Source organism: Stenotrophomonas sp. AG209, from assembly GCF_003550055.1.
Lineage (GTDB): Bacteria > Pseudomonadota > Gammaproteobacteria > Xanthomonadales > Xanthomonadaceae > Stenotrophomonas.
This window is the reverse complement of the sequence record NZ_QXDB01000001.1, coordinates 1,826,494-1,881,803: the sequence shown is the minus strand read 5'-3', so window position 1 is coordinate 1,881,803 and position 55,310 is coordinate 1,826,494. Positions and strand designations below refer to the sequence as shown.

The following is a 55,310-nucleotide window of genomic DNA, read 5'->3' as shown; positions in this document are numbered from 1 at the left end:
GCGATCGCTACAGCCTGTTCCTGGGCGCCAGCTGGACCAAGCAGGACCCGGTGTTCGCCCGCGACCGCGAGCAGTCGCGCTTCCCGATTCCGGGCACCGGCCTGGCCTTTGGCAGCGGCGGCATTCCGCAGGGCCGCTTCGCCTTCGTCGACCCCAATACCGGCGCCGAGCAGGACATCGTGCCCAATACCGGTGTGAGCAGCCCACGCTACGACGGCAGCGCCGGCTGCAACCGCACCGACGACTACCACTGCTTCACCAGCGCCGACCGCTTCAACTTCGCCGAATACAACATGGTGTTGACCCCGTCCGAGCGTAAGGGCCTGTTCGGCCAGTTCCGCTTCGACATCACCGACAACGTGCAGTGGTACATCAAGGCGCTGGGCAACCGCCGCGAGTCGACCAACCAGGCCGGCCCCGAGCCGCTGTTCTTCGGCCCCGATGGTGCCACCGGCAACCCGCTGGCCGACAACATCGTGGTCTCGCGCCTGAACCCGTACAACCCGTTCGGCTTCGACCTGGTGTCCTCGGGCAACATGAGCCTGATCGGCCGCCGTCCGGTCGAAGGTGGCGCGCGCGTGTTCAAGCAGGAGGTCAACACGACCTACGTGGCCACCGGCCTGGTCGGCAACTTCCATGCCGCCGACCGCAGCTGGTACTGGGATGTCAACGGCATGTACAGCAAGAACAAGGCCGAACAGACCAATTACGGCAGCTACAACATCTACAACGTCAACATGGCGCTGGGTGATCCGGCGGTGTGCGCGGCGACGCCGGGCTGCGTGCCGCTGAACATCTTCGGCGGCGTCGGCTCGATCACCCCGGACATGCTGAAGTGGATCCAGCCGGTGGTGCGTGATCGCAGCCAGAATGAGCTGAGCCTGTTCACCGCCAACCTGTCCAGCGACCTGTTCACCCTGCCGGCCGGTCCGGTGTCGTTCGCCAGCGGCTACGAGTACCGCAAGTACAAGGGCTGGTACCAGCCTGATCCGCTGACGGTGATCGGCCACTACAACGGCGTGCCGTCGCAGCCGACGTCTGGTTCGTATGACGTCAACGAAGCGTACCTGGAGTTGAGCGTCCCGATCTTCGCCGACTCGCCGCTGGGCAAGAAGCTGGACCTGAGCCTGGCTGGCCGCTACTCGGACTACTCCACTTTCGGCGGCGAGTTCACGCCCAAGTACGGCCTGCGCTGGCAGGTGACCGACGACTTCGTGCTGCGCACCACCTATGCTGAGGGCTTCCGTGCGCCGTCGATCGGCGAACTGTACGGCTCGGCCGCGCGCGCCGACCTGCAGCTGTTCGACCCGTGCTCGGTGGGCCTGGGCGGTACGCCGCCGCGTGGTAGCGCCGGCAACTGTGCCGCGCTGGGCGTGCCGGCCGGCTTCCAGCAGGCCAATTCGCAGATCTCGGTGACCACCGGCGGCAACCGCGAGCTGGAACCCGAGCGCTCGCGCAGCTTCAGCGCCGGCTTCGTGTGGAGCCCGTGGTTCGGCAACAACGCATCGTGGTCGGAGCGCTTCGACGTGGAAGTGACCTTCTACCGCCACGCCATCGATGGTGCGATCCAGGCCATCAACGCGCAGACCCAGCTGGACCTGTGCGTGGACACGCTCGATCCGGTGTACTGCAATGGCATCACCCGCGCCAGCACCGGTGCGGTCAGCAGCTTCAACAACCGCCTGACCAACCTCGGCTCGATCAAGACCGACGGCTGGGACGTGGACCTGTTCTGGACGTTGCCGCAGACTTCCGTCGGCCAGTTCAAGCTGGCCTGGAAGAACACCTTCGTCGGCCGTTACGAAGCCACCGGCGCGGCCGGGCAGAAGCAGCCGCAGAAGCCGGGCGTGGAAGTGGCCGACAGCTCCATTCCGGAGTGGACCAGCAACGCCAGCATCGCCTGGACGATGGACCGCTGGAGTGCGAACTGGACGGTGCGGCACATCTCCGAGCTGACCGAGAACTGCGGCGATGCCGTTGCATTCCCGGTGTGCAGCAACCAGGCCGCCGGCACCAACACGCTCTCGGCCACCACCTTCCACGACATGCAGGTGGGCTACAAGATCGACTGGATGAAGGGGCTGCAGCTGACCGCGGGCCTGAACAACGTGTTCGACAAGGATCCGCCGATCTGCCTGTCGTGCTCGTTGAACGGGTACGACGCCTCGACCTACGACATCCCGCGTGGCCGTTACTGGTACCTGCGCGCGGACCTGCGGTTCTGATGCAAGCGGCCGGTGCCGGGATGTTCCCGGCACCGGCCATCATCGGCGGTCAATCCGGAATGTCCTGGTCCGGAGCCTCCTGTTCGACACTGTCATGCTGGGGCGCCACGCGGCGAAACGCGGTGCGGGCCCAACCCAGCCCAATCACGATCATCATCGGCCCGACTGCGAACCCTGGCAGTGACGGAACGCGGAAGTGCGGCCGGGATTCGATCAACAGGTTGTACAGGATCCAGATCACCAGGATCAGGCCGATTCCCGCGCACGACAGCCCGAACAGCACCTGCGGAACGCCCATTGCCAGACCCAGCGCCCGCTCAGCGCGGCTGGGTGTGGGGAGGGCCCGCAGTTCCCGGCCGAGGTCGAACCAGAACAGGATCGCGGCAGGTAGTCCGACCAACAGCAGCAGGATGAAATAGCCATTGCCCGTGATGATCATCAGGGGCAGCGACAGGAGCAGTGCCGTGAGCGAGAGACCGAGTTTCGTACCGGTACGCATGGCCGGTCGTCCTTGAGAGTGGAACCGCATCATGTGTCCGCATGGCACGGGGCAGGACTGCTGGCCACCGTGTGCGCGAAGCTACACCTGCAAGGTCGCCGCCGCAACGCGATGGCGCCGGGGCAGGCCCGGCGCCATTTCCATCAGAACGCCCAGGTGAACGTCAGTGAGCCATTGCGGCCATCGCCGTACGCACCGTAGCCGTTGATCTGCGACAGGTACTTCTTGTCCAGCAGGTTGTTGAGGTTGGCCTGCACGCTGAACTCCGGCGAGATGCGGTAGCGCACGAAGGCGCTGACCAGTGCGTAGCCGCTCTGCTCGATGCGGCCGTAGGCCGGTACCGGGTAGTAGATGCGGTTCTGCCAGTTGGCACCGCCACCGACGGTCAGTTCCTGCAGCGACTGCGGGGTGTAGCTGGTGAACAGCTTCAGTGCGGTCTGGGGCAGGTTGGTGTTGATGTCGGCGCCGTTGATGTCCTTGGCCACATAGCGCGAAGCACCGAAAGTCGCGTTCCAGCCCGGTGCCAGCTCGCCGTTCAACTCGAACTCGAAGCCACGGCTGACCGTGCCACGCGCGGCGCGATAGGCGAACTCGTTCTGGCTGCCCTGCACGGGTTCACCGGTGGCCTGGCCGACGTTGTCCTGTTCGATGCGGAACACGGCCAGCGAGGCGTTCAGGCGATTGTCGAACCATGCGCCCTTGACGCCCACTTCGTAGCTCTTGCCATCGACCGGATCGAGGTAGCTGCCGTTGCGGTCCTTCAGCGTCTGCGGCTGGAAGATCTCGGTGTAGCTGGCATAGGTGGAGTACCTGCCGTTGATGTCGAACACCAGGCCGGCGTAGGGCGTGGTGACCTTGTGCGCGCGGTCGGCGCCTTCGCCCTCGCTCTTCCAGTCGGTGTAGCGGGCGCCGATGATCAGCTTCAGCGGATCGGCCAGTGACAGGCGTGCCGCCGCGTAGCCGGCCTTTTGGGTGATGGTGCCCTCGCTGGCCAGTGCCAGCGGGTTCCAGTTCGGTTCGCTGATGTTGCCCGTCCAGTTCAGATAGCTGGCGAACGGGTCCCAGGTCTGGCCCGCGCCACCGACCTGGTAGTCGCCGTAGTTGGCGTACTTGCGCTTGTTGTAGCTCAGGCCGGCCATGAACTGGTGCTCGCGGCCGAACAGCTGGAACGGACCATCAACGTAGCCGTCGACGCCGGTGACCTTGCGCTCGGTGTTGTAGAAACCCGCGGACGGCGAGATGCCCGTGCCGGTGGCCTTGTCGAAGTTCGATGCGCCCGTGGTCCAGTCGTTGTAGGCCGGGTAGAACAGCTTGTCGTCGGCCTTGGTCTCATCATGCGTGGCACCCACCTTGAACTTCCAGCCGTTGCTGAAGGCGTGCTGCAGGGTGGCGAAGGCGCGCTTGCTGGTGGTATCCCAGTAGGTCCAGTTCGGGCTGGCGTTGAACGATTTGTCGTAGCCCGTGCGCGAGCCATCGGAGTACAGCATCGGGAAGCCGCCCCAGGTCGCGCCATTGGCGCGCTTCTGCTGGTAGTCGTAGCCCACGCTCAACTGCGTATCCGGGGTCAGGTCGGCGTCGATGACGGCGTAGCCCAGCGTCTTGCGCTGGTTGTAGCGGTCCATCTGGCCGTCGGTGTCCAGGTAGCTGCCGATCACGCGGCCGCGCACCGTGCCACTGGCGTTCAGTGCGCTGCCCACGTCCACCGTGGTGCGGGTGCGGCCCCAGCTGCCCACGTTTACCGATACGCTGCCGGCCAGCTCGGCGCTGTCGGCGTGCTTGCGCACCAGGTTCACCGATGCCGACGGGTTGCCGGCGCCGCTGAGCAGGCCGGTGGCACCGCGCACCACTTCCACGCGGTCGTACAGGGCCAGATCGAGGCCGGAGTCACCATAGCTCCAGTTCTGCACCATCTGCGTGGGCAGGCCATCGAACTGGTAGGCGTCGATGTAGAACCCGCGCGCGTAGAACTCGGTGCGCTCGCTGTCGGACTGGGTGCTGGTCACGCCGGTGGTGTTGGCCAGCACGTCGATGATGTCGTCCAGCTTCTGATCTTCGATGCGCTGGTGGCTGATGATGCTGACCGACTGCGGGATCTCGCGCGGCGCCAGGTCGAAGCGGGTACCGGCCGAGGTGCGGCGCACCGAATAGCCTTCGGCGCGTTCGCCCTTGACCACCACCTTGTCGAGCGTGGTCGGGTCGGCGGCGGTGTCGGCGAAGGCGGCCGGGGCCAGGGTGCAGAGTGCAACGAGCACGGCGACGGACAGCCGCTGCGGCTGCGGGGTACGGATGGCGGAACGGGTCATGGGGGTCCTGGACGAGCACGCGCGCTCGGCCGGCATCCAGAAGGCGAGGCGCTACGGGTGGGAAACGGGCGGGTAGGCCGTCCTGGCACCACCGGAAACGAAAGAAATGGTAATACGAACTATTCCTATTTACAAATCGTGAACGAATGGGCCCGCTGCCCCGTGGTATCGAGCTGGCTTGGCGCTACAAACCGGGTTCAGCGCAGCAGCGGCAGTGGATCGCGGGCGCCATCGGCGCCGTAGATGCCCCAGTGCAGGTGCGGCGGCGTGCCCCTGGCATTGCCGCTGTCGCCGACGTGGCCGAGAAGGTCGCCGGCCTGGACCACCTGGCCGCGCGCCAGGCCCTCGGCCCAGTCGTCCAGATGGGCGTAGTAGTAGCGCTCGCGCCCGGGCCCGATCACCCACACCTGGCGGCCACCGAGCCCGCGCTCGCTGACATCCGCGATGACGCCGGCGGTGGCACTGCGTACCGGGGTACCGCGCTTGGCGAAGATGTCGATGCCGGCGTGGGAGCGGTCACGGCCACGGGGTGCGCCGAAGGTATCGGCGATCTGGCGGGGGCGCACACCCTCCACCGGCACCGGAAGTTCGGTGGCCGGAGGCATCCGTGAGAGTGTCCACAGCAGCTTCGGTGCAGCGGCCCACGGGCTGTTCCACAGCATCAACGCGGCGACGATGGCGATGGCCAGCCATAGGCCACGCAGCAGCCAGCGGCGCAGGCGACGGGCAGGGGAGGGCGATGTGTTCATGATCTCCGACGCTACGGAACCGGTAGTAGCGGCACTTCGAAACTGCGCTTCAACGTACCCAGCGCGACCGACGTACGGAAGCGCTCGATGTTGTCATCGCCGCCGAACAACCGCTCTGTGATCGCCTCGTACTCTTCCATCGATGCCGCCGAAAGCAGCAGCAGGAAATCGCCGTCACCGGTGATCGAGTAGCACTGCTGCACGGCAGGATCGTCCTGCACGCGGCGCTTGAACGGCGCCACGCGCTCGCGCTGCTCGCTGACCACGCGCACCTCGACGATGATGGTCAGCGGCCGGCCGATCTTTGCGGCATCGATCACTGCCACATTGGCCGCGATCACGCCGCTGTCCTGCAGCCGCTTGATGCGGCGTTGCACGGCCGGGGGGGACAGGTGCACGGCCTCGGCGATTTCGCGCTGCGGCAGGGTGTTGTCCCGCTGCAGCAGGTCGAGGATGGCGCGGTCGAAGCTGTCGAGCACGGGGGCGGTGGCCATGGCGAGCAGAAGTTGCACGAACGGGCTGTCAATTGAGCCAAGTGCTCGGCGCTGGCGCAATAGACTTTGCCCATGCAGACCTCACGACTTGCGCCGATGTTGCCGGCGCTGGCGGTGCTTGGCTCGGTCACCTCGCTGGCCATCGGCACCTCCTACGCAAAACACCTGTTCCCGCTGATCGGCGCCCAGGGCACCAGCGCGCTGCGCGTGGGCTTCTCGGCGCTGTTGCTGCTGCTGTTCTGGCGGCCGTGGCGCTGGAAGACCAGCCGCGTGGATGCGATCACGATCCTGCGCTACGGGCTCACCCTGGGCCTGATGAACCTGCTGTTCTACATGGCCCTGCGCACGATTCCCTTCGGCATCGCGGTGGCCATCGAGTTCACCGGGCCGCTGACGGTGGCGATGCTGTCATCACGACGACCGATCGACTTCCTCTGGGTGGGCTGTGCGGCGGTGGGGTTGCTGTTGTTGCTGCCGATCGGCGGCGGCCCGGCGCTGGATCCGGCCGGCGTGCTGTATGCGATGGGCGCAGCGGCGTGCTGGGGCCTGTACATCGTGTTCGGCAAGCGTGCCGGCCACCTGCACGCCGGCCATTCGGTGTCGCTGGGGTTGCTGGCGGCCTCGCTGGTGGTGGTGCCGGTGGGCGTGGTGCATGCCGGTGCCGCGCTGCTCGATCCGAAGATCCTGGCGGCCGGTCTGCTGGTGGCGCTGGTGTCCAGCGCGATCCCGATGTCGCTGGAGATGATGGCGCTCAAGCGCCTGCCGAAGGAGACCTTCGGCATCCTGATCAGCATGGAGCCGGCGGTGGCCGCGCTGTGGGCGATGCTGCTGCTGCACGAGCACCTGCACGGGTTGCAGTGGCTGGCGATCGGCTGCACGGTGCTGGCCTCGGTGGGCAGCACGATGACCGCGCGGCGGTTGAAGGTACCGGTGGTGCAGGCCGGGTAGCGCCGGGCCATGCCCGGCGGAGAGCGTGCCAACCAAGGTTGGCACCCACCAGGAATGGTCAGCGCAGGGCGTTGGCCGGGACGTCGATCTGCATCGCCAGCGCGAGGTGATCGGAGAACGCGGCCGGTACGGCTTCCACGGTGCGGGTCTGCAGGCCGCTGCTGACCAGGATATGGTCGATGGCGCGGTCGGGGCGCCAGCTGGGGAAGGTCGGCACGATGCAGCCGGGGGGCTGCAGCCGGGTCTTCTGGTACAGCACCTGCATTTCCGGGCGTTCGGCCAGGCAGTTGAAGTCGCCCATCAACACGGCGTTGGGATGGTCGGACAGCAGCTCGGCGATGAAACCCAGCTGCGACATCCGCGATCCCGCGCCCAGCGACAGATGGGCCACCGCCACCGCCAGGCCATCGGCACCGTCGCCGAACTTGGCCAGCAGCACGCCACGCCCGCCGATGCGGCCGGGCAGGGCGTGGTCCTGCACTTCCACCGGTTCCAGCTTGCTCAGCAGGCCATTGGCGCTGGAGGCGACCCCGCCCATGCGCCGGTTCGGCTGGTGGCTCCAGTAGTTGAAGCCGGCGCGCTGGGCGAGGTAGTGAGTCTGGTTGGTGAAGCCCGAGCGCAGGCTGCCAGGGTCGGCCTCCTGCAGGCCGACGATGTCATGTTCGCGCGCCAGGGTGGCGATCGCGTCCAGGCTGCTGCGCTTGCGACCCGCCGGCAGCGCATGTGACCAGCTGCGGGTCACATAGTCGCTGTAGCGGCGGGTACTTGAGCCGGCCTGGATGTTGGCCGTCAGCAAGCGCAGGGTCCGTGTACGGGGGGAATTCACGGCCGGGAAACGCTTCTCTTGGATCAGTGAGCCTGGGCCGCACCGCGTTCGCGGGCGATCAGGTGGTCGGCGATGCGCAGCATGTCCGGGAAGCTCTTGCCCTTCACCAGGTACTTGCCGTTGACGATGATCGACGGGGTGCCGCTGATCTGGCTGCGCTGGGCGAACTGCTTGGCCGAGTTGGTCTTGGCATTCACTGCGAAGCTGCCCATGGTGGCGGCGAACTGCTTCGGATCCACGCCGTAGGCGGCGTAGAACTTGGCGATGTCTTCCACCGAGTCACGGCCGCGCTCGCCCTTCAGGGTCTTCTGCGAGTGGATGGCGGCGTACAGCGCTTCGTGGGTCTTCTCCTGCACGCCCAGGGTCTGGGCGGCGTAGAAGGCACGGGCGTAGTCATCCCAGGTGCCGCCGAACATGGCCGGCACGTAGACGAAGTTGACGTCGCTCGGCAGGCCGGCCTTCCACGGGCCGACCAGCGGCTGGAACGCGGCGCAGGCCGGGCAGACGTAGCCGAAGATCTCGGTCACTTCGATCTTGCCGGCGGCCGGCTGGAACGGCTGGCCGTTCGGGATCACCTGGTAGTCGGCGCCTTCCACCGGGGCCGGGCCAGTCAGCGCGGCGGTGGTCGGGGCCGGCGCGGCGGCCGGAGCCGCTTCGGCCGGGGCCTTCTCGCCTTCAGCGGCAGCCGGCGCGGCGCCTTCGCTGCCCGCCGCCGGCGCAGCAGTCGGTTCGGTGGTGGCTGCCGGGGTTGCTGCCGGTTCGGCCGGGGCCGCGGTGGTGTTGGTGCTGCCGTCGTCGGCCTTGCAGGCAGCCAGGATCGGCAGCAGCGCTGCGAGGGCGAGGGCGTAACGGATCTTCATGGAAACGTCTCCAGCATCTGGAAAGGTGGGGCCGGCGGCAGGCGCCGGCCAAGGGGAAATGATGACACGCGGCGGCGACAGCGCCGTGTCGGTGGTGGGGCTGGGTTCAGCGGCCGCGGGCAGCGCGGGCCTGGGCGATCAGCGCCGAGGCGATGCGCAGCTGGTCGTCGAAGCTGTTGCCGCGCACCAGGTACTGGCCGTTGATGATGATGGCCGGGGTGCCCGGAATCTTGGTGCGCTGGGCGAACGCGCGCGCGGCCTCGACCTTCTTCTGCACGGCATCGCCGCGCAGGGCCTGGATGTAGCGGTCCGGGGTCACGCCGTAGGCCTTGTAGAAGGTGGCGAGCTCATCGGCCGAGACGTTCTGCATCGGCAGCGAACCCTGTTCGTGCAGGGCCTTGAACACGGCGGCATGGCTGCGCTTGGCCACGCCGACTTCGTCGGCGGCGTAGTAGGCCAGTGCCCAGGCATCCCAGACGCCACCGAAGGCGGCCGGGACCGGGGTGAAGCGCACGTCGGCCGGCAGCTTGGCCGCCCAGGCTTCCAGCTGCGGTTCGAAATGGGCGCAGTGCGGGCAGGTATAGCCGAAGACCTCGACCACCTCGATCTTGCCGGCCAGCGGCTGGAACGGGCCCGGCTGGGCGATGCGCTCGTAGTCTTTGCCCTCGACCAGCGGGGCATTGGCGGGGGTGGCGGCGTAGGCTGCCAGCGGCAGCAGCACCAGCACGGACAACAGCAGGCGGGAAATCAACCTCATCGACACGCATCTCCGTTGAAAAAAGCAACGCCGGCGCAGCCGCCGGCGTGAAGGAAACATACCGCAGCCGTGGGCCGACGTGGCGGCCCGGGCCGACCAGTGGTGGTCAGGGGGCGGCGGCCGGTTGCGTCGGCGTGGCCGCGGCGGCCACATCGTCGGCCTTGTTGTGCAGGCCCTGCAGGTAGCTGGACAGTGCCTGCACCTCCTGCTCGCTGAGCTTCTGCGCGACCGTGGCCATGATCTGGAAGTGCGCCTTGTCGGTCTCGTTGGTCTGGCCGGCCTGGTACTCCTGCAGGCGGCGCGCGACATAACTGGCGTGCTGCCCACCGAGGTGCGGATAGGCCGGGCCGGGATTGCCGGCACCGCTGGGGCCGTGGCAGGCCATGCAGGCCGGCAGGCCGCGCTTGGCGTCGCCGCCACGGTACAGCTGCTGGCCGATCTCGTAGAACTTCATGCCCTTGTAGGGGCCCTCGGTGACCGCCGTGTCATCGGCGATGCCGGCGGTGGCCTTCTGCGTGGCGAAGAACGCGCCGATATCACGCATGTCCTGCGGGGTGAGGTTCTGCACGAATGGCACCATCGCCACCGCCGCGCCGGAACTGCGCTGGCCGTTGGCGATCAGGGCCATCTGCTGGGCCACGTAGCGTTCGCTCTGGCCGGCGATGGACGGGTACATCTCCACCGTGGAGTTGCCGTCGGCACCATGACAGGCCGCGCAGGCCGTCGCCTTGGTCTGGCCGGCCTTGGCATCGCCCCAGTGGGTCTTGCTGAAATCCACCTCCAGCGAGGCGGTGCGGATCGGCCCGTTGTCGGGTAGCGGGGTCAACGTGGTCTGCGCGAACGCAGCAGCGGCAACGACTACAGCAGTGGCTAGGGCGGATACGGCAAGAACGCGAGCGTGGCGCATGCTAAAGCTCCGTATGGACCGGGCCGGGCGGTGGCCGCCGGCATCGCCCGGATTATCAACGCCGTTTCTGCGCACGGTCAACGCAGCAGTGCAGCAAAATGGCCACGGAGGCCGCCGGCACGGGCGCGCGGCGCCGCAACATGCGATCCTAGGCACATGTCATTGCTCATCGAACGCGCCCGTTACCACCTTTCGGCCCACAACGTGCGGCAGCTGCCGCCCGACGAAGGGGCCGAAGTGGCCTTTGCCGGCCGCTCCAACGCCGGCAAGTCCAGTGCGCTCAACGCGCTGACCCGCCAGAACGCCCTGGCCCGTGTCTCCAAGACCCCCGGCCGCACCCAGCAGCTGGTGTTCTTCCAGGTCACCCCGGAAGCCCATCTGGTCGATCTGCCCGGTTACGGCTACGCCAAGGTGCCGCTGGACCTGCAGGCGCATTGGCAGGCCTTCATCGACAAGTACTTCCGCACCCGCGAGGCCCTGAAGGGGCTGGTGGTGGTGATGGACATCCGCCATCCGCTGAAGGATTACGACCGGCAGATGCTGTCCTACGCCGTGCAGCGTGGCCTGCCGGCGCACGCGCTGCTGACCAAGGCCGACAAGCTCAGCCGCAGCCAGCAGATGCAGTCCCTGCAGAAGGTGCGCAAGGAACTGCACTCGGCCTATGGCGACAGCGTGAGCGTGCAGGTGTTCTCCGGCGAGGACCGCACCGGCGTGGACGAAGCCCGCGGCGTGATCGGCGGCTGGCTGGGGCTGGAATAAGGCCTTTCCGGTCGCCCGGCTGGCAGCCGGGCGCTACCCGATCGGGTGGGTGCCGACCTTGGTCGGCACACCCTCACAACGGCGAATACTCCGCCGGCACCCAGGCATAGGCCTGGCCCTCGCCACGCACATGGCCGAGGCCGGGGAACGGCAGATGCGCACCGGCCACCCACCAACCGTTGGCGGTGGCCTGCTGCAGCAGCCCGCGACGGCTGGCGATGGCCGCCTTGCGGTCCGAATCGGCCTCGAACGCGGCTTCCGGATGCGCGAACTGCACCGCATGGAAGTGCAGCACATCACCCCATACCAGCAGCGACTGGCCCTGGCTGTCGAACCGGTAGGAGACATGGCCGGGGGTATGGCCGTGGGTGTCCATCGCCACCGCGCCGCCGGGCAGCGCATCGCCGGGGTTGAAGGTGCGCAGGTGGCCGCTGGCCTGGTACGGCGCGACCGCGTTGCGCGCCAGCGGGAAGGCGAAGCGTACGCCCTTCGGCGCCGTGGCCTCGCTGGCCGGGTTGAGCCAGTAATCCGCATCGGCCTTGGACAGCCACACGGTGGCATTCGGGTAGGCCGGCTTGCCCTGCGCGTCGAGCACCCCGCACAGATGGTCCGGATGGGCGTGGGTCAGCAGCACCTCGTCCACCTCGGCCGGGTCCACGCCGGAGGCACGCAGGTTGCCGAGCACCTGGCCCAGGCCGGGGCCGAAGCACTGCGCGGTGCCGGTATCGACCAGGGTCAGGTGGTTGCCCTGGCGCACCAGGAAGGCGTTGATCGCGGTCTGCAGGCCCTTCTTGTCTTCGGGTACGTAGCGGCCTTCCAACAGGCGGCTGACCAGCGTTGGCGGCACGTCGACCACTTCCTGCCGGCCCAATGCGACCACGCCATCGAACAGGGCGGTGACCTGCAGCGCACCGACGCGCTGGTGGTAGACACCGGGCACCTGCTGGGTGGGAGCGGGCGAGGTGGCTTCGGCCAGTGCGGCCAGCGGCAGGGACGACAGGGCCAGCAGCAGGGCGCCGCGCAGCGGCAGGTAACGCAGGGTCATGGCGGTTCTCGGTGGATGACGGGCGGTTCCGTTGTGCCCAGCGTGCCGTGGCCGGCGTGTGCACGGCGCTCAAACCACTACGCGGAATGCTCAGGGAGGGGGGGGCTGCAGGGCTGCGCCCTGCACCCGCTACGAGCCAGAGCAACAGCCGAAGCAACAGCGGCTATCCGTGGGATGGCGGGGTGGGTCCGGTTGCGGGAGACGCCGTAAACCCCGCTCCGCGGTCCGGCCCAGCCGCTGGCGGCTGTGCGTTCGGGCGCTTGCGAAGCAGTGCTTCGCAAGCAAAGCGCCCTCACCCATGGGGGCTTGGCCGCGGCATCCATGCCGCGGACACTCCCGCAACCGGACCCACCCCGCCTTCGACAGTTTTCCGCGATCTGTTGGAAATGCTCTTGGGGTCAGATCCGTTTTCCGGAGGAAAACGGATCTGACCCCAGAATTTCATTCGATATCTGACAGATGTGTCGACCAAGGTCGACACCTACCAACAGCCGCGGAGATCTGTCAGAGGTGGGGCGGTGTGGGTGGGCAGGACCGTTGGCGCCATGGATGGCGCCATCGAGCCCCCATGGATGGGTTTACGGCGTGTCCTGCTCACCCACACCGCCCCGCCATCCCACGGATAGCCGCTGTTGCTGTTGCTCCGGCTCTTGCACTCGCTTCTGCGGGTGCAGGGCGCAGCCCTGCCGAACCCCCTCAAATGTCTGTGGGAGCCAGCCCGTACTGCTCGGCGAAGCGCTTGCTGAAACTGGCCGCAGACCGGTAGCCCGCGCGTGCGGCGACGGTCTTCAACGGCAGGTCGGTGGTGTAGAGCAGCTGCATGCCATGCGCCAGCCGGGCCTCGGTGAGCAGCTGGCGCAGGCTGGTGTCCTCGGCCGCCAGGCGACGGCGCAGGGTCGCACCGCTCAGCGCGAACTGTTCTTCCACATCACGCGATTGCCAGTCGCGTGCTGGTTCGGCGGCGATGCGATCGCGGATCTGTTCGCCCAGGCTCGGCGCCTGCGGCAGCAGCAGGTTGCCGTGGCCCTGCCGGCACAGGGTCAACACCAGCGAGGCCAGGGCCAGCCGCGCGTCGCTGTAACGACCGTCCTGCAGCGCTTGGCGCCACTGGCGCAGCACCGCGCCATGGTCGATCAGCGGCAGTCGTGCCATCGCCTGGCCAGGGGCGGGGAGTTCCTCGCTCCACAGCGTGCGTGCGGCCGCCAGCACTTCGGCACACAGCGGCACGATCGCGCTGAGGTAGCGGCCACTGCGCGGATCGGGGCTGTTGACCACATCGATGCGGCAGCGCTGGGTCAGCAGCAGGATGTCGCCGGGGAAGAATTCCAGTGACTGGTGTGCGGTGCGCACCTGCTTGCGGCCTTCCAGCAGGATCGCGAACTGCGGCTGCGGAATCTCCACCGAACTGGCGCCATGTTCCCGGCGAGCGGTGATGCACGCATAGCCCTCGGCGCGTGCGCAGCCAGCCAGGCTGGCCATCTCGGCCAGCAGTGCGGTGGCCGGGGGCAGCATGCCGGTCACGAGACGTGGGCACCGAGCAGGCGACCGACGCCTGCGGCCGCGGCCATCGCCAACGCGCCCCAGAACATCACCCGGATTGCGCCGCGAACAGGCGGGGCGCCGCCGGCCTGCGCCGCCATCGCGCCGGTCAGGCACAGGCCGAGCAGGGTACTGGCGGTGGTCATCATCGCGACCTTGTCGACCGGCGCGAGCAGGGCGGTCAGCACCGGCAGCGCCGCGCCACAGGTGAACGCACCGGCCGAGGCCAGCGCCGCCTGCAACGGGCGCGCGCGCAGGGTATCGGTGATGCCGAGTTCGTCGCGGGCATGGGCGCCCAGCGCGTCGTGGGCGGTGAGCTGTTCGGCCACCTGCCGTGCCAGGGCAGGCTCCAGGCCGCGGTGGCGGTAGATCGCGGCCAGCTCTTCCAGCTCGCTGTGCGGGTCTTCGTGCAGTTCGCGCTTTTCCATCGCCAGGTCGGCGTCTTCGGTGTCGGCCTGGGTCTGCACCGAGACATACTCGCCGGCGGCCATCGACATCGCGCCGGCCACGGTGCCAGCCACGCCGGTGGCCAGGATGGTCGTAGCGGAGGCGCCGCTGGCGGCCACGCCGACCACTAGGCCGGCCACCGAGACGATGCCATCGTTTGCCCCCAGCACGGCGGCACGCAGCCAGCCGACGCGCTCGGAGCGGTGCAGTTCGGGGTGTCGTGAATGACGGCTCATGGCTCTGAGTGTACGAGGGTCAAGTGGGCGTCGGTAGGATGCTGAAACCTGCCACCGTCGCATGACGCAACGGGTCGCCACGCTATAGTGCGCCCTTGCGATGGAAGGCCCCGGGCCCCACATCCCCCGCCACTGTCCAGCGAGCCTTCCCCTTGTCGAGCCCCAGCCACGTCGCCGATACCCCCATTACCGACCGCTCGCAGCTGGTGGAGGTGATCGCCTCCGGCGAGAAGCCCCGCGCGCAGTGGCGCATCGGTACCGAGCACGAGAAGTTCGGGTTCCGCCTGGATGACCTGCGCCCGCCGACCTTCGAGGGCGAGCGCGGCATCGAAGCCCTGCTCAACGGCCTGGTCCGCTTCGGCTGGGAGCCGGTGCAGGAAAACGGCAACACGATCGCCCTGCTGCGCGATGGCGCCTCGGTGACGCTGGAACCGGCCGGTCAGTTGGAACTGTCCGGAGCGGCGCTGGAGACCATCCACCAGACCTGCGTGGAGACTGGCACCCACCTCAATGAAGTGGCCCAGGTGGCCGGCGAACTGCAGCTGGGTTTCCTCGGCATGGGTTTCCAGCCGAAGTGGAAGCGCGATGAGATGCCGTGGATGCCGAAGGGCCGCTACAAGATCATGCGCGCGTACATGCCCAAGGTCGGCTCGCTCGGCCTGGACATGATGACCCGCACCTGCACGGTACAGGTGAACCTGGACTACGCCACCGAAGCGGACATGGTGAAGAAGTTCCGCGTGTCGCTGGCGCTGCAGCCGATCGCCACCGCGCTGTTCGCCGATTCGCCGTTCACCGAAGGCAAGCCGAACGGCTACCTGAGCTACCGCTCGCACATCTGGACCGACACCGACGCCGACCGCACCGGCATGCTCGACTTCGTGTTCGAGGATGGCTTCGGTTACGAGCGCTATGTCGACTACCTGCTCGACGTGCCGATGTATTTCTCCTACCGCGATGGCATCTACCACGACGCCAGCGGGCAGAGCTTCCGCGATTTCATGCAGGCCAGGTTGCCGGTGCTGCCCGGTGCGCTGCCCACGCTGCGCGACTGGTCGGACCACATGACCACCGCGTTCCCGGAAGTGCGCCTGAAGAAGTACCTGGAGATGCGTGGCGCCGACGGTGGCCCGTGGAGCCGCCTGTGTGCGCTGCCGGCATTCTGGGTGGGCCTGCTGTACGACGACACCGCACTGGATGCCGCCTGGGACCTGGTGCGGGACTTCACCCTGGCCGAGCGTCATGCACTGCGCGATGGCGTGCCGAAGCATGCGATGAACCTGCCGTTCCGTAATGGCAGCGTGCGCGACCTGGCCCGCGAAGCGGTGAAGATTTCCGTCGAAGGCCTCAAGCGCCGCGCGGCGCGCAACGCCGACGGCCAGGACGAGAGCAAGTTCCTGGACGTGCTGCAGGAGATCGTCGAGTCCGGCCTGACCCCGGCCGAGCGCAAGCTGGCGCTGTTCCATGGCCGCTGGCACGGCGATGTGGATCCGGTGTTCCGCGAGTTCGCGTACTGACCGCGATGCGGGGTTGCCCGCCAGCGACCGGCACTACCAGAAGAAAAACCCCGGCATTGCCGGGGTTTTTCGTTTCCACATCTACCTTGGATCAGGCGGCGTTCTTCATCGTCGCCATGTCGATCACGAAGCGGTAGCGAACATCGTTCTTTGCCATGCGTTCCCAGGCCTCGTTGACGTTCTTGATGTCGATCATCTCGACGTCGCTGACGATGCCGTGCTCGGCACAGAAGTCCATCATTTCCTGGGTCTCGGCCATGCCGCCGATTGCCGAGCCGGTCAGGTGCTTGCGGCCGAAGATCACGCTGCCGCCGGTCAGCGGCGGGTCCAGTTCGGTCAGTACGCCGACCAGGCACATGGTGGCCTCGCGCTTGAGCAGGCCCATGTACGGGTTGGTGTCATGGCCAACCGGGATGGTGTTGAGCAGGAAGTCGAAGCTGCCGGCGTGCGCCTTCATCTGCGCGGCGTCGCGCGAGACCAGCACTTCGTCGGCGCCCAGGCGCTTGGCGTCGGCACCCTTTTCCGGCGTGGTGGTGATCATCACCACGTGCGCGCCGAGTGCCTTGGCGAACTTCACGCCCATGTGGCCGAGGCCACCGAGGCCGATCACGCCGACCTTCTGGCCCGGGCCGACCTTCCAGTGGCGCAGCGGCGACCAGGTGGTGATGCCGGCGCACAGCAGCGGCGCGGCCGCCTTCAGGTCGAGGGTGTCGGACACCTTCACCACGAAGCGCTGCTCGACCACCACGTGGTCGGAATAGCCGCCGTAGGTCGGCGCACCGCTTTCGCGTTCACGGCCGTTGTAGGTCCAGGTCGCGCCTTCGGCGCAGTACTGCTCCAGATCGTGCTCGCAGGCGTCGCAGTGGCGGCAGGAGTCGACCATGCAGCCGACGCCGGCGTGGTCGCCGACCTTGAAGCGGGTGACGTTGCTGCCGACCTCGGTCACGCGGCCGATGATCTCGTGGCCCGGCACCATCGGGTAGATCGAGCCACCCCAGTCGTCGCGGGCCTGGTGCAGGTCGGAGTGGCAGATGCCGCTGTAGAGGATCTCGATACGCACATCGTCCGGGCCGACCGCGCGGCGTTCGAACTCGTACGGGATCAGTGGGTCGGTATGTGAATGGGCGGCGTAACCACGGGCGAGGGACATGGGGAATCCTTGGCAGGGTTTGTCGAAAGGCGTTTTACAATACGCCCCGTACCCAGCGGCAAGAAGCCCGGATATCGGCATGATTCATCAAGTGAAACTGCACAATCATGGCCACTGACAACCTCTCCCACCTGGCCGCGTTCGCGGCGGTTGCCCGCCACCGCAGCTTCCGCCGCGCCGGCGCCGAGCTGGCGCTGTCGACCTCGGCGGTGAGCTATGCGATCCGCGCGCTGGAAGAACGCCTGGGCGTAGGCCTGTTCCATCGCACCACCCGCAGCGTGGCCCTGACCGAGGCCGGACAGCGCCTGCTCGAGCGCCTGCAACCGGCACTGGGGCAGGTGCATGACGCGCTGGAAGAGATGAACCAGTTCCGCGCCGCTCCGGCGGGCCTGCTGCGCATCAACGCCACCCGTGCGGCGGTGGCGACCCAGCTGGGGCCGCGGCTGGCGCGCTTCCTGCACGCCCATCCCGACGTGCGGGTGGAGCTGACCGAGAACGATGGCCTGGTCGACATCGTCGCCGAGGGTTACGACGCCGGCGTGCGCCTGCATGAGTTCATCCCCGAGGACATGGTGGCGGTGCCGATGGGGCCGCCGTTGCGTGGGCTGATCGTCGGCTCGCCGGACTACCTGCGCAGACGCTCGGCGCCGCAGCATCCACGCGACCTGGCCACGCACGAGTGCATCCGCTTCCGCTTCGCCAGCGGCCATCTGTACAAGTGGCAGTTCGAACGCGAGGGGCAGGCGCTGGAGATCGACGTGCCGGGGCGGTTGACCCTGGGCGAGCAGGGCACCGTGGTCAGTGCCGTGCTCGATGGCATCGGCCTGGCCTATGTGCTGGAAGACACGGCAAGGCCGTACATCGAATCCGGGCAGATGGTGGCGGTGCTGGAAGACTGGAGCGAACCGTTCGCCGGTTTCGCCCTGTACTACCCGAAGCAGCGGCAGATGCCCGGTGCGCTGCGCGCGTTCGTGGACATGCTGCGCGAGTGAGTTGCTGCAGGAGTGCCGACCAACGGTCGGCACCCACCGGGGCAGGCCATTGCCGACCGACGAATCGGGATCGGCCGGTAGATCCACGCCATGCGTGGATGGCACCACGCTACGGCCCCTGCAGCACCGGCGCCAACAACACCAGGCAATCACGCAGGTGCACCTCCACCGGCGCATCCTCGGCCACCACGCCGATCACGCGTTCGCGCAGCGGCTCGGCCACGGCCATCGCCAGGATCAGCCGCGCCATGCACGCGGCATCTCCCTTCCGCAGCAGCCCACGCTGCTGCTGCCGCGCCAGCCAGTCGGCCAGCAGCGAACGGCCGCGTTCGATGCCGTTGTCCAGATAGGCCTGCAGCAGCGCGTCCTTGCCGGGAAAGTCGGTGGCCAGCAGCCGGAACACCTGCACCGCCTGCGCCGACAGCGCCTGTGCGCACACCGCTTGCAGGATCGCCTGCAGCAGCGGCAGCACTTCGTCGGCGTTGCGGGCATCACGCTGCAGTTGTGGCGCGAAGCCGTCGGTCCACTCGCGCACCGCCAATCCGACCAGTTCCTCGCGGTTGCTGGCATGGCGGTACACGGTCTTCTTCGCCACCCCGGCGTGCGCCGCCACCGCTTCGATGGTGGTGGCCTCGTAACCCTGTGACAGCAACAGCGCCAGCGTGGCCTGCAGCACCGCGTGGCGGACTTCGGCTTCCGGTCGCGCAGGGCGGCCGCGGCGGCGGGTCGGCGTTGTGGGCTCGGGCAGGGCGGTGCTGTTCATTGCGCCCATCTTACCGCATTGGGTTAATTGCGAAACGTTGAACGTTTCCGTATTGTCAGGCCTCCCAACCCCGCAGGAAACCCCCGATGGATACCGCTGTGAACGCCCGCGCCTGGCTGGACCACCACGATCTGCTGGACCCAGCGCCGATGCACCTGGAAACCGGCATCCAGCGCCGCGAAGACGGCACGCTGCTGGTGGCGGTGCGCACCGATCTGCACGGCTGCAAGGGCCGCATGCTGGACTGGTGGTTCACCTTCTTCGAGACCACCCAGCACATCCGCTGGTGGCATCCGGTCGACCATGTCGAGCATCGCGGCTGGGACGCGGCCTGGCAGCGCGGGCGCAGCTACCACGGCGCTAGCATCCACGCGGTGGAATCGCTCGCTGACATTCCGCCGGTGGCGGCGCGGCTGAAGTTCCATGACCCGCGCACGCTGCTGGTGCCCGAGCGCCTGCAGGTGGCACAGGATGCCGGTGATGTGTCGGCAGTGATCGCCGCACGCATCGGCTTCGGCGATCACGTGCGCCTGGATGCGCACGGTGACCCTTGCGACGGGCAGATGCTGCATGTCGCACGCGATACGCCGTTTGGCTGCGTGCTGCGCAGCCGCTTCGTACTCGGCCTGGACAGCGCCGATCCGCAGCGCGATGCCGGCGATGCAGTCGGCCTGGGCCTGCTCAGGCACTGCTACACGGAGTTCAGTTTCCTGTCGCGCCTGCTGCCGTCGCTGTACTACGGCGAGCGTGCCAACGGCGAAGCAGTGCCGTTGCCGTGGTGAACGGCGCGCCGGTCAGTCAACCAGCGCGTCGTAGCCTTCGCCACTGAACTGGATCAGGCAGAAGCCATGCCCGAACGGATCGGCCAGCACGGCGATGCGGCCCCAGCGACGCTCGCGCACAGGCTGTTCGAGCGTCGCCCCGGCCGCAACCGCACGTGCCAGTGCGGCCTCGATGTCATCCACCACCCAGTCCAGGTGCAGCGGGGTCCAGTGGCGCTCGTAGTCGCGCACGTCGCCATCCTCGGTGGCGGCGCTGCCGGCCTCGTTCTGCAGCAGGTAGAGCGGGGTTGGCCCACCGAGCAGCTCCACGGCGCCCGGGCCGAGGCGGCGGCCGATGCGCAGGCCGAAGGCTGTGGTGTAGAAGGCTTCGGCTGCGGCGAGATCGGGGACGTCGAGGTTGACGATGAATGATGCGGTGGGCGTATCCATGGGCAGATCCGGTGGATGCGGGTGGGCAGTGTACGCCCGCATCCACGCAGGGCGTGGGTCTACTGCGCGCGCGGGTAGTCGAGGTAGCCCGCTTCGCCGCCACCGTAGTAGCTGCTGCGGTCCGGAGTGGCCAGCGCGATGTCGCGCTGCAGGCGCTCGACCAGATCCGGGTTGGCGATGAACGGCTGGCCGAACGCGGCCAGGTCGATGGTGCCGGCCTCGACCAGCTGCAGGGCGCGCTCGCGGGTCATGCCACCGGCCAGGATCACGTTGCCACCGTAGGCCCGCTTGAACTGCTGCAGGAACGTTTCGCCCAGCACCGACTGCCCCGCCTGCAGGTTGTCGTTGAGATGCACATAGGCCAGCCCGCGCTTGCCCAGTTCCTCGGCCAGGTACAGATAGGTGGCCTCGTTGTCGGGGTAGTACGGCATGTCGAAGGTGAGGTTGTTCGGCGCCAGGCGCACGCCGATGCGGTGGGCGCCGATGCGCTCGGCCATCGCATCCACCGTCTCCAGGATCAACCGCGCACGGTTTGGCAGCGAGCCGCCGTAGCGGTCCTCGCGCTGGTTGATGAGCGGGTTGAGGAACTGCTCGAACAGGTAGCCGTTGGCGGCATGCAGTTCGATGCCATCGAAACCGGCGGCGATGGCGTTGTCGGCGCCGCGCGCGAAGTCGGCAATGATGCCGGGGATCTCTTCGGTGGCCAGCGCACGTGCCGGGGTGGGATCGGCATGGCCGCGGCTGCCGTCTTCCAGATAGACGAACGAGGTGTTCTTCGGTGCGCTGGCGACCGGGCGGGTACCGGCGCTGACCGGTTGCCCACCCTCGGGCTGCAGCGAGGAATGCGACATGCGGCCGACGTGCCAGAGCTGGGCGAAGATCGTGCCCTGTGCGGCATGCACCGCCTCGGTGACGTGCTTCCACCCGGCCACCTGCTCGGCCGACCAGATGCCCGGCACGTCGATGTAGCCCTGGCCCTGCGGCGAGACCGGCGTGCCTTCACTGATGATCAGGCCGGCGCTGGCGCGCTGCCGGTAGTACTGCGCGGTGAGCTCATTGGCGACCGAGCCGGGGTTGCGGGCACGGGTCATCGGGGCCATCGCGATGCGGTTGCGCAGGGCGATGCCTGTCAGGTCGAACGGACGGAACAGGGCGGCGGTCATGTTGGTCATCTCGGTGCGGGGAAGAGCGCCAGCGGCGCGATGCACACAGGATGGAGTTGACATGCGGGCGCATAAAGCGCTTCGATCTCCCTTGGTGCGGGACTACTTGTCCCCAATGTGGGATGAGATGATGCTGCCGCTGGAATCGTTGAATGGCCTGGTGACCTTCGTCACCACGGCCCGCTCGGGCAGCTTCACCGAGGCTGCCGACGCGCTGGGCATCTCGCGCTCGGCGGTGGGCAAGGCCATCGCCCGGCTGGAAGCGCGGCTGGGCGTGCGCCTGTTCCACCGCACCACGCGGCGCATCGCGCTGACCACCGATGGCGAGGCGTACTACGCGTCGTGTGCGGCGGCACTGGAAGAAATCTCCGCGGCCGAGGCCTGCCTGGGGTCGGCTGGCCTGCCCAGCGGGCGGCTGCGCATCGACATGCCGTCCTCGTTCGGGCGGCTGGTGGTGCTGCCGGTGCTGTTGCGCCTGTGCCGGCAGTACCCGGACCTGCAGCTGACGATGACCTTCACCGATCACTTCGTCGATCCGGTCGAAGAGGGCATCGACCTGCTGATCCGCTTCGGCGGATTGCACCAGGCCGAGCATCTGGTCGCGCGCCGGCTGGGTCGCCAGCGCCTGGTCACCTGCGCATCGCCGGAGTACCTGCAGGCGCACGGCGTGCCGGCGACCGTCGAGGACCTGGCGCAGCACCGCAGCATCGTTGGTTTCCGCCACGGGCAGCCGGTGGCGTGGCGGGTCGGCAGCGACGATGCCGAGGCCACCTTCATTCCGAACGCGGCCTACCAGCTCAACGACGGCGACGCGGTCATCGAAGGCGCCATCGCCGGGCTGGGCATCTGCCAGATGCCCATTTCACTGGTGCGCCGCCATCTGGATTCCGGCGCGCTGCAATCGGTGCTGGACGAACACATGCAGCGGCACATCGACATCCATGCCCTGTGGCCGCCAACCCGGCACCTGCGGCCGAAAGTTCGCTATGTGGTGGATGAGCTGGCGCGGCTGGCGGGCGAGGGATTGTTCGATTGAGCCGGCCGGGATTGAGTCCGTGACCGTGGCTTGTATACTATCCCCCAGTATAGTTCCGAGGTGGCCCCGCCATGCCGCACTCCCCCGAAGAGAAGAAGAAGGTCCTGGCCCGCGTGCGCCGCATCCGCGGCCAGTGCGATGCGCTGGACCGCGCGCTGGAAGCCGGTGCCGACTGCGGGCCGGTGCTGCAGCAGATCGCCGCCATCCGTGGCGCGGTCAATGGCCTGATGTCCGAGGTGATGGAGGCCCATCTGCGCGAGGAGTTCGGGCAACCCGCAGCCTCCGACGAACAACGCGCCGAGCGCGTGCGCGACATGAGCGCGTTGATCCGCTCGTACCTGAAATAAACGACGGCGCAACATTGCGCTGATCACGCTGTACCCCATTCCCGCCTGATCCTGGAGAATCCACCATGAAGTCCCGTGCCGCCGTCGCCTTTGGTCCCGGCCAGCCGCTGCAGATCGTCGAGATCGACGTCGCCCCGCCGAAGAAGGGCGAAGTGCTGGTGAAGATCACCCACACCGGTGTCTGCCACACCGATGCGTTCACCCTGTCCGGCGATGATCCGGAAGGCCTGTTCCCGGTGGTGCTGGGCCATGAAGGCGCCGGCATCGTGGTTGAAGTGGGCGAGGGCGTGACCAGCGTCAAGCCGGGCGACCACGTGATTCCGCTGTACACCGCCGAGTGCGGCGAGTGCCTGTTCTGCAAGAGCGGCAAAACCAACCTGTGCGTGTCGGTGCGCGCCACCCAGGGCAAGGGCGTGATGCCCGACGGCACCAGCCGCTTCAGCTACAACGGCGAGCCGCTGTACCACTACATGGGCTGCTCGACCTTCAGCGAGTACACCGTGGTGGCCGAAGTCTCGCTGGCCAAGATCAATCCGGAAGCGAACCCGGAGCACGTCTGCCTGCTCGGTTGCGGCGTCACCACCGGCATCGGCGCGGTACACAACACCGCCAAGGTGCAGGAAGGTGACAGCGTGGCGGTGTTCGGCCTCGGTGGCATCGGTCTGGCGGTGATCCAGGGCGCGCGCCAGGCCAAGGCCGGCCGCATCATCGCGGTGGACACCAATCCGTCCAAGTTCGAGCTGGCCCGCGAATTCGGCGCCACCGACTGCATCAATCCGAAGGATTTCGACAAGCCCATCCAGCAGGTCATCGTGGAAATGACCACCTGGGGCGTGGACCACAGCTTCGAGTGCATCGGCAACGTCAACGTGATGCGTGCGGCGCTGGAATGCGCGCATCGTGGCTGGGGCCAGAGCGTGGTGATCGGCGTGGCCGGTTCGGGCCAGGAGATCTCCACCCGTCCGTTCCAGCTGGTGACTGGCCGCAAGTGGATGGGCACCGCCTTCGGTGGCGTGAAGGGCCGCAGCCAGCTGCCCGGCATGGTCGAGGATGCGATGAAGGGCGATATCGAACTGGCACCGTTCGTCACCCACACCATGGACCTGGACAAGATCAACGAAGCCTTCGACCTGATGCATGAAGGCAAGTCGATCCGTTCGGTGGTCCACTACTGAGCCGCGGCATGGGCTGGTTCGATGCCCTGCGCAGGCCGCGTGCGGACGATCCGCGCGCGGCCCTGGTCGATCCGATCGAGCAGGCCCTGCGTGCACTGGGCTGGGTCGAGGGTGTGGTCGGGCCGCCGCGCGCGGTGGATTCCGCCTTCGGCATCGACGAGATGCCGTTCGAGCACTGGCTGGCGCAGGTGTTCCTGCCGCGCCTGCACGAAGCCCGCGCGGATGGCCAATGGCCGCCACACAGCAACGTGGCGGTGGCGGCATATCGCAACCTGGACGGCCAGCCCGGTGTCGAACCCCTGCTGCAGCTGTTGTCGCAGTTGGATGAACTGATCAATACACGCGCCGGCTGAGGCCGGTACGCAGGAGAGTGCCATGGAACGCATTGAACACCGCGCCTGTTTCGGCGGCTGGCAGGACGTCTACCGCCATCATTCGACCGCGCTGGGCTGCGACATGCAGTTCGCCGTGTACCTGCCACCGCAGGCGGAAACGCAGAAGCTGCCGGTGCTGTACTGGCTGAGCGGCCTGACCTGCACCGAGCAGAATTTCATCACCAAGGCCGGGGCGCAGCGTTATGCGGCCGAGCACGGTGTGATCATCGTCGCGCCCGACACCAGCCCGCGTGGTGATGACGTGGCCGATGCCGAGGGCTACGACCTGGGCAAGGGGGCAGGCTTCTACCTCAATGCCACCCGCGCACCGTGGGCGAAGCACTACCGCATGCACGACTACGTGGCGCAGGAACTGCCGGCGCTGATCGAGGCGAACTTCGCGGTGACCGATGCACGCGCGATCAGTGGCCATTCGATGGGCGGCCATGGCGCGCTGGTGATCGCGCTGCGCAACCCGGGGCGCTACCGCAGCGTGTCGGCGTTCTCGCCGATCGTCGCGCCCAGCCACGTGCCGTGGGGGCAGAAGGCGTTCACCGCCTATCTGGGCGACAACCCGGCCGACTGGACGCAGTGGGATACCTGCGCGCTGGTGGCGACGGCCAGTGAGCGCCTGCCGCTGCTGGTCGACCAGGGCGAGGCGGACGAGTTCCTGCAGACCCAGCTGCAGCCGCAGCGTCTGCAGGAGGCCTGCGCAGCCGCCGGCCATCCGCTGACCCTGCGCCTGCAGCCCGGTTACGACCACAGCTACTACTTCATTGGCAGCTTCATCGGCGAGCACATCGCGCACCACGCCCGCGCCCTGCACGGCTGACGCCCCCGAAAAAAGGGGACGGAGGGGATTAAGTCGCTTTTGCCGCCGTGCCGCAAACGACTTAATCCCCTCCGTCCCCTTTTTTTACGTGGCCGTGGCGCGGGCGGGGCTATGGTGCGCGCGTACGGCCTTGTGGATCGGGGGATGCATGCCGGTAGTGCTGGCGCTGCTGTATGTGCTGTGCCATGGCCTGGTGCTGACCCTGTGGCCGGGCCCCGCCGGGGTGGGATCGTTCGTGTTCCTGACCGGTGCACCGTTGCTGGCGGCGGCCGCCTGCCTGTGGCGGGCGCGCCGCGACCAGGCGGCCCTGGGCTGGCGCGCCACCGCGCTGGCGCTGCTGCTGTGGGCGGGCGGCATGGCCTTCAACATGATCGATGCGCTGGGGGCCGGCCGTGCCGATATCACCCCGCAGGCAAGCCTGCTCCTGTACGTGCTGTACGGCGTGCCGCTGGTATTCATCCTTGCCCGCGCGCGGCGCGAGCGGCTCAGCATCAGCCTGATCGATGCGGCGATGGCGGCGCTGCTGGGCGTGCTGTTCTTCGTGCACACGCAGTCCTTCGCCGACCGGGTGGAGGTCGACCCGATGGCGATGGTCAGCATGCAGCGCATGTTCGACATCCAGAACCTGTGCATTGCCGGCTTTGCGGTGGTGCGATGGCTGGCCGGCGATGTGCCCGAGCGGCGCAGCGTGTTCCGCGGGCTGGCGCTGTACGCGCTGGCGTACCTGGTGGTGGCGTTCTACATCAACCACTACACCTCGGGGGATGCATTCGGCGCCTACAACGACCTGCTGATCGACCTGCCATTCCTGCTGCTGGCGTTGCTGGCGCTGAGCCAGGCGCCCGCGCCGGTGTTCGTGCCGCACCCGCGGATGGCGCGCACCGTGCAGGCGGCGGGCCCGATGATCCTGCCGTTGCTGCTGTTGGTGGTCGGCACCCTGGTGGTCGACCATGCACGCCCCCTGGCGGTGGCCGGATTCGTGGTGGCGACGCTTGGTTTCGGCCTGCGCAGCATCCTGCTGCAGACCGACCTGCTGGAACGGCAGGCGGCGCTGGATCAGCTGGCGCGACGGGACGGTCTGACCGGGGTGGCCAACCGCCGCGAGTTCGATGCCCTGCTGTTGGCCGAGTGGAACCGTGCACGGCGCAGTGGTACCGAGCTGGGCCTGCTGCTGCTGGATATCGATCATTTCAAGGTCTTCAACGACCGCTACGGTCATCCCGCCGGCGACCGCTGCCTGCAGGCCGTGGCTGCGGTGCTGAAGGCGAGTGCCGGCCGCGCCGGTGACAGTGTTGCGCGCTATGGCGGCGAGGAATTCGCGGTGATCGTGCCCGGAAGCGCGCTGTCGGGCGTGCTGGCGTTGGCCGAGCGCCTGCGCGAGGCGGTGGAAGCGCTGCCGTTGCCGGAAGGATCAGTCAGCATCAGCATCGGCGTCGGCTACCTGCATCCGCCGGCCCTGGCCAGTGCCGATCAGTTGCTGGCCGACGCCGATGCCGCCCTGTATGCCGCCAAGCGTGCCGGCCGCAACCAGGTGATCCTGCATGCCCATGTGCTGGATGACGAGGGCAGTGCGCACGGAAGGATGGATTGCTGACCTCGTTCTGTGTCCCGCCCCGGTATGCGATGGCGCGGTCGCACAGCGGTTGGCTCATCGCTGCCGCACCCAGCCGCCGGGATCGAGCAGCCTCAGCCCGACCGGTGACAACGAGCGCTGCCGCAGCGGCAGGTGTGCCGCCTGCACGGCGCTGGCGCAGCGGGCCAGCTGTTGGCGCAGCGCTGCCAGCGGTTGATCTTCGCGAGGCCGTGCATGCCGCCATTGCGCGATGCGCAGCAGGCAGACCAGCAGGTCCAGTTCGCTGGCGGCAATGAACGGCGAGCCGGCCGGCAGCAGGTCGATGGGGGCGGCGGGCGTGGCCAGCAGCGGCAGCAGGCCGATGAAGGCGTCGCAGCCCGCCGCATCGAGCCCGAGCGCGCTCAGCTGGGCGAGGCCGTCAGGCTGCAGATCGGGATCGCGCAGCTGGCGGATCGCGCTCAGCAGTGCCTGTTCGCCGCGGCCGAACTGGCGGCCGAAGGCGCGGTAGCTGACCCGGGTAGGAAACAACGGGGAACGTGGGGCCATGGGGGCTAGGGGTGTGGGTCGCGGGTTTCCACCAGAACGGGGCAGGGCGCGTGGTCGATGGTCCATTGCCCGATCGAGGGTTCGAACAGGCGTTCCAGCCGGGACAGGTGGCGATGGCCGATGACAATCAGGTCGCACTTCAGGCGCCGCGCCTGTTCGCTGATCACTTCGCCGGGGTCGCCGGTGGGAATCTGTGCGATGGCATCGACGCCGCGCTCGCGCAGCTCGGCCAGGGCGTCAGCCAGCACCGCCTCAGCCTGCGAGCGCTGCCGCGCGGCTTCCGGGTACTCGAGGCGGTCGGCGTCGCTGGCGTCGGCCGCCAGCGCGAATTCGGGGTCCAGCACGCACAGCAGATGCAGGCGGTTGCGCGGGCCGGCGATGGCCGCGGCCAGGTCCAGCACGCGTGCGTGCTGGGGGCCGCCGTCCAGGGCGACCAGCAGGGTGTTGAACATGGGTGTCTCCTTGGCAGGCCGGGGATGGTCGCCGATGTCGCCGCGCGCACCCATGCCGTGCGCGGCAGTCAATGAGTGCGTATAACGCAATCCACGGTGGTTACACGTGCCGTAGAGTCATTTGATTTACTGGAGACTGTCATGCCCCTGCCGGACCTGAACCTGTTGCTGGCACTGGACGTGCTGATCGACGAATGCAGCGTGGCCGCCGCCGCACGGCGGATGAACCTGAGCGCGCCGGCGATGAGCCGTACCCTGGGCCGGATCCGCGTGGCGCTGGGCGACCCGGTGCTGGTGCGTGCCGGTCGTGGGTTGGCGCCCACGCCGCGCGCCCTGCAGCTGCGCGAGCAGGTGCGCGACGTCATCGAACAGGCCCACCGGGTTTTTCATGCGGGCCGCGAGATCGACGTGGGTACCCTGGAGCGCACCTTCAACGTGCGTGCCAACGATGTCTTCATCGGTGGCTTTGGCGGTCGCCTGCGCGAGATATTCCGCCAGCAGGCGCCGCGCGCGGTACTGCGCTTCGTGCCCGAAGGCGATACCGATGACGATGCGATGGCGCAGGGCCGGATCGATCTATACATCAGTACCGCCGGCAAGCACGCACCCGACACCAAGGTGCAGAACCTGTTCAGTACCTCGTTCATGGGCGCCGCGCGTGAGGACCATCCGCTGTTCGATGAGGAGATCAGCGCCGAGCGCTTTGCCGCCTGCGACCATATTGCGGTGTCGCGGCGGGGGCTGCCACGCGGACCGATCGATGACGACCTGGCCACGCTGGGCCTGCAGCGGCGGGTGGCACTGATCAGCCCGACCTTCCACGGTGCGATCTTCGCGGCGGCCGAATCGGACCTGATCCTGCCGCAGATGCCGAGCGTGATGCTGGAGCGCATCGTCAGCATGCGCCTGCCGCTGCGGCTGTTCCCGCTGCCGATCCCGGTGCGCACCGCCGCCATCGTCCAGGCCTGGCACCCGCGGCTGGACAACGATGCTGCGCACCAGTGGCTGCGCCGCTCGATCAAGACCATGTGCGAGCGCGTCGAGGACACCTACCGCTGATACCTGCAGGCGTGCGCCCGACGCACGCCTGGGATGCCGGTGGCACCATTTTTCGCAGGGTACCGGCTCCCTAGACTGCGCTCCCCGGAGTTTCACTGAGCGCATTCCAATGACCCCCAACATGCCGTGCCCTGCACGGATCGGTGCCCGGCGATGAGCATGCCGGCCGCCGCTGTCCCAGCCGCCGCAGCGCCCCGTCCTGCCGCCGCCCCCGGGCTCGACCGCCGCATTCTGGTCGGCCTGTGTGGCGTGCTGCTGGCGGTGCTGGTGTCGGGCTTCAACGAGAACGTCACCAAGGTCGCCCTGGCCGACATCCGCGGTGCGATGGGTTTCAGCGTCGATGACGGCAGCTGGATCGTCGCCCTCTACAGCGCGATGTCGGTCAGCGCGATGGCGTTCGCGCCGTGGTGCGCCGCCACCTTCTCGCTGCGCCGCTTCGCGCTGGTGATGATCGGTGGCTTCATGGTGCTGGGCGTGCTCTGCCCGCTTGCCCCCAACCTGCAGGTGTTCCTGCTGCTGCGCGCGCTGCAGGGCCTGTGCGGTGGTGCGCTGCCGCCGCTGCTGATGAGCGTGGCGCTGCGCTTCCTGCCGCCGGGCATCAAGCTGTATGGCCTGGCCGGCTACGCGCTGACGGCGACGTTCGGCCCGAGCATGGGCACGCCGCTGGCCGCGTTCTGGGTCGAGCAGGTGGGCTGGCACTGGGCGTTCTGGCAGATCGTGCCGTACTGCCTGGCCGCGATGGCGATGGTCAGCTGGGGCCTGCCGCAGGACCCGCTGCGGCTGGAACGGTTTGCCCAGTTCGATGGCGTCGGCCTGCTGCTGGGCCTGCCCGCGCTGGTGCTGCTGGTGCTGGGCCTGGTGCAGGGCCCGCGGCTGAACTGGTTCGACTCGCCGATGATCGCGCTGATGATCGGTGGCGGTGCCGGACTGATGGTGCTGTTCATGATCAATGAATGGTTCCACCCGCTGCCGTTCTTCAAGCTGCAGCTGCTGGCCAACCGCAACCTCAGCTATTCGCTGGTGACGCTGGGCGGCGTGCTGTTCGTGCTGCTGGCGGTGATCTCGATCCCGTCCGGCTTCCTGGCCAGCGTGCAGGGCTACCGGCCGCTGCAGACCGCGCCGATGCTGCTGTGGGTGGCGTTGCCGCAGGTGATCGCGCTGCCGCTGGTGGCGGCGTTGTTGAACATCCGCGCGGTGGACTGCCGCTGGGTGCAGGCCACCGGTCTGGCGATGCTGGCGCTGGCCTGCTGGCTGGGCTCACACCTGGATGTGGCCTGGATCCGCGACAACTTCCTGTGGGTGCAGTTGCTGCAGGTGTTCGCCCAGCCGATGGCGGTGCTGCCGTTGCTGATGCTGGCGACCAACGGCCTGCCGCCGCAGGACGGCCCGTTTGCCTCGGCGTGGTTCAACACGGTCAAGGGCTTCGCTGCCGTGCTCGCCAGTGGCGTGCTGGATGCCGTCGCCCAGGGCCGCCGTCATTTTCATTCCACCGTGCTGGTCGACCGCCTCGGCGAGCAGCCGTGGCTGGCCGAGGGCCCGCAGCTGGGCGCGCGCCTGCATGCACAGGTGCAGGCGCTGACTTCATCCGACCTGTACTGGATGGTCGCGCTGGTGGCGCTGGCCTTCATTCCCCTCATTGCCTGGATGCCCACCCGCATCCATCCGCCACGTGCCGTGGCCTGAACCTTTCGCAGGAATTCCCTCATGACGATCAATCGAACCACTCTCAACACCGGGCTGGGGCTGGGCGTGCTGGCGCTGGCCATCGGCGCCTGGCTGCTGTTGCGCGATGGCAGCCACCAGAGCACCAACAATGCGTACGTGGTGGCCGACTACACGCTGGTGGCGCCGAAGATTCCTGGCTTCGTCAGTGCCGTGGAAGTAGAGGACAACCAGTCGGTGAAGGCCGGCGACGTGCTCGCCCGCATCGACGACCGCGACTATCAGGTCGCCCTGCAGGCGGCGCGTGCCGACCTCGCCAATGCCCGTGCACAGCTGGCCAACGCACAGGCTGCACTGGCCCAGCAGGACTCGCTGATCGAGCAGGCCAGGGCCAGTGTCGATGTCAGCCGGTCCGAACTGACCCTGGCCAGCGCCGACCAGCAGCGTTACCGCGAACTGGCCCGAGATGGCGCCGGCACCGTGCAGAACGCACAGCAGGCGCAATCGAAGCAGGCCGTGGCCAGTGCACATCTGCAGCAGGGCCAGGCCGCGCTGTCGACCGCACGCCAGCGCACCGACATCCTCAACGCTGGCGTGCAGGCCGCGCAGGCGGCGGTGCAGCGTGCAGAAGCAGCGCAGGCACGTGCCGAACTGGATCTGTCGCACACCGTGCTGCGCGCGCCGATCGACGGCATGGTCGGCCGCCGTGCAGTACGCGTGGGTGCCTACCTGACCCCGGGGACGCCGGTGGCCGCGGTGGTGCCGCTGAAGCGCGCCTTCGTGGTCGCCAACTTCCAGGAAACGCAGATGACCCGCATGCAGGCCGGCCAGCGGGTCGAGCTGAAGGTGGACGTGTTCCCGGGCACGCCGCTGCGCGGGCACATCGACAGCATCGCACCGGCCACCGGCGTCACTTTTGCCGCCGTCGCGCCGGAAAACGCCACCGGCAACTTCACCAAGGTGGTGCAGCGCATCCCGGTGAAGATCGTGCTGGAGCCGGGCCAGCCACTGCTGGACCAGCTGCGTGCCGGCATGTCGGTGGAAGCCAGTGTTGACCTGGGCAGCCGCGCGCGCGTGCAGAGCGCGCAACACGAACCGGGTCACAAGGGCGGGGAGGGCGCATGAGCGCCGTCACCGTGTTCCGCACCTTCGTTGCGGCCACCCTGTGCACGGCCCTGGCTGCCTGCACGATGGGTCCGGACTTCGTACGCCCGCAGGTGGAACTGCCCGGCCACTGGCAGGGCGAGGCTGTCGCCGGCAACGCCATCGATCAGGACGCTGCCTGGTGGGCCGGGTTCGACGATCCGCTGCTGGGCCAACTGGCCAGCCAGGTGCTGGCGGCCAACCTGGATCTGCAGTTGGCCGCCAACCGCGTGCAGCAGAGCCGCGCCGCGCGTGGCATCAGTGCGGCCGATCGCCTGCCCAGTGTCAGTGCAAGTGCCAGTGGCGTGCGTGCACGCAACAGCGAAGTGGGCCTGAACGATCCGTCCGGCAACGGTGGCCGTGACGACTACGGGCTGTTCCAGGCCGGCATTGGCCTGAGCTGGGAACTGGATCTGTGGGGCCGCGTGCGCCGCCAGGTGGAAGCGGCCGATGCACGCGTGCAGATGGCCGAGGAAGATGCACACGCGGTGCGCATCGCGCTGCTGGCGGAAATCGCGCGAGATTACCTGCAGCTGCGCGCGACCCGGCAGCTGCGGGCGATCACCGAGGACAACCTCAGCATCGCGCATGACATCAAGCGCCTGACCGAGGCGCGCCAGCGCCAGGGCGTGGCCAGCACGCTGCAGGTGTCCAGTGCGGCCGCGCAGGTGGCTTCGTTGCAGGCGCGCATCGCGCCGCTGCAGCATCGCGAATCGCAGCTGCGCAATGCGCTGGCGTTCCTGCTGGCACAGCCGCCGCAGGCGCTGGATGCGCAGCTGCAGGGCGTGCGCCGTGACTGGCCGGCGTTGCCGGCCGTGGCGGTAGGTCTGCCCAGCGAACTGGCCGAGCGTCGCCCGGATATCCGTCGTGCCGAAGCGGCACTGCATGCGGCAACGGCCGGCATCGGCGTGGCCAAGGCCAGTTTCCTGCCGCGCATCACCTTGAATGGCGACGCTGGTTTCCAGGCCAAGCAGCTGGATGATCTGGACGGTTGGAACGCACATCGCTTCAGCATCGGGCCGTCGATCAGCCTGCCGATCTTCCAGGGTGGCCGGTTGAAGGCCAATCTGGCGCTGAGCCGGCTGCAGCAGCAACAATCGGCGCTGCAGTTCCGCCGCACCGTGCTGCAGGCGTGGCATGAAGTGGACGACGCCATCGATGGCTACGCGGCGGAGCAGCAGCGCACCGTGCAGCTGCACGTGGCGGTGGACGAGAGCGAGACCGCACTGGGTGCCGCGCGCCGGCAGTACCAGGCCGGTGTGGTCGACATGCTGGATGTGCTGAGTACCCAGCGCATTGCGCTGGACAACCAGGCCGCGCTGGCCAACAGCCAGGCCACGGCCGCGATCGCACGGGTGGAGCTGTACCGCGCGCTGGGTGGCGGCTGGTAGGGAATCGTTGGGGTAGTGCCGGCCGCTGGCCGGCACCGTCATGGCTGCTGCAGTTGCCGGCCAGCGGCCGGCACTACCAGGGCCTGGCCTCAACGCACGTCGCGCAGTTCCCAGTGGTGGCCGGCCAGCAGGCGCAGGCGCTGCTTGAACACGTCACTGTCGATGCGGGTGATGGCGACCAGGTTGATGCGCAGGTCCTTCTGCTCGCCGGTCACGATGGCATCCGGGTCGGTCACGCCCCACTGCGGTTCCACCGCATCCGGGTCGGGCTGCTTGGCCTTCCAGCGCTCGAACAGCGTGCCGCTGCGCAGGGCGTCCTGCAGCTCCTCGGCGAAACCGGCGGCGCCCTGCGAATGGAAGGACAGGTCGGGGTCGTTGCCGCGGGCCTTGGACGGGTCGGGCAGGCTGATGTGGTACTGCGCAGGCATGGAGTTCTCCTTGAAGTGCGGCAAGGCTGGCACAACTGCGGTGGAATCGATGTGCAGATTCCGGCCGTGGCCAGCGCTCATTCGAACCGATGCGGCCCATCGGCAAAGCCCACGGTGACCGCGCCCTTGCCGACGTTGACCATGCCGGTCAGGCTCATCACCGATTCGTACACGGTCACGCCGTGGCCGGCGCAGACCTCCTTCATCTGTGCATAGCCGGGCAGGGTACGCAGCTCGTCCAGTTCGCCGCCGTAGCTGACGCACACCGTCGGCGTCATCAGCCCGGCACGCACGCGCTGGCTGACCACCGCGAACAGCTTCTGCACGGCGCTGTCGAAACCCTTGATCTTGGCCACCGGCCCGGTCTCGCCCCGGTAGCCGTGCAGCACCGGCTTGATGTCCAGCGCGCTGCCCAGCGCCGCGCTGAGCAGGCCGACACTGCGGTCACCCTTGTGCCGAGCGCGTGCGCGCATGTAGTACAGGTCGCGGGTGATCATGTAGCCGTGCACGTTGCCGGCCAGTTCTTCCAGCCGTTCGCGGATCTGCTGCACGCTGGCGCCGCTGTCGCGCAGGCGCACCGCCTCCACCGCGGTCACGGCCTGCGCGGCGAACAGGTTCTGGGTATCGAGCACGCGCAGCGCGAATGGCGAGTTGTAGCCCGCTGCCTGCCGCACCGGTTTGTAATCATTGAGGATGGCGAAGCTGGCCTGCAGCGCATTGTCGTGGATGGGGCTGCGGGTCTTGGTGATGGTCATGCAGAACACGTGGTCGTAATCGATCACCAGCTGCTGCAGGAACAGGTCGCGGATCTGGTTGACGCTGAAGGGGATGGTCTCCGCTTCAGCGCCATGTTCGGCCACATGCGCGTGCAGGAAGCTCAGGGTGGCCTGCTCATCGCGATGATCGGCCAGCACGGCTTCACCGATCCGTACGGTGATCGGCAGCAGCACGATGTTGTGCTCGGCAATGAAGTCCTGCGGCAGGTCGCAGGCCGAGTCGACGACGATTCCGATGCGCATCCGCGGCTCCCCCTCCAGGGCGGTTGTAGGTTCGGAAACGTGAAATCTATCTCAAATCCTGGCGTGGCGCGCGAGGGAAACGCGCCACGCCCTGTTCAGCGACTGCGCTGCACCGCTACCGGCAGGCTGGCCAGGCGCTGCCATTCGGGTTGCTGCAGCAGGCCTGGATCGGCCAGCACCGCCGCCATCAGCGGGTGGGCGTCGTTGCCCCAGAACAGTTCGTCATCGATGGCCAGGGTCGGCACGCCGAACACGCCGGCAGCAATGGCGGCCTCGGTGTTGCGCCGCAGCTGCTCCTTGACCGCCGGGTCGGCGATGGCGCTGGCGACATCCTCGATCCCCAGTCGCGCAGCTGGTTCGCGCAGGGCCTCGGCGCTGTCGGCGGCATTGCCGTCGCGCCAGATCCAGTCGAACAGCACGTCCACCGCCTGCACGCTGCCACCCGCGGCCAGGCAGAGGCGCAGGGCGGACAACGGATTGAACGGGTGGCCCGGCGGGAACCGCAGCGGTGTGCTCTCGGCCTGCGCAGTCCACTGCAGCTGGCGGTAGATGAAGCGGCGCTTGGCCGGAATCTCGGCCGGCCCGAGGTTGCCCAGGTGGTGCAGCACGGCACCGAAGGCAATCGGCACGGTCTGGATCCGGGCAAACTGTGGCAACCGCTTCAGCTTCTGCCAGTGCAGGTAGGAATAGGGCGAGACGAAGTCGAAGTACCAGCGCAGCGTGGCCATTGGCGGTTCCTTGCAAGAGGTCAGGGCTGCGCGTTGCGCAGCAGGTAGCGGTCCCGCAGTTCGGTCTGGCGCGAGCGCATCGGCATCGCCCGGCCGCCCAGCCAGACCTGTTCGGCATAGTGCGCCACGTCGAGCGGGTCACCTTCCCACAGCACCAGGTCGGCGCGCTTGCCCGGTTCGATGCTGCCGATCTGGTCGCCCACGCCGAACGCCTGCGCCGGCACCCGGGTCAGGCCGGCCAGGCCGTCGGCCCAGGGCAGGCCATTGGCCACGGCATTGCCCGCCAGCTGGCGCATCTTGCGTGAATTGTGCGAGGCGTCGCCACGCTGCACGAACGAGATGGCCACGCCGGAACGTTGCAGGCGTGCCGCGTTTTCCAGCGTTGCACCGATCTGGTCGAAGCTGGCTGGCAGGTTGGACAGCACGTCGACGAACACCGGCACCTGCGCGGCTGCCAGCTCCGGCGCCAGCTGCCAGGCTTCGCTGCCACCGGCAATGGCGATCTTCACCTTCTCGCGGGCGGCCCAGCGCAGCAGCTGGCGGATGTCCGCCGCGCGGTCCACCTCCACCACGATGCGGCCCTGGCCTGCCAGGTAGCGGCTCAGCGTGCGGCGCCCGGCCGGCGTCAGCAGTGCATGCGGTGAGTCTGCGGCGACCTGGCCGCGCGCCTCGTCCACCATCTGCTGCAGCAGCATCCATTGCGCCGCACGCGAATGCCCGGTCAGCTCCACTGCGGCCGACCCCAGGCGCAGGAACAGCGCGCGCGGCCCGAGTGGATCGGCGCTGCCGTCCAGCCGCATCACACCGCCCTGGCCTGCAACGAAGCCGCCACCGGTGGCCGCCCCCAGGGCGGTGAAGCCGATGCCGTCCAGGCGTGCCACCGGGATCAGCACCGAGGCCGGGTTGTAGGCCAGGGTGACATCGAATTCGGGGCGCAACGGTTGTTCGCCGATCTTCAACGTGCTGTCGACCGTACTCGCTTCGCCGGAGACTTCTTCGATGCCGATCTCGGTGATGCCGCCGAACAGCGCCGGTGTCAGCGGGCGACCATCGGCCTCGACCACGCTGGCCCCGGCCGGTGCGGACAGCCCGCTGCCGACTGCGCGGATGATGCCGCCCTGCACCAGCACATCGGTGTGCTGCAGGCTGCCGCGCGCGCCGGCGGTATGCACGGTGGCGTTGCGCACCAGCAGGTCCTGCGCCTGTGCGGATGCGGAGATGCAGGCCAGCACCATGAGCGTAGCGCCAAGCCATGCCCGGCGACGCTTGTTCAACGCGCCCATCAGTGCACCTCCTGGCCAAGCTGGAAATCGGAACGTGGTGTCGCCGCCGGTGCGCGGCGGTCGTACAACCTGCGGCCATCGATGAAGACCTGCTCGGCCAGTGCGTAGGAACTGAAGGGGTTGCCATTCCACACCACCACATCGGCCATCTTGCCGGCCTCCAGGGTGCCGGTCTGGCCTTCAATGCCCAGCGCCTTGGCGGCGTTGGCGGTCATCCAGGTGATGGCGTGTTCGGGGCTGATCTCCGGCATGTGCGCGCGGCGCGCAGCGGCGATCACCTTGGCCGCTTCCTGGTTCAGGCGCTGGATGCCTTCGGGGGAATCGGAATGGACGATGGCGCAGCTGTTCTTCGGCCGGTCGACCAGTGCGATGTTCTCCGGAATGCCGTCGAAGGCTTCCATCTTGAAGCCCCACCAGTCAGCCCACAGCGCACCGCAGACGCCGTCGGCGGCCAGCCGGTCGGCCAGCTTGTAGGCCTCCACGCCGTGGTGGAACGCGGCCACCTTGAAGCCGAATTCCTTGGCCAGGTCGAGCATGGTGGCCATCTCGTCGGCACGGTAGCAGTGGATATGCACGCGGATGTCGCCTTCGATCGCGCCGGCCAGCGTGTCCAGCTTGAGATCGCGCTTGCCGCCGGCATCACCGGCGCTGTCGCCCTTGTCGCTGCCGAACCAGCCCGTGCGCTTGGCCGGCTTGGGTTTGTTCTTGGCGATGTAGTCGGCGGCATCGATGAAGGCGGCGCGATAGCCGGCGACGTTGCCCATCCGCGTGGCCGGGGCGACGCCCTTGCCTTCGCCGTAGACCCGTTTCGGGTTTTCGCCGCAGGCCATCTTCAGCCCCCACGGAGCACCCGGGAATTTCATCGCCTGGTAGGTGATGGCCGGTACGTTCTTCAGGGTCACGCCACGGCCACCGACCAGGTTGGCCGAGCCCGGCAGCACCTGCATGCTGGTCACGCCGCCGGCCAATGCGGTGGCGAAGCCCGGGTCCTGCGGCCACACCGAGTGCTCGGCCCAGACGTTGGCGGTGACCGGTGCGGTCATCTCGTTGCCGTCGCTGTGCGCGCCGACGCCCGGGCTGGGGTACACGCCCAGGTGCGAATGCACGTCGATCAGGCCCGGGGTGACCCACTTGCCCTGCGCATCGATGCGGGTGACGCCGGCATCGGCCTGCAGCTGGCGGCCCACGGCGACGATGCGGCCCTCGCGCAGCAGCACGTCGGCGTTGTCCAGGCGCTGGCCGGTGCCGGTCAGCACGGTGGCGTTCTGGATCAGTACCGGCGCATCGGGATGGGCCTGGTAGGTACTGGGGTAGGGATCAGCCACGAAGCGCGAGGCGCCTACTGCGGGCGCGGTGCTCAATGAAAGCAGCGCCAGTGCCACCCCGGCGCGCAACAACGTCGATGCCATGCAGTTCCCCTCGCAGCGTAGTCCAGCCGCCGACGCTAGCCGGACGGCGGCGTGCTTGCCAAGTGACCTTCTTCACACGCGTGCCGGCAATGCCTCGACGGGGCCGCCCGGCTGGCTGAAAATAGCCGGTCCCCACGCCGTACACCGGACCACCGCCCATGAAGAGCAAGCAGGAAATCGTCGACAACTGGCTGCCGCGCTACACCGGCGTGCCCCTTGACCAGTTCGGCCAGCACATCCTGCTGACCAACTTCGGGGGCTACCTGCATACATTTTCCGAGCTGACCGGCGCCCCCGTCATCGGCCTGGACCGGCCGATGGCCAGTGCCACCATCGATGGCATCACCATGATCAACTTCGGCATGGGCAGCCCCAATGCCGCGATCATCATGGATCTGCTGTCGGCGGTGATGCCCAAGGCGGTGCTGTTCCTGGGCAAGTGTGGTGGCCTCAAGCGCAAGAACCAGCTGGGTGACCTGGTGCTGCCGATCGCGGCGATCCGGGGCGAGGGCACCTCGGGCGACTACCTGCCGCCGGAAGTGCCGGCCTTGCCGGCGTTCGCGCTGCAGCGTGCGGTCTCGACCATGATCCGCGACCTCGGCCACGACTATTGGACCGGCACCGTCTACACCACCAACCGCCGGGTCTGGGAGCACGACGAGGCGTTCAAGGAGCGGCTGCGGGCGATGCGCTGCATGGCCATCGACATGGAAACCGCTACCGTGTTCGCGGCCGGCTTCGCCAACCACATCCCCAGCGGTGCGCTGCTGCTGGTGTCGGACCAGCCGATGATCCCCGACGGGGTCAAGACCGAGGCCTCCGATGCCAAGGTCAGCTCCCAGTTCGTGGAAAACCATATCCAGATCGGTATCGAGGCGCTTAAGCTTATCCGGCGCAACGGCAAGTCGGTCCGCCACCTGCGCTTCGACGAATGATGATGATGGCCTGGCGCGGCGCGCCGGCCCTGGGGAGTAGGTGATGGACGTTGCCGCGCAAGTGGTGGAATTCTGGAAAGAGGCGGGCCCTGCGAAGTGGTTCGCCCGCGACGATGCGTTCGACGCGCAGTTCCGCCAGTTGTTCCTGGATGAGCATTTCGCAGCCGCTTCGCGCGCGCGCGAACACTGGCTGGGCAGTGCCGAGGGCGCACTGGCGCTGATGCTGCTGCTGGACCAGTTCCCGCGCAACTGCTTCCGCGGTAGCGCCCATTCCTATGCCACCGACGGCCTGGCCCGGCACTACGCCATGCGCGCCATCGAGGAAGGCCTGGACCTGCAGCTGGTGCCCAAGCTGCGTGCCTTCATCTACCTGCCGTTCGAGCACTCCGAAGATCCGCTGGACCAGGACCGCTCGGTAGCGATGTTCGATGTGCTGGGCGACAAGGAATACCTGCAGTACGCCGAGCTGCACCGCGACATCATCCGCCGCTTCGGTCGCTTCCCGCACCGTAACGCCGTGCTGGGCCGCATTCCCTCGCCGGAAGAGCTGGACTACCTGGCCGAAGGCGGGTTTGCGGGGTAGATCCACGCCATGCGTGGATGCAAAAAAACGCCGGCGTTCGCCGGCGTTTTTCGCAGGTTTCAACCGCTGGCGATCAGTACTTCGGCACGCCGTTGTCGACGTCTTCCGACCAGGCATTGATGCCGCCGGTGACGTTGAACACCTTGGTGAAGCCCAGGGTGCGGAACTGCTCGGCGGCCTGCGCGCTGCGGCCACCGTGGTGGCACATGAAGGCCAGCGCGGTGTCCTTGGGCAGGGCTTCCAGCGCGGCGCGGCCGGTGCCGTCGAAGGTCTTGAACGGCACGCCCACGGCGGCGATCTCACGCTCGTCGGCCGGGCGCACGTCCACCAGGGTGATGTTGCCGGCACGCACCAGGTCGTCGGCATCGCGCACGCTGATTTCCTGCACCGGCTTGGGCGCATTCGGGTTGTCGATGGCCAGGCCCTTGCCGCGGATGTCGTCCACCCAGTCGATGGTGATGCCGTTGGCGCGACGGGCGCTGGCCAGGTCGAACTGCACGCGCAGGCCGTTGGACTCGGCGGCGATGGCGCCTTCGTCGTGCGGGGCCAGCTGGAAGTTCGGCTGGAAACCGGCGTCGATGGACAGCTGCAGGGCCGCGCCCGGGGCATCGGCCAGCGCGCCCTTGAGCATTTCCACGGCTGCCGGGGTGACGGTGATGCTCGGCGGGGTACGGTCCGGCGCAGCCAGGCCCAGCACGCTGCTCAGCTCGCCGCTGGCGGCCATCTGCAGCACGATGTCGCTGCCGCCGACCAGTTCGCCGTCGATGTACAGCTGCGGGATGGTCGGCCAGTCGCCATAGGCCTTGATGCCTTCACGGATTTCCTGGTCGGCCAGCACGTTGACGTGGGCGAACTCGACGCCGAGGTCCTGCAGGGCGCCCACGGCCTTGGCCGAGAAACCACACTGCGGCATCGACGGCTGGCCCTTCATGAACAGCACGACGCGGTTGGCGTTGAGGATGGATTCGATGCGCGAACGCAGGGCGGGATCGAGGGACATGGACGTCGGGGTTCCGGGAATTCGAATCATCAATTCTAACCCTCATGGCATCATGGGGGATGAGCAACGCAGGAACATTGCATCGCATCCCGACCCGGCCCTGGCGCTGGCTGCCCTGGCTGGTGGCGTCGCAGCTGGCCGTGATCCTGGCCTGGGCGTTGGCCGGCTGGCACTGGGGGCTGCCGCTGATGGTGGCCAGCCACGCACTGTTCATGGTGCCGGTGTTCCTGCCCAACAGCCGCTTCTACGCGCCGGTGCTGAGCCGGATGCCGGAGGCCGGGGACAGCGTCTGGTTGACCATCGATGACGGTCCTGGCCCGGAAACCCGTGCCGTGCTCGACCTGCTGGACCGCCACCAGGCCCGTGCCACCTTCTTCCTGGTGGGCGAGCGCGCGCTGGCGCAGCCGGAACTGGTGCAGGAGATCCTGCGCCGCGGCCACGACCTGGGCAACCACAGCCACAGCCATCCGCAGGCGCGCTTCTGGCGGCTGGGCCCGGCGGCGATGCGCGCCGAGATCGAGGGCTGCCAGCATGCCCTGCAGGCGGTGAGCGGCCGCCCGGTGCGCTGGTACCGTTCGGTGGTGGGCATGACCAATCCGTTCGTGGCACCGGTGCTGCAGCGGCTGGGCCTGGTCCGGGTCGGCTGGAGCGCGCGCGGCTTCGACGGTATCGGCTGCACGGCGCAGGGCGTGCTCGACCGCCTGCTGCCGGACCTGCGCCCGGGCGCCATCGTGCTGCTGCATGAGGGGGCTGCCCACGGCCACAACCTGGCGATCATCGAGCGCGTGCTGCAGGCGCTGGACGAGCGCGGGTTGAAGGCGCAGCTGCCGGCCCTGTGACCCAGGGTTTTGGTCGCTTGGGGCAGCCGAGCATGGGCTCGGCTCTACAAGGTCTGGCGATCATCCTGTAGCGCCCGAGCCGATGCTCGGGCGGCGGTGCGCAGCACCGGAAGACGTCGGAGGGCAGCCGGGCGTGGTCTCGGCGCTACAACGAAGGGCGTTCGGCCACCAGCAACCAGCTGTTGAACGGCGTGCGCCCGTGCAGCGGCCGGGGCGCCGTCACCTGCAATCCGGCCTCGATCAATGTCGCCTGCAGCACCTGCGGGTCGGGGTAATGACGCGGCCGCGTGCCCATCCAGCCGACCAGCCAGGCCAGCCGGTCCGCCACCCGCGTGGTGCGGTCGCGGCCATCGCCGGTGGCCAGTGGCGTGCGCAGCAGCAGGCGGCCGCCGGGAGCGACCCGTGCACTGGCCGCGCGCAGCAGTGCCTGCTGTGGGCCCGCATCCAGGTACTGCAGTACATCCAGCAGCAGCACGTGCCCGACCTGCGCCGGCAGCGGTGCCTGCACGTCCAGGCAGTCGAAGCGCACATCGTGCAGGCCGGTGGCGGCACGCTGGGCGCGGGTGATCTTGCCGGCATCCACGTCCACGCCCAGGTAGCGCTGGGTACGGCCGCGCTGGCGCAGCACATGGGCGAACAGGCCCAGCCCGCAGCCCAGGTCCAGCAGTGGATGCCCGTCGTCAGGCAGATGCTGCAGCACGCCGTCGTACAACGGGTCGCTGCCGAGTTTGCCGCGGGTGTAGTAGTAGTCGCGGCGGCTGCCCCAGGCCTGTACCGGGCGGAACGCCTCGGCGATCGCGCGGGCCTGCGCGGCGCTCAGGGGTGTGCAGGGCAGGGGCGGGCCGTTCCGTGGCGTGCCATCCATCGCCTCAGTCCGTTCCGCCGAGCAGGTGTGCGGCGACCGGCAGCGCGCGCGCGCTCCACAGCGCGTACATCCGCGCCGAAGGGTGCAGGCCGTCTTCGGCGATCATCGCCGGGTCGTCACCGTGGTCACGGCTGATGTCGGTGATGTCGACGAAGGCCACGCCCTGCTGGGTGCTGATCACCTCGGCGGCCGCATTGAATTCGTCGGTTTCGATCTCGATGGTGGCCAGGTCCCGGCCACTGCCCGTGCCAAACGGGGTCGCGCCCCAGTCGGGGAAGGACAGCACCAGCACCCGCCCGGGGCGGCCGCCGGCGAAGCCGATCGCTCGCCGCAGCAGGGCCTCGAACTGGACGCGGTACTCGTCCAGCGGACGGCCGCGGTACTGGTTGTTGACGCCGATGAGCAGGCTGACGAAATCGAACGGGCCCTGTGGTGCGGCCGTATCGATGCCGGCGTCCAGCTCGTCGGTGGTCCAGCCGGTGGTGGCGATGGTCTGCGGGTCGGCCAGCGCCACGTCCTGCCCACGCAGTGCGGCGGCCAGCTGGTGTGGCCAGCGGCCTTCGACTGCAACCGCTTCACCGATGGTGTACGAGTCGCCCAGCGCCAGGTAGGACAGCGCCACGGCTCAGGCCACCGAACGGCGTGGCTTCAGCGGCACGACCTTGGTGGCGTCCTCGGCACGGCGGGCCAGCACGCGGTCGATGCGGGCGAACACATCGCGCATCACCGAGGCTTCCGGCAGCAGGGTCACGCGGAAATGATGGCGGTAGGGCACGTTGAAGCTGGAACCCGGTACCACCAGCACGCCTTCGTTGTTCATCAGGTCCAGCGCGAAGTCGTGGTCGTCAAAGCCCTTGGCGGCGGCACCGACCACGGCCGGGAACGCGTACAGCGCACCGGCCGGCGCAACCAGCGACAGGTGCTCGCTGGCTTCGCAGGCTTCGATCACCGCGCGGCGGGTTTCATACAGGCGGCCACCCGGGGTGCACAGCTCGGAGATGGTGTCCGGGCCATTCACTGCGGCCTCGATGGCGTACTGGCCCGGCACGTTGGCGCACAGGCGCAGCGCGCCGAGCAGGTCCAGCGCGGCGCGGAAGTCGCCCAGGCGCGCGTCGTCGCCGCTGAGGTGGGCCCAGCCCACGCGCCAGCCGCAGGCACGGTGCACCTTGCTCAGGCCGCTGAAGGTCAGGCACGGGTGGTCGCCGGCCAGCGGCGCGACCGGCTGGAACACCGCATCGTCGTACAGGATCTGGTCGTAGATCTCATCGACCAGCAGCAGCAGGTTGTGGCGGCGCGCGATCTCGACCACGCGCTCGAGCAGTTCACGCGGGTAGCTGGCGCCGCTGGGGTTGTTCGGGTTGATCAGCACGATGGCGCGGGTGCGCGAGGACACCAGCGTCTCGATCTCGCTCGGGTCCGGCTGGAAGCCGTTCTCGGCAGCGCAGCGGTAGTACACCGGGCGGCCATCATTGAGGATGGTCGAGGCCGACCACAGCGGGTAGTCCGGCGAGGGCACCAGGACTTCGTCGCCCGGGTTGAGCAGCGCGCGCAGCGACAGGTCGATCAGTTCGCTGACGCCGTTGCCGACGAACACACGGTCGGGATGCGCATCCGGTGCGCCACGGCGGGCGTAGTACGCCGCGATGGCTTCGCGTGCCACCGGCAGGCCCTGCTGGTGGGTGTACGGGTCGGTGCGGCCCATGTCGTCGGCGATCGCGCGCTGCAGGTGCTCGGGCGCGCGGAAACCGAAGTTGCCCGGGTTGCCGATGTTGAGCTTGATCAGCTTGCGGCCCTGCGCCTCCAGCTCCCGGGCTCGCCGCGCCAGTTCTCCGCGGATTTCGTAGCGCACTTCGGAAAGGCGCTCGCGGATGGCCAGGGGCTTGGGCGAGAGGGTGGACATGGGGGCTGGGCCGTCAAAAGGCATGGGGATTCCATCCTACCGGAATTGCTGCAGTGCATGGCAAGGGCTCCGGGCTTGTCATTGCTGGGCTGGCAGGGCGCCGGCGCAGGTAGAATGGCGGCGATGACCCAGACCCCCGATTTCATCGCCCTGCAGACCATCGGCTGGCCCTGGCCGGGCCCGGCGCAGCAGGCCGACTGGCAGGCCATGATGGCCGCGCACCCGCAGGCCCGCCCGGCGCGGGTGATCGAACAGCACCGCACCCACTACGTGGTGGCCGATGGCCCGGATGCGGCGATCAAGGCCGAGTCGTTGCCGGAATGGCAGCGCCCGCGCTTCCCCAGCCATGAGCGGCCGGCCGTGGGTGACTGGGTGCTGCTGGACGGCATCCGCATCGTCGCGCTGCTGCCGCGTCGCACCGCGATCAAGCGTGGCGCCGCCGGTGAGCACTACCACCAGCAGGTGATCGCGGCCAACATCGATACGGTGTTCATCGTCTGCGGCCTGGATGCCGACTTCAATCCGCGCCGCATCGAACGCTACCTGCTGCTGGTCGGCGGTGGCGGTGCCGAACCGGTGGTGGTGCTGACCAAGGCCGACCAGACCGAGTACAGCGAGGATGCGCTGGCGGTGCTGGAAGAGCTGGAGATGCAGGGCATCGCGCTGCATGCGATCAATGGCCTGGATGCCGGCAGCGTGGCGGTGCTGCAACCGTGGCTGGGCCCGGGCCGCACCGTGGTGCTGGTCGGTTCCTCCGGTGCCGGCAAGTCCACATTGACCAACACCCTGCTCGGCGAGCAGCGGATGAAGACCAACGCGGTGCGTGCCAATGATTCGCGCGGCCGCCACACCACCACCCATCGCGCGCTGATGCCGCTGCCGACCGGCGCCTGCCTGATCGACACCCCCGGCATGCGCGAGCTGAAGCCGACCGGCGAAGAAACGCTGTCCGAAGGTGGCTTCGCCGACATCGAAGCGCTGGCCGCACAGTGCCGTTTCAACGACTGCAAGCACCAGCAGGAACCGGGCTGTGCCGTGCGTGCAGCGATCGAGGCGGGCGAAATCGAAGAAAGCCGGCTGCTGAACTACTTCAAGCTGAAGGAAGAAGTGGCCGCCGCTGCCGCCAAGCTGGCAGTACGCCAGGCCGAGACCGCGCAGGAGCGCGGCGGCAAGAAGGGCAAGGGCCAGCAGTTCCGCCCGGCAGGCAAGCCGCGTAGGCGGTAACAAGGCAGCCGAGCATGGGCTCGGCTCTACAGCTGGTCCGCGGTGGAGTCATTTCATGTAGCGCCCGAGCCAATGCTCGGGCGGCGGCGCACCGCGCCGGGCACGGCAGAGCGCTATAGTCCGCGCATGGAACCGACCGCGACGCTGGACCGTGAGGTGGCCCACCATGCAGCGCTCGATGCGCGCCTGGTCGAGGCCGTTGGAGGCATCCGTCTGCTGGGCCTGACCAGCTGGCCGGCCACGGTGCAGGCACCGTTCCTGGACAGCGTGGCGCGTGGCCAGCCGGTGCTGCCGAAGGTGGATTACCCCCGGCTCGACTTCAGCGAAGAACGCCGCGCGCTGGCCGCGATCGCTGCCGACTGCGATGACAGCCATCCGCTGGGCCACTACGTGCGACAGTCGGCGCAGAGCTGGGACCTGGCCGCGCAGCTGCTTGAGGGGCTGGGCACCGCCGCCGTCGATACCTGTTCGGTGCAGCTGTTCGGCGCCCCCGAGCAACCATTGCCGGGCAATGGCCCGAGCACGCGCGAAGCGGCGCGGCACTTCATCCAGATCGCCGCCGAGCTGGACCACGAACTGCTGGCACCGGAAGAGCAGGTGCCGGTCTCGGCCATTGCGTTGCAGCTGCAGCTGCAGAACGATCTGGACGCCTTCTTCGAATCACGCATCATCCAGGTGCAGCTCGATCCGGAACTGGTGTCCAAGGCCGCTGCCGGCCCGACCCGCATCCGCCTGCGCACCAGTGCGCGCTTCAGCGCCTACGACCGCGCGCAGCTGTTCCACCATGAAGCGCTGGTGCATTCGCTGACCGCGTTGAACGGGCGCGAACAGCCGGTGCTGCCGAGCCTGGCGCTGTCGTCGCCGCGGGTCACGGCAACCCAGGAAGGGTTGGCCACCTTCGCCGAGCAGATCACCGGCAGCATCGACATCGAGCGCCTGAAGCGCATCAGCCTGCGTACCGAGGCGATTGCCATGGCACGCGAAGGCGCCGATTTCATCGAAGTGTTCCGCTATTTCTGCGATGCCGGGCAGAACGCGGAAGAGAGTTTCGCTTCGGCGCAGCGCGTGTTCCGCGGCGTGCCGCCGAGTGGCGGTCTGGCGTTCACCAAGGACACGGTGTACCTGCGCGGCCTGGTGTCGGTGCATACCTTCTTCCGCCACATGCTGGCCGAGGACCGCCTGCAGGTCTGCCGCTGGTTGTTCGCGGGCAAGATGAGCCTGACCGATGCGATCGCGTTCGCACCGTTGTTCGAGGCGGGGGTGTTGAAGCCACCGCGCTGGCTGCCGCACTGGGTGAGCCGGGCGAACGGCCTGGCCGGCATGCTGGCGTTCTCGCTGTTCGCCAACCGGATACGGATGGACCAGCTGGCGCCGGAATGAAATGCAGCTTATTTGTCGAATAGTGCTCGGAACACTCGCCTCAACAGATGAGGCTCAGGCGCAAGTTCGCGCTCGCGTTCCCGGGCGCTCTCCACGCCTGCTGCTCGCCTTTTCTGAAATCTCTCGAAGATTGAAACGTCAAAGAAGCTTGCGCTTAATATCTCGCTAACTGGCAGAACCTTGAATGATGGGAGAGTCTGTCCATCATTCATCTCTTCCCCGGGATTGGACGTGTCCTCAACGTCTTCGGGGCAGTCTTCTTGGTTCTGTGCAAAGATCGCGGTGTAGTCGTCAGTGAAAATGACACTAAGATCATCCTTGTCTCGATATCCGCTGAGAAGGACTTCAAGATTGAGATGGGACATCCCCGTGGCCTTCATGCTTGGTGCGTGCTGTAGAAGACCTACGTAAACCTTCCTATCCTTCATGCTCACCATGATGGGGGCGGGGTTGGCCCTTCCTGCTCCTTCATCGAAACTTGTGATCACCATCCATCGCTGATCCTTTCGGAGCTGCTTCTGGAATAGCTTTCCAAGAATAGGGGTCGTGGCCCCAAGGCGCAGGAATAGTTCGACTGGAAGTGAGCGGAACACAGCGCCTTCAGCTGGAATGCTTCCATTGAAACTGGCGAAGAAGAGTGCCTCAAGTTGACTGAGTACGCCTCTTCCATACAGCCACAGCCCAGCTTCTGGTGCGGGCCAAGCTCGATTTATCCATACAACAAGTAGCCCGCCTAGCAGAAGAGCAAGCGTGGCAGTACCTATGCCTTCGTAATTCATGCGGTCATGTACGAAGTTGTAAAGGTATCCACCGAGCTCGGTGTTGGCAATGAGGAGTGCTATTGCTCGCGCGACAATCGCCAAGATCGCGCCCGCAAAAGCAGATGCGAAAATGAGATGTTCTTTGGATTGACGCGAAGTCCAGTAGATGAAGCAGTTCGCGTACGTTATCAAAAGGTAGCCGCCAAGAAGTGGCAGTATCAACTGATTAAATGGCATGGCATCCGAGCCCTTGTTGACGTTTCCTTTAGGTGCGAACTACTTCTTCTTACGCGGTGCCTTTTCCGTTGCGGCAGTATGTAGCCTCTGAAGCAGTTTCTGGCCATCTTTTGTAGCGAGGAACTTCCGAACTTCTACAGTCACGCCGTCGCGCTTAAATTTGCCGTAGCTCGCAACACTAAGCTCTCGGCTTGTCAGAGTCTTGGTCGACATGGCGATCTCCGAAAAAGTGGCTGGCACGGCTGATGTGCGCCCAAGTGCGTTGCATTGTAGCGGCACCTTTGACAGGCGGATAGTGCCATTCTGGAAGAGAATTGGCATTTCTATCAATAAGTTGCCTTGGTTTGAAGGGGGCATTGCTCGTCCCATTGTGACACGGCTCAGAACGGGCATTGTGAGGGCTATCAGAACGTAAACCTGCCCTCCCTTTGTGTGATCGGGAAGCCCTGCGCGGCGGATGCCGGAGTAGAAGTCTGGACGTGCCTAAGAGCTTGGCACGTCAGCCGCCTCTAGGAACATCGCATTCGGTAATCAAGATTACATCTATCAGTCGCATGGTGGCAGTGCGCCGTGCTAAGTCGCGGCGGTCTCCCCCAATGCAACGGACCACCATGCAGACCCGACACCTGACGATCGCCGTGGCGATCGCGCTCTCCGCCGCCGCCAGCGCCCACGCCGCCACCACCGCCGATACCGGCGCCAGCACCGATGCAGCGCTGAGCGCGCAGACGCTGGATACCGTCTCCGTGATCGGCCAGGGCGAGACCCGCCAGGTGCAGCGCATCACCGCCGTCGACAAGCAGGTGCTGCCGCCGGGCACCAGCGGCCAGAAGATCCTCGATCGCCTGCCGGGCGTGTCGGTGCAGTCCAACGATGCCTTCGGCGCCAACGAGGAATCGCAGACCATCAGCCTGCGTGGCTTCGACAAGAGCCGCCTCGGCTACACGCTGGACGGCATCCCGCTGGGCGACAACAGCTACGGCAACTACAACGGCCTGAGCATCGCCCGCGCGATCATCGCCGAGAACCTGGCCGGTGCCGAGCTGTCGCAGGGCATCGGTTCGCTGGGCGTGGCCTCGACCAGCAACCTGGGCGGCACCATCCAGTACTTCTCGATGGACCCCTCCATCGAATTCGGTGGTCGCGCCAGCGTCACCGTCGGCGACAACAACCAGCGCCGTGGCTACCTGCGCGTGGATACCGGCGACATCAACGGCTTCTCGGCCTATGTGTCCGGCGTGCACCAGGACCAGGACATGTGGGCCGCGCCGTACCAGAACCAGACCACCCGCCAGTTCAACGCCAAGGCAGTGTGGAATGTCGGCGACCACCGCTTCGGTGCGTTCGTGGCCACCTCGCGCGCCAGCCAGGCCAACTACGCCTACCTGTCCAAGGACATGCTGGCCCGCGGCCTGGGCTATGACTGGAACATCTACGCACCGGACTGGAATCGCGCCGTCGCTGCCGCGTACTGCGCGCCGGGCACCTACAACAAGGCGCGCTGCGCATTCAGCGGCGGCGTCAACAGCATCGACGATGCGTACTACCAGAGCCGTGCGCTGCGTGACGACAACCTGTACTCGGTGGATGCCGACCTGCGCCTGGGCGAGCAGGGCCGCCTGAAGCTGCTGGCCTACCATCACGACAACCGTGGCCAGGGCCACTGGTGGGCACCGGGCCAGCCGTCCTACCCGGGCACCGACAAGATGCTGCCGATCTCGATCCGCAGCACCAACTACACGATCAACCGCGATGGCCTGACCGCCGCGCTGTCGTGGACGGTGGGCATCCACGAACTGGAAGCCGGCCTGTGGTACGAGCAGAACGACCACAACGTCTCGCGCAACTTCTACTACATCAGCGGCCCGTTCCTGGACGACCTGTACCTGAAGAACCCGGACCGCCTGCTGTTCAACCAGGACTTCGACATCCGCACGCGCCAGTTCTACGTGCAGGACCGCATGCGCTTCCTGGACCAGCGCCTGACCGTGGACGTGGGCATCAAGAGCCCCAACACCCGCATGCGCGCCACTGCCAAGCCGGGCGTGGAAACCAGCATCGCCTCGGGCACGCTGACCGCCAAGGAATCGGTGCTGCCGCAGGTGGGCGTGGGCTTCAAGCTCAACGCCAACAACGAGCTGTTCGCCTCGTATGCCGAGAACATCGCTGCCTTCGTCGGCGGTGGCAGCGGCGGCCCGCTGCAGGTGTCGCCGGAATCGTTCGCGGCCAGCGCCGGCCTGGAACCGGAGAAGTCCAAGAGCCTGGAAGCCGGCTTCCGTACCTTCGGCGAGAGGTACCAGGCCTCGATCGCGGCCTACAACGTGAAGTTCGACAACCGCCTGCTGTCGCTGAACCCATGCTCGAGCATCGAAGTCGGCACGCGTCCGGAGTGCGTGACGCGCTTCATCAACGTCGGTTCGGTGAAGAGCTACGGTGCGGAACTGACCTTCATCTTCAAGCCGATCGACGGCCTGCAGTGGTACAACGCGCTGTCCTGGAACAAGACCACCTACGAAGATGACTACACCTCGGGCGGCGCGATCGTTCCGGTGGCCGGCAAGATCACGGTGGATACGCCGCAGCGCATGGCCTCCAGCGAAATCAGCTGGAACCGCGACGGCTTCTTCGCCAGCCTGCGTGCGAAGTACACCGGAAAGCGCTACTACACCTACACCAACGACCAGTCGGTGCCGGGCGTGACCACCTTCGACGCCGGTGCGGGCTACGATTTCGGCCCGGGCCTGGGCCTGCGCAACGTGCGGGTGTCGTTGAACGCGACCAACCTGACCAACAAGCGCTACGCCGGCCAGCTGAGCTCGTTCGCACCGACCGATCCGAAGGGCACGCGCTATGCGATCCATGCGAGCGCACCGCGGCAGTTGTTCATGACGGTGGCGGCGGAGTTCTGATTGTTACGTATCCACGCATGGCGTGGATCTACTGAACCGGTAGATACACGCCATGTGTGGACGAGGGCTCAACCCATGTACAGGCCACCGTTGACCGGATAGTCGGCGCCGGTCACGTACGAGGCTTCGTCCGAGGCCAGCCACGCGCACAGGCCGGCTACTTCCTCGGGGCGGCCGAGGCGACGCACCGGCACCGAAGCGGCCAGCCGGTCCAGCACATCCGGCGGGAAGCTGCTGATCGCCTGGCTGGCGATGTAGCCCGGCGACAGCGTGTTGACGGTGACGCCGCGCGAGGCAACTTCCGCGGCCAGTGCACGGCTGAAGCCATGCATCGCGGCCTTGGCGGTGGCGTAGTTCACCTGCCCGATCTGGCCCTTGTGGGCGCTGACCGAGCCGATGTTGATGATGCGGCCCCAGCCACGCGTGGCCATCCCATCGACCACCTGCTTGGTCAGGTTGAACAGCGCATTGAGGTTGGAGGCGATCACCGCGTTCCAGTCCTCCACCGTCATCTGCCGGAACAGCAGGTCGCGGCTGCCGCCGGAGTTGTTGACCAGCACGTCCACCTCGCCGACTTCAGCGCGGACCTTGGCGAACGCGGCGCTGGTCGAGGCCCAGTCGGTCGCGTTGCCTTCGGAGGCGATGAAGTCGAAGCCCTGTTCGCGCTGCTCGCGCAGCCAGTTGGCCTTGCGCGGCGAGTTCGGCGCGCAACCGGCGACCACGGTGTGGCCGCTGCGGGCCAGGCTCTGGCAGATGGCAGTACCGACACTGCCCATGCCGCTGGTGACGTAAGCGATTCGAAGCGTCATTGCAGAAGGCTCCTTGGTAAGGGGTCAGGCAGCGAGCGGGTACAGGCCGAACAACAGGCTGCCGACCATCAGCAGCATCGAGATGGCGATGGCCCACTTCAGGGTGAACTTCTGGTGGTCGGCGAATTCGACCTTGGCCAGGCCCACCAGCAGGTAGGTGGACGGCACCAGCGGGCTGAGCAGGTGCACCGGCTGGCCGGCCAGCGACGCGCGTGCCATTTCCACCGGGGTGATGCCGTAGTTGCCGGCGGCCTCGGACAGGATCGGCAGCACGCCGAAGTAGAACGCGTCGTTGGACATGAAGAAGGTGAACGGCATCGATGCCACGGCCGTGATCACCGCCAGGTACGGGCCCCACGATTCCGGAATCACCGCCAGGAAGCTGTGCGACATCGCTTCGACCATGCCGGTGTTGTTGAGGATGCCGGTGAAGATGCCCGCGGCGAAGATCAGCGACACCACCGACAGTACGTTGCCGGCATGGTTGACCACGCGGCGGCGCTGCTCGGCCAGGTTCGGGTAGTTGATCACCAGGGCGATGGCGAAGCCGACCATGAACAGCACCGGCATCGGCAGCACGCCGATGATCAGCGCGGTCATCAGCGCCACGGTCAGGGCCAGGTTCACCCACAGCAGCTTCGGGCGCTTGATGTCCTCGGCGTCTTCCACGGTCGGCAGTGGGTTGCTGTCGTCGGACACGCTGTTGTCCATCCAGCTGCCGCCCTTGGGCAGGGTCACCACGCCGAGGCGACGGCGTTCCTTCAGGCCCAGGTACCAGGCCAGCAGCAGCACGCCGGCACAGGCGATCACCATCGACGGGATCAGCGGCACGAACACATCGGCCGGGTCCACGTGCAGCGCGGTGGCCGCGCGTGCGGTCGGGCCGCCCCAAGGGGTCAGGTTCATCACGCCGCCGGCGAGGATGGTCACGCAGGTCATGTTCAGCGCGTTCATGCCGAGGCGCTGGTACAGCGGCAGCATCGCCGAGACGGTGATCATGTAGGTGGTCGAGCCATCGCCGTCGAGCGAGATCAGCATCGCCAGCACCGCGGTGCCGAGCACGATCTTCATCGGATCGCCCTTGACGAAGCGCAGGATCACCCGCACCAGCGGATCGAACAGGCCGGCGTCGATCATCACGCCGAAGTAGAGGATGGCGAACATCAGCATCACGCCGGTCGGCGCGATCTTCTTGATGCCCTCCAGCATCATCTCGTCGATGCCGGCGCCGAAGCCACCGATCAGCGCGAACAGGATGGGGATGGTGATCAGGGCGACGAGCGGCGACAGGCGTTTGCTCATGATCAAGTACATGAACGTAATGACCATGCCAAAGCCGAGGATGCTCAGCATCATCTGCGGACTCCTTGCGAAAACAGGACGTGGGGGAGTGGAAGGGGCCCGGGCGGCGTGCCCGGGATGCCGGGCTTAGAAGTCGTACTGCAGGCGGCCGGTGACCGCGCGCGTGCGGTCCACCGTGACCCCGGCCAGGCGGTCGCGGTTGCGGCTTTCGATCACGTTGAGCATGAAGCGCAGGTTGTCGCGCAGGTACCAGTTGCCGCCCAGCGTCCACGCTTCGGTGCTGCCGCGGCGCAGGTCGGGTGCACCGTCGAGGTGCTGTGCGCCCCACATCTGGTCATAGCGCAGCGCCACTTCGAAGGCACCGGCCTTGTGGCGGATGTCCTTGATCCGCGCGAAGCGGCCGGTCTTGCGGTCGTAGGCGCGGCTTTCGCCGGTGACGAACCAGCTGAGCATGCCGTAGGCCGCCATCACGTCGCCACGCTGGGCGCCGTCATCGAAGGTGGCGCCACTGAATTCGCCCTGCCACGACAGCGGGCCGCGTACCTGTGCATATTCCAGCGACCACTTGTTGACGTCGGTATCGCGGCCGGCGGAGAAGTCGACCAGGGTCAGGCGGCTCTCGTCGGACAGGTGGCCGGCCGGGCGCGGGCGGATCTTCAGGCCCGGAACGCCATTCGCGCCCGGGTTGTCATAAGCCTCGCGGGCCAGCGACAGGCCCAGGTGCAGCACGTCGCCATCGCTGGGCGAGGGTGCCCAGGTGACGCGGCCACCGGCGGCGCGGCCCTTCACCTGCCAGGCGTCGATGCTCTCCAGGCTGTAGAGGCTGGCGGCCCAGGTGAAGTCCCCCGGGTTGGCCTGCCACGACGCACCCAGGCGGTACAGCGGCGCCAGCGTGGTGCCGGCGTTGCCGCGCTCCAGGAAGCTGCCGTAGTTGGAGCTCGTGCGGTCATCCAGCGAGAAGTACTGCTTGAACTGGCCGACGGTCAGCTTGCCGGCCTTGCCGAAGCTGCGTGCCAGGTACACGTCCTTGGCCTCGACGCGGTCGCCGGAGAAGTCGGCTTCCAGCTTGTAGTCGACCACGAAGAACTTGCCGGACACATCGACCCAGGCACGGCGGATCTCGGTGTCGTCCTTGTTCGGCGTACCGCGGTTGTCGTTGTCGAAGGTGGCGAAGTCCAGGTGCAGGCGGCCACCGAGGGTGGCAGTGACCGGACGGTCGTCTTCGGCGGCGAAGGCCGGCGCCGACAGGGCAGCCAGAGCCATCATGGCGGCAGGACGCCGCCAGGCAAACGTGAATTCCACAAACCCTCCCAGGTGCGCGCCAGGCGCGCGGCAAACGTGGGCACCGGACGGTGCGCGGCCGCAGTCTGGGTCGGGCAAGCTGTCATCGTCCTGTCAACGGTTTGTGCGGTGCAGCGTAAAACCGGCCGCTGCGCTCACTGGGCCACGCCCGGCAAGTGCAGCGGCGGCATGCGGTAGCATTCGTTTCCCCTCCCACCCATGTGCCCATGCGCCTGCTGCTGGTCGAAGACAACCCGGATCTGGCCGATGCGATCATCCGCCGCATGCGCCGCAGCGGGCATGCCGTGGACTGGCAGGCCGATGGCCTGGCCGCCGCCAGCGTGCTGCGCTACCAGAGCTTCGACCTGGTGGTGCTGGATATCGGCCTGCCCAAGCTCGATGGCCTGCGTGTGCTGGCCGGCATGCGCGAGCGCGGCGACAGCACGCCCGTGCTGATGCTGACCGCGCGCGATGGCATCGAAGATCGCGTGCAGGCGCTGGACGTCGGCGCCGACGACTACCTGGGCAAGCCGTTCGATTTCCGCGAGTTCGAAGCGCGCTGCCGCGTGCTGCTGCGGCGTGCGCGCGGCCAGGCCAGCGAAGTGGTGCAGATCGGCGGCTTCCAGTTCGACAATGCTGCGCACCGGGTCAGCCTCGACGGCGAACCGATCGAACTGCCCAACCGCGAATACCGCCTGCTGGAGATCCTGGTCGGCCGCCTTGGCCAGGTGGTCGGCAAGGACGAGATCGGCAACGGCCTGTTCGGCTTCGATGACGAAGCGGGCCCGAATGCCATCGAGTTGTACGTTGGCCGCCTGAGAAAGAAGCTGGCCGGCGCACCGCTGCGTATCACTACGGTGCGTGGCGTGGGCTATCTGCTGGAAGCCAGCGACGCCAGTGCCGACGCCGATGGCTGACATGCGCGCTGCAACGGCCGCGCCAGGTTCGCTGCGGCGCACGCTGCTGCTCTACCTCGGCGTGTTGCTGGCGGTGTTCGCAGTGGCCCTGCTGTTTGCCGCGCGCGATTATGGCCAGCGCGCCGCCAACCGATCCTACGATCACCTGCTGGTGTCCTCGGCGCTGTCCATTGCCGATTCGGTGGCCCTGGTCGATGGCCAGTGGCAGGTCGATCTGCCGTATGCGGCGCTGGACCTGCTGGCGATGGCGCCGGAAGACCGCGTGTTCTACCGGGTGGCCGACAACCGCGGCAACCTGATCACCGGCTACGGCGATCTGCCGGCACCGCCGCGCCGGCCCGGCACGCAGCCGCAGTTGTTTGACGCCCCCTACAGCGGTGAGACCGTGCGCTTCGTGGTGGTCGGCCGCAGCTTCGCCGCTGCCTCGGCGCAGGGCGAGGTACAGGTGCAGGTGGGCCAGACCCGGCGCGCGCGGGAAGCCGTCGCGCAGGACATGGTCAATCGCGCGCTGTTGGCGATCG

General features: G+C 67.5%; 54 protein-coding genes (2 of these 54 only partly in view). 24 read left to right on the top strand and 30 right to left on the bottom strand.

All coding sequences use genetic code 11. From position 1 onward, the window contains the following. On the top strand, window positions 1-2,225 hold the 3' portion of the coding sequence (locus tag DFO63_RS08745) for a TonB-dependent receptor (RefSeq protein WP_049442864.1). It extends 637 nt beyond the left edge of the window; only the last 2,225 of its 2,862 coding nucleotides appear in the window; the start codon falls outside the window, past its left edge; its stop codon occupies window positions 2,223-2,225. Window positions 2,226-2,274: 49 nt separating this feature from the next. Here DFO63_RS08745 and DFO63_RS08740 read toward each other — a convergent pair whose 3' ends face one another. The 4 genes from DFO63_RS08740 to DFO63_RS08725 form a co-directional block, all read right to left on the bottom strand. Beyond that, window positions 2,275-2,724, bottom strand: coding sequence for a hypothetical protein (locus DFO63_RS08740; protein WP_119006779.1), 450 nt, complete (start codon window positions 2,722-2,724; stop codon window positions 2,275-2,277). A gap of 143 nt (window positions 2,725-2,867) precedes the next feature. Continuing rightward, window positions 2,868-5,027, bottom strand: a complete 2,160-nt coding sequence (gene fhuE / locus DFO63_RS08735; protein WP_049442866.1) for a ferric-rhodotorulic acid/ferric-coprogen receptor FhuE — start codon at window positions 5,025-5,027, stop codon at window positions 2,868-2,870. Window positions 5,028-5,224: 197 nt separating this feature from the next. After that, on the bottom strand, window positions 5,225-5,776 hold the full coding sequence (locus tag DFO63_RS08730) for a M23 family metallopeptidase (protein ID WP_049442867.1): 552 nt from the start codon (window positions 5,774-5,776) through the stop codon (window positions 5,225-5,227). A gap of 11 nt (window positions 5,777-5,787) precedes the next feature. Then, the gene (locus DFO63_RS08725) at window positions 5,788-6,270 is read right to left on the bottom strand and encodes an Lrp/AsnC family transcriptional regulator (RefSeq protein WP_049442868.1); all 483 of its coding nucleotides are present in this window, start codon (window positions 6,268-6,270) and stop codon (window positions 5,788-5,790) included. A 72-nt stretch (window positions 6,271-6,342) separates the two neighbouring features. On the opposite strand from DFO63_RS08725, the gene DFO63_RS08720 reads away from it, so the two are divergent. Further along, the gene (locus tag DFO63_RS08720; RefSeq protein ID WP_032128972.1) at window positions 6,343-7,218 is read left to right on the top strand and encodes an EamA family transporter; all 876 of its coding nucleotides are present in this window, start codon (window positions 6,343-6,345) and stop codon (window positions 7,216-7,218) included. A 58-nt stretch (window positions 7,219-7,276) separates the two neighbouring features. Here DFO63_RS08720 and DFO63_RS08715 read toward each other — a convergent pair whose 3' ends face one another. The 4 genes from DFO63_RS08715 to DFO63_RS08700 all read right to left on the bottom strand — a co-directional run bounded on the left by DFO63_RS08715 (window position 7,277) and on the right by DFO63_RS08700 (window position 10,568). Further along, window positions 7,277-8,014, bottom strand: coding sequence for an endonuclease/exonuclease/phosphatase family protein (locus DFO63_RS08715; protein WP_182474396.1), 738 nt, complete (start codon window positions 8,012-8,014; stop codon window positions 7,277-7,279). 53 nt (window positions 8,015-8,067) lie between these two features. Beyond that, a complete protein-coding gene (locus DFO63_RS08710; RefSeq protein ID WP_119006778.1) occupies window positions 8,068-8,904 on the bottom strand; it encodes a thiol:disulfide interchange protein DsbA/DsbL in 837 nt (278 codons plus the stop codon). Window positions 8,905-9,010: 106 nt separating this feature from the next. Beyond that, a complete protein-coding gene (locus tag DFO63_RS08705; protein WP_049442871.1) occupies window positions 9,011-9,661 on the bottom strand; it encodes a thiol:disulfide interchange protein DsbA/DsbL in 651 nt (216 codons plus the stop codon). A 106-nt stretch (window positions 9,662-9,767) separates the two neighbouring features. Further along, window positions 9,768-10,568: a c-type cytochrome gene (locus DFO63_RS08700; RefSeq protein ID WP_049442872.1), complete on the bottom strand. Its 801-nt coding sequence runs from the start codon at window positions 10,566-10,568 to the stop codon at window positions 9,768-9,770. A gap of 156 nt (window positions 10,569-10,724) precedes the next feature. Between DFO63_RS08700 and yihA the strand changes: the two genes are divergently transcribed. Then, entirely contained in the window at window positions 10,725-11,327 is a 603-nt protein-coding gene (gene yihA, locus DFO63_RS08695) for a ribosome biogenesis GTP-binding protein YihA/YsxC (protein ID WP_049442873.1), read from the top strand. Between the two features lie 73 nt (window positions 11,328-11,400). On the opposite strand, the gene DFO63_RS08690 is transcribed toward yihA, so the two are convergent. From DFO63_RS08690 to DFO63_RS08680, 3 genes are all read right to left on the bottom strand, one after another. Beyond that, window positions 11,401-12,372 carry an MBL fold metallo-hydrolase gene (locus tag DFO63_RS08690; protein WP_119006777.1) on the bottom strand — a complete coding sequence of 324 codons (972 nt, stop codon included), beginning with the start codon at window positions 12,370-12,372 and terminating at the stop codon, window positions 11,401-11,403. Between the two features lie 696 nt (window positions 12,373-13,068). After that, window positions 13,069-13,893 carry a helix-turn-helix transcriptional regulator gene (locus DFO63_RS08685; RefSeq protein WP_080347445.1) on the bottom strand — a complete coding sequence of 275 codons (825 nt, stop codon included), beginning with the start codon at window positions 13,891-13,893 and terminating at the stop codon, window positions 13,069-13,071. Beyond that, the gene (locus DFO63_RS08680) at window positions 13,890-14,594 is read right to left on the bottom strand and encodes a VIT family protein (RefSeq protein ID WP_049442874.1); all 705 of its coding nucleotides are present in this window, start codon (window positions 14,592-14,594) and stop codon (window positions 13,890-13,892) included. Before DFO63_RS08680 ends, DFO63_RS08685 begins: the two co-directional genes overlap by 4 nt. Before the next feature lie 152 nt (window positions 14,595-14,746). Here DFO63_RS08680 and DFO63_RS08675 point away from each other — a divergent pair, with 152 nt between their 5' ends. Next, on the top strand, window positions 14,747-16,111 hold the full coding sequence (locus DFO63_RS08675; RefSeq protein ID WP_014038468.1) for a glutamate--cysteine ligase: 1,365 nt from the start codon (window positions 14,747-14,749) through the stop codon (window positions 16,109-16,111). 91 nt (window positions 16,112-16,202) lie between these two features. Here DFO63_RS08675 and DFO63_RS08670 read toward each other — a convergent pair whose 3' ends face one another. Further along, complete coding sequence (locus DFO63_RS08670; RefSeq protein ID WP_005419275.1) at window positions 16,203-17,261, bottom strand: NAD(P)-dependent alcohol dehydrogenase; 1,059 nt, start codon at window positions 17,259-17,261, stop codon at window positions 16,203-16,205. 107 nt (window positions 17,262-17,368) lie between these two features. Here DFO63_RS08670 and DFO63_RS08665 point away from each other — a divergent pair, with 107 nt between their 5' ends. Beyond that, a complete protein-coding gene (locus tag DFO63_RS08665; protein WP_049442875.1) occupies window positions 17,369-18,253 on the top strand; it encodes a LysR family transcriptional regulator in 885 nt (294 codons plus the stop codon). A gap of 109 nt (window positions 18,254-18,362) precedes the next feature. Here the strand turns inward: DFO63_RS08665 and DFO63_RS08660 are convergent, their stop codons facing one another. Next, window positions 18,363-19,025: a TetR/AcrR family transcriptional regulator gene (locus DFO63_RS08660; protein WP_101766067.1), complete on the bottom strand. Its 663-nt coding sequence runs from the start codon at window positions 19,023-19,025 to the stop codon at window positions 18,363-18,365. 77 nt (window positions 19,026-19,102) lie between these two features. Between DFO63_RS08660 and DFO63_RS08655 the strand changes: the two genes are divergently transcribed. After that, a complete protein-coding gene (locus DFO63_RS08655) occupies window positions 19,103-19,798 on the top strand; it encodes a hydrolase (protein WP_101766066.1) in 696 nt (231 codons plus the stop codon). 12 nt (window positions 19,799-19,810) lie between these two features. Here the strand turns inward: DFO63_RS08655 and DFO63_RS08650 are convergent, their stop codons facing one another. Both DFO63_RS08650 and DFO63_RS08645 read right to left on the bottom strand, forming a co-directional pair. Further along, a complete protein-coding gene (locus DFO63_RS08650; RefSeq protein ID WP_049442878.1) occupies window positions 19,811-20,227 on the bottom strand; it encodes a VOC family protein in 417 nt (138 codons plus the stop codon). Window positions 20,228-20,286: 59 nt separating this feature from the next. Continuing rightward, on the bottom strand, window positions 20,287-21,390 hold the full coding sequence (locus DFO63_RS08645) for an alkene reductase (RefSeq protein WP_119007002.1): 1,104 nt from the start codon (window positions 21,388-21,390) through the stop codon (window positions 20,287-20,289). Window positions 21,391-21,520: 130 nt separating this feature from the next. Here DFO63_RS08645 and DFO63_RS08640 point away from each other — a divergent pair, with 130 nt between their 5' ends. The 6 genes from DFO63_RS08640 to DFO63_RS08615 all read left to right on the top strand — a co-directional run bounded on the left by DFO63_RS08640 (window position 21,521) and on the right by DFO63_RS08615 (window position 26,748). Next, window positions 21,521-22,426 carry a LysR family transcriptional regulator gene (locus DFO63_RS08640; RefSeq protein WP_049442933.1) on the top strand — a complete coding sequence of 302 codons (906 nt, stop codon included), beginning with the start codon at window positions 21,521-21,523 and terminating at the stop codon, window positions 22,424-22,426. Window positions 22,427-22,497: 71 nt separating this feature from the next. Then, on the top strand, window positions 22,498-22,773 hold the full coding sequence (gene frmR / locus DFO63_RS08635; protein WP_005411009.1) for a formaldehyde-responsive transcriptional repressor FrmR: 276 nt from the start codon (window positions 22,498-22,500) through the stop codon (window positions 22,771-22,773). 65 nt (window positions 22,774-22,838) lie between these two features. Beyond that, a complete protein-coding gene (locus DFO63_RS08630) occupies window positions 22,839-23,948 on the top strand; it encodes an S-(hydroxymethyl)glutathione dehydrogenase/class III alcohol dehydrogenase (RefSeq protein ID WP_014038459.1) in 1,110 nt (369 codons plus the stop codon). A gap of 8 nt (window positions 23,949-23,956) precedes the next feature. Then, entirely contained in the window at window positions 23,957-24,301 is a 345-nt protein-coding gene (locus DFO63_RS08625; protein WP_049442880.1) for a YqcC family protein, read from the top strand. 22 nt (window positions 24,302-24,323) lie between these two features. Beyond that, window positions 24,324-25,154, top strand: coding sequence for an S-formylglutathione hydrolase (gene fghA, locus DFO63_RS08620; protein WP_049442881.1), 831 nt, complete (start codon window positions 24,324-24,326; stop codon window positions 25,152-25,154). 148 nt (window positions 25,155-25,302) lie between these two features. Continuing rightward, on the top strand, window positions 25,303-26,748 hold the full coding sequence (locus DFO63_RS08615) for a GGDEF domain-containing protein (protein ID WP_119006776.1): 1,446 nt from the start codon (window positions 25,303-25,305) through the stop codon (window positions 26,746-26,748). Between the two features lie 54 nt (window positions 26,749-26,802). On the opposite strand, the gene DFO63_RS08610 is transcribed toward DFO63_RS08615, so the two are convergent. Both DFO63_RS08610 and DFO63_RS08605 read right to left on the bottom strand, forming a co-directional pair. Continuing rightward, the gene (locus DFO63_RS08610; protein WP_101766062.1) at window positions 26,803-27,273 is read right to left on the bottom strand and encodes a hypothetical protein; all 471 of its coding nucleotides are present in this window, start codon (window positions 27,271-27,273) and stop codon (window positions 26,803-26,805) included. Between the two features lie 5 nt (window positions 27,274-27,278). Beyond that, window positions 27,279-27,725, bottom strand: a complete 447-nt coding sequence (locus DFO63_RS08605) for a universal stress protein (protein ID WP_119006775.1) — start codon at window positions 27,723-27,725, stop codon at window positions 27,279-27,281. Between the two features lie 141 nt (window positions 27,726-27,866). Between DFO63_RS08605 and DFO63_RS08600 the strand changes: the two genes are divergently transcribed. The 4 genes from DFO63_RS08600 to DFO63_RS08585 all read left to right on the top strand — a co-directional run bounded on the left by DFO63_RS08600 (window position 27,867) and on the right by DFO63_RS08585 (window position 32,980). Beyond that, the gene (locus tag DFO63_RS08600) at window positions 27,867-28,784 is read left to right on the top strand and encodes a LysR family transcriptional regulator (protein WP_101766060.1); all 918 of its coding nucleotides are present in this window, start codon (window positions 27,867-27,869) and stop codon (window positions 28,782-28,784) included. 153 nt (window positions 28,785-28,937) lie between these two features. Further along, window positions 28,938-30,467: an MFS transporter gene (locus DFO63_RS08595; protein WP_101766059.1), complete on the top strand. Its 1,530-nt coding sequence runs from the start codon at window positions 28,938-28,940 to the stop codon at window positions 30,465-30,467. A 21-nt stretch (window positions 30,468-30,488) separates the two neighbouring features. Next, entirely contained in the window at window positions 30,489-31,571 is a 1,083-nt protein-coding gene (locus DFO63_RS08590; RefSeq protein WP_101766058.1) for an HlyD family secretion protein, read from the top strand. Next, complete coding sequence (locus DFO63_RS08585; protein ID WP_101766057.1) at window positions 31,568-32,980, top strand: efflux transporter outer membrane subunit; 1,413 nt, start codon at window positions 31,568-31,570, stop codon at window positions 32,978-32,980. The genes DFO63_RS08590 and DFO63_RS08585 overlap by 4 nt, the downstream gene beginning before the upstream one ends. Window positions 32,981-33,069: 89 nt before the next feature. Here the strand turns inward: DFO63_RS08585 and DFO63_RS08580 are convergent, their stop codons facing one another. The 5 genes from DFO63_RS08580 to DFO63_RS08560 form a co-directional block, all read right to left on the bottom strand. Continuing rightward, on the bottom strand, window positions 33,070-33,408 hold the full coding sequence (locus DFO63_RS08580; protein ID WP_049442934.1) for a hypothetical protein: 339 nt from the start codon (window positions 33,406-33,408) through the stop codon (window positions 33,070-33,072). 77 nt (window positions 33,409-33,485) lie between these two features. Then, window positions 33,486-34,427 carry a DegV family protein gene (locus tag DFO63_RS08575; protein WP_101766056.1) on the bottom strand — a complete coding sequence of 314 codons (942 nt, stop codon included), beginning with the start codon at window positions 34,425-34,427 and terminating at the stop codon, window positions 33,486-33,488. 95 nt (window positions 34,428-34,522) lie between these two features. Then, window positions 34,523-35,155, bottom strand: coding sequence for a 2-hydroxychromene-2-carboxylate isomerase (locus tag DFO63_RS08570; RefSeq protein ID WP_119006774.1), 633 nt, complete (start codon window positions 35,153-35,155; stop codon window positions 34,523-34,525). Between the two features lie 20 nt (window positions 35,156-35,175). Continuing rightward, window positions 35,176-36,438, bottom strand: coding sequence for an amidohydrolase family protein (locus DFO63_RS08565; protein ID WP_119006773.1), 1,263 nt, complete (start codon window positions 36,436-36,438; stop codon window positions 35,176-35,178). Then, entirely contained in the window at window positions 36,438-37,847 is a 1,410-nt protein-coding gene (locus tag DFO63_RS08560; protein WP_119006772.1) for an amidohydrolase, read from the bottom strand. The genes DFO63_RS08565 and DFO63_RS08560 overlap by 1 nt, the downstream gene beginning before the upstream one ends. A 158-nt stretch (window positions 37,848-38,005) precedes the next feature. On the opposite strand from DFO63_RS08560, the gene DFO63_RS08555 reads away from it, so the two are divergent. Continuing rightward, window positions 38,006-38,782, top strand: a complete 777-nt coding sequence (locus tag DFO63_RS08555; RefSeq protein WP_005414446.1) for an AMP nucleosidase — start codon at window positions 38,006-38,008, stop codon at window positions 38,780-38,782. Window positions 38,783-38,825: 43 nt separating this feature from the next. Continuing rightward, window positions 38,826-39,365 carry a DUF924 family protein gene (locus DFO63_RS08550; protein ID WP_014038444.1) on the top strand — a complete coding sequence of 180 codons (540 nt, stop codon included), beginning with the start codon at window positions 38,826-38,828 and terminating at the stop codon, window positions 39,363-39,365. Window positions 39,366-39,438: 73 nt separating this feature from the next. On the opposite strand, the gene grxD is transcribed toward DFO63_RS08550, so the two are convergent. Further along, the gene (gene grxD, locus DFO63_RS08545; protein ID WP_119006771.1) at window positions 39,439-40,365 is read right to left on the bottom strand and encodes a Grx4 family monothiol glutaredoxin; all 927 of its coding nucleotides are present in this window, start codon (window positions 40,363-40,365) and stop codon (window positions 39,439-39,441) included. A 59-nt stretch (window positions 40,366-40,424) separates the two neighbouring features. Here grxD and DFO63_RS08540 point away from each other — a divergent pair, with 59 nt between their 5' ends. After that, complete coding sequence (locus DFO63_RS08540; RefSeq protein WP_049442893.1) at window positions 40,425-41,204, top strand: polysaccharide deacetylase family protein; 780 nt, start codon at window positions 40,425-40,427, stop codon at window positions 41,202-41,204. A gap of 145 nt (window positions 41,205-41,349) precedes the next feature. Here DFO63_RS08540 and DFO63_RS08535 read toward each other — a convergent pair whose 3' ends face one another. The 3 genes from DFO63_RS08535 to DFO63_RS08525 are packed head-to-tail and all read right to left on the bottom strand — an operon-like array spanning window position 41,350 to window position 43,969. After that, on the bottom strand, window positions 41,350-42,069 hold the full coding sequence (locus DFO63_RS08535) for a class I SAM-dependent methyltransferase (protein ID WP_119006770.1): 720 nt from the start codon (window positions 42,067-42,069) through the stop codon (window positions 41,350-41,352). A gap of 4 nt (window positions 42,070-42,073) precedes the next feature. Beyond that, the gene (locus DFO63_RS08530) at window positions 42,074-42,691 is read right to left on the bottom strand and encodes an SGNH/GDSL hydrolase family protein (RefSeq protein WP_119006769.1); all 618 of its coding nucleotides are present in this window, start codon (window positions 42,689-42,691) and stop codon (window positions 42,074-42,076) included. A 3-nt stretch (window positions 42,692-42,694) separates the two neighbouring features. Continuing rightward, complete coding sequence (locus DFO63_RS08525; RefSeq protein WP_049442896.1) at window positions 42,695-43,969, bottom strand: pyridoxal phosphate-dependent aminotransferase; 1,275 nt, start codon at window positions 43,967-43,969, stop codon at window positions 42,695-42,697. A gap of 114 nt (window positions 43,970-44,083) precedes the next feature. On the opposite strand from DFO63_RS08525, the gene rsgA reads away from it, so the two are divergent. Both rsgA and DFO63_RS08515 read left to right on the top strand, forming a co-directional pair. Further along, window positions 44,084-45,193, top strand: coding sequence for a ribosome small subunit-dependent GTPase A (rsgA, locus tag DFO63_RS08520; protein WP_119006768.1), 1,110 nt, complete (start codon window positions 44,084-44,086; stop codon window positions 45,191-45,193). A 126-nt stretch (window positions 45,194-45,319) separates the two neighbouring features. Beyond that, the gene (locus DFO63_RS08515; RefSeq protein WP_119006767.1) at window positions 45,320-46,573 is read left to right on the top strand and encodes a flavohemoglobin expression-modulating QEGLA motif protein; all 1,254 of its coding nucleotides are present in this window, start codon (window positions 45,320-45,322) and stop codon (window positions 46,571-46,573) included. Window positions 46,574-46,581: 8 nt separating this feature from the next. Here DFO63_RS08515 and DFO63_RS21975 read toward each other — a convergent pair whose 3' ends face one another. Further along, window positions 46,582-47,352, bottom strand: a complete 771-nt coding sequence (locus DFO63_RS21975; RefSeq protein WP_147416421.1) for a hypothetical protein — start codon at window positions 47,350-47,352, stop codon at window positions 46,582-46,584. A gap of 830 nt (window positions 47,353-48,182) precedes the next feature. On the opposite strand from DFO63_RS21975, the gene DFO63_RS08505 reads away from it, so the two are divergent. After that, window positions 48,183-50,480, top strand: coding sequence for a TonB-dependent receptor (locus DFO63_RS08505; RefSeq protein ID WP_119006765.1), 2,298 nt, complete (start codon window positions 48,183-48,185; stop codon window positions 50,478-50,480). A gap of 68 nt (window positions 50,481-50,548) precedes the next feature. On the opposite strand, the gene phbB is transcribed toward DFO63_RS08505, so the two are convergent. The 3 genes from phbB to DFO63_RS08490 all read right to left on the bottom strand — a co-directional run bounded on the left by phbB (window position 50,549) and on the right by DFO63_RS08490 (window position 53,857). After that, entirely contained in the window at window positions 50,549-51,289 is a 741-nt protein-coding gene (gene phbB / locus DFO63_RS08500; RefSeq protein WP_005419193.1) for an acetoacetyl-CoA reductase, read from the bottom strand. 24 nt (window positions 51,290-51,313) lie between these two features. Continuing rightward, window positions 51,314-52,642: a CitMHS family transporter gene (locus DFO63_RS08495; protein WP_012481220.1), complete on the bottom strand. Its 1,329-nt coding sequence runs from the start codon at window positions 52,640-52,642 to the stop codon at window positions 51,314-51,316. A gap of 75 nt (window positions 52,643-52,717) precedes the next feature. After that, window positions 52,718-53,857, bottom strand: coding sequence for a porin (locus DFO63_RS08490; protein ID WP_119006764.1), 1,140 nt, complete (start codon window positions 53,855-53,857; stop codon window positions 52,718-52,720). A gap of 242 nt (window positions 53,858-54,099) precedes the next feature. Here DFO63_RS08490 and DFO63_RS08485 point away from each other — a divergent pair, with 242 nt between their 5' ends. After that, window positions 54,100-54,789 carry a response regulator transcription factor gene (locus tag DFO63_RS08485; protein ID WP_014038433.1) on the top strand — a complete coding sequence of 230 codons (690 nt, stop codon included), beginning with the start codon at window positions 54,100-54,102 and terminating at the stop codon, window positions 54,787-54,789. Then, a protein-coding gene (locus DFO63_RS08480; RefSeq protein ID WP_101766049.1) for a sensor histidine kinase crosses the window boundary here: on the top strand, window positions 54,782-55,310 show its start. Its footprint extends 863 nt past the window's final position; 529 of the gene's 1,392 nt are visible here — the first part of the coding sequence; it begins with the start codon at window positions 54,782-54,784; the stop codon falls past the right edge of the window. The genes DFO63_RS08485 and DFO63_RS08480 overlap by 8 nt, the downstream gene beginning before the upstream one ends.

Coding starts and splice junctions, on each gene's coding strand:
- fhuE (WP_049442866.1), bottom strand. CDS start 5,027: ATGACCCGTTCCGCCATCCGTACCCCGCAGCCGCAGCGGCTGTCCGTC.
- DFO63_RS08610 (WP_101766062.1), bottom strand. CDS start 27,273: ATGGCCCCACGTTCCCCGTTGTTTCCTACCCGGGTCAGCTACCGCGCC.
- DFO63_RS08710 (WP_119006778.1), bottom strand. CDS start 8,904: ATGAAGATCCGTTACGCCCTCGCCCTCGCAGCGCTGCTGCCGATCCTG.
- DFO63_RS08615 (WP_119006776.1), top strand. CDS start 25,303: ATGCCGGTAGTGCTGGCGCTGCTGTATGTGCTGTGCCATGGCCTGGTG.
- rsgA (WP_119006768.1), top strand. CDS start 44,084: ATGGCGGCGATGACCCAGACCCCCGATTTCATCGCCCTGCAGACCATC.
- DFO63_RS08555 (WP_005414446.1), top strand. CDS start 38,006: ATGAAGAGCAAGCAGGAAATCGTCGACAACTGGCTGCCGCGCTACACC.
- DFO63_RS08570 (WP_119006774.1), bottom strand. CDS start 35,155: ATGGCCACGCTGCGCTGGTACTTCGACTTCGTCTCGCCCTATTCCTAC.
- DFO63_RS08730 (WP_049442867.1), bottom strand. CDS start 5,776: ATGAACACATCGCCCTCCCCTGCCCGTCGCCTGCGCCGCTGGCTGCTG.
- DFO63_RS08660 (WP_101766067.1), bottom strand. CDS start 19,025: ATGGGCGCAATGAACAGCACCGCCCTGCCCGAGCCCACAACGCCGACC.
- DFO63_RS21975 (WP_147416421.1), bottom strand. CDS start 47,352: ATGAATTACGAAGGCATAGGTACTGCCACGCTTGCTCTTCTGCTAGGC.
- DFO63_RS08590 (WP_101766058.1), top strand. CDS start 30,489: ATGACGATCAATCGAACCACTCTCAACACCGGGCTGGGGCTGGGCGTG.
- fghA (WP_049442881.1), top strand. CDS start 24,324: ATGGAACGCATTGAACACCGCGCCTGTTTCGGCGGCTGGCAGGACGTC.
- DFO63_RS08725 (WP_049442868.1), bottom strand. CDS start 6,270: ATGGCCACCGCCCCCGTGCTCGACAGCTTCGACCGCGCCATCCTCGAC.
- DFO63_RS08535 (WP_119006770.1), bottom strand. CDS start 42,069: ATGGATGGCACGCCACGGAACGGCCCGCCCCTGCCCTGCACACCCCTG.
- DFO63_RS08630 (WP_014038459.1), top strand. CDS start 22,839: ATGAAGTCCCGTGCCGCCGTCGCCTTTGGTCCCGGCCAGCCGCTGCAG.
- DFO63_RS08560 (WP_119006772.1), bottom strand. CDS start 37,847: ATGGCATCGACGTTGTTGCGCGCCGGGGTGGCACTGGCGCTGCTTTCA.
- DFO63_RS08595 (WP_101766059.1), top strand. CDS start 28,938: ATGAGCATGCCGGCCGCCGCTGTCCCAGCCGCCGCAGCGCCCCGTCCT.
- DFO63_RS08605 (WP_119006775.1), bottom strand. CDS start 27,725: ATGTTCAACACCCTGCTGGTCGCCCTGGACGGCGGCCCCCAGCACGCA.
- DFO63_RS08655 (WP_101766066.1), top strand. CDS start 19,103: ATGGATACCGCTGTGAACGCCCGCGCCTGGCTGGACCACCACGATCTG.
- DFO63_RS08485 (WP_014038433.1), top strand. CDS start 54,100: ATGCGCCTGCTGCTGGTCGAAGACAACCCGGATCTGGCCGATGCGATC.
- DFO63_RS08600 (WP_101766060.1), top strand. CDS start 27,867: ATGCCCCTGCCGGACCTGAACCTGTTGCTGGCACTGGACGTGCTGATC.
- DFO63_RS08565 (WP_119006773.1), bottom strand. CDS start 36,438: ATGGGCGCGTTGAACAAGCGTCGCCGGGCATGGCTTGGCGCTACGCTC.
- DFO63_RS08640 (WP_049442933.1), top strand. CDS start 21,521: ATGCTGCCGCTGGAATCGTTGAATGGCCTGGTGACCTTCGTCACCACG.
- DFO63_RS08490 (WP_119006764.1), bottom strand. CDS start 53,857: ATGATGGCTCTGGCTGCCCTGTCGGCGCCGGCCTTCGCCGCCGAAGAC.
- DFO63_RS08580 (WP_049442934.1), bottom strand. CDS start 33,408: ATGCCTGCGCAGTACCACATCAGCCTGCCCGACCCGTCCAAGGCCCGC.
- grxD (WP_119006771.1), bottom strand. CDS start 40,365: ATGTCCCTCGATCCCGCCCTGCGTTCGCGCATCGAATCCATCCTCAAC.
- DFO63_RS08720 (WP_032128972.1), top strand. CDS start 6,343: ATGCAGACCTCACGACTTGCGCCGATGTTGCCGGCGCTGGCGGTGCTT.
- DFO63_RS08550 (WP_014038444.1), top strand. CDS start 38,826: ATGGACGTTGCCGCGCAAGTGGTGGAATTCTGGAAAGAGGCGGGCCCT.
- DFO63_RS08700 (WP_049442872.1), bottom strand. CDS start 10,568: ATGCGCCACGCTCGCGTTCTTGCCGTATCCGCCCTAGCCACTGCTGTA.
- DFO63_RS08495 (WP_012481220.1), bottom strand. CDS start 52,642: ATGCTGAGCATCCTCGGCTTTGGCATGGTCATTACGTTCATGTACTTG.
- DFO63_RS08740 (WP_119006779.1), bottom strand. CDS start 2,724: ATGCGTACCGGTACGAAACTCGGTCTCTCGCTCACGGCACTGCTCCTG.
- frmR (WP_005411009.1), top strand. CDS start 22,498: ATGCCGCACTCCCCCGAAGAGAAGAAGAAGGTCCTGGCCCGCGTGCGC.
- yihA (WP_049442873.1), top strand. CDS start 10,725: ATGTCATTGCTCATCGAACGCGCCCGTTACCACCTTTCGGCCCACAAC.
- DFO63_RS08505 (WP_119006765.1), top strand. CDS start 48,183: ATGCAGACCCGACACCTGACGATCGCCGTGGCGATCGCGCTCTCCGCC.
- DFO63_RS08690 (WP_119006777.1), bottom strand. CDS start 12,372: ATGACCCTGCGTTACCTGCCGCTGCGCGGCGCCCTGCTGCTGGCCCTG.
- DFO63_RS08540 (WP_049442893.1), top strand. CDS start 40,425: ATGAGCAACGCAGGAACATTGCATCGCATCCCGACCCGGCCCTGGCGC.
- phbB (WP_005419193.1), bottom strand. CDS start 51,289: ATGACGCTTCGAATCGCTTACGTCACCAGCGGCATGGGCAGTGTCGGT.
- DFO63_RS08575 (WP_101766056.1), bottom strand. CDS start 34,427: ATGCGCATCGGAATCGTCGTCGACTCGGCCTGCGACCTGCCGCAGGAC.
- DFO63_RS08525 (WP_049442896.1), bottom strand. CDS start 43,969: ATGTCCACCCTCTCGCCCAAGCCCCTGGCCATCCGCGAGCGCCTTTCC.
- DFO63_RS08670 (WP_005419275.1), bottom strand. CDS start 17,261: ATGTCCCTCGCCCGTGGTTACGCCGCCCATTCACATACCGACCCACTG.
- DFO63_RS08650 (WP_049442878.1), bottom strand. CDS start 20,227: ATGGATACGCCCACCGCATCATTCATCGTCAACCTCGACGTCCCCGAT.
- DFO63_RS08515 (WP_119006767.1), top strand. CDS start 45,320: ATGGAACCGACCGCGACGCTGGACCGTGAGGTGGCCCACCATGCAGCG.
- DFO63_RS08645 (WP_119007002.1), bottom strand. CDS start 21,390: ATGACCGCCGCCCTGTTCCGTCCGTTCGACCTGACAGGCATCGCCCTG.
- DFO63_RS08705 (WP_049442871.1), bottom strand. CDS start 9,661: ATGAGGTTGATTTCCCGCCTGCTGTTGTCCGTGCTGGTGCTGCTGCCG.
- DFO63_RS08680 (WP_049442874.1), bottom strand. CDS start 14,594: ATGAGCCGTCATTCACGACACCCCGAACTGCACCGCTCCGAGCGCGTC.
- DFO63_RS08665 (WP_049442875.1), top strand. CDS start 17,369: ATGGCCACTGACAACCTCTCCCACCTGGCCGCGTTCGCGGCGGTTGCC.
- DFO63_RS08625 (WP_049442880.1), top strand. CDS start 23,957: ATGGGCTGGTTCGATGCCCTGCGCAGGCCGCGTGCGGACGATCCGCGC.
- DFO63_RS08585 (WP_101766057.1), top strand. CDS start 31,568: ATGAGCGCCGTCACCGTGTTCCGCACCTTCGTTGCGGCCACCCTGTGC.